At 58.9% G+C, this 57,671-nt stretch carries 50 protein-coding genes and 2 pseudogenes (1 of these 52 running past the window's edge); 25 read left to right on the top strand and 27 right to left on the bottom strand.

From position 1 onward, the window contains the following. Nucleotides 1–43: 43 nt before the first annotated feature. The 3 genes from msrB to D8U60_RS26130 all read left to right on the top strand — a co-directional run bounded on the left by msrB (nt 44) and on the right by D8U60_RS26130 (nt 1,484). Nucleotides 44–439, top strand: a complete 396-nt coding sequence (gene msrB, locus D8U60_RS26120; RefSeq protein WP_122611555.1) for a peptide-methionine (R)-S-oxide reductase MsrB — start codon at nt 44–46, stop codon at nt 437–439. Nucleotides 440–543: 104 nt separating this feature from the next. Beyond that, complete coding sequence (locus D8U60_RS26125; protein WP_016770854.1) at nt 544–1,029, top strand: glutathione peroxidase; 486 nt, start codon at nt 544–546, stop codon at nt 1,027–1,029. Further along, a complete protein-coding gene (locus D8U60_RS26130; RefSeq protein ID WP_016770853.1) occupies nt 1,026–1,484 on the top strand; it encodes a MarR family transcriptional regulator in 459 nt (152 codons plus the stop codon). The genes D8U60_RS26125 and D8U60_RS26130 overlap by 4 nt, the downstream gene beginning before the upstream one ends. Here D8U60_RS26130 and D8U60_RS26135 read toward each other — a convergent pair. After that, nucleotides 1,468–3,789: a response regulator gene (locus D8U60_RS26135; protein WP_122880975.1), complete on the bottom strand. Its 2,322-nt coding sequence runs from the start codon at nt 3,787–3,789 to the stop codon at nt 1,468–1,470. The two genes, D8U60_RS26130 and D8U60_RS26135, sit on opposite strands and share 17 nt — an antisense overlap. A 165-nt stretch (nt 3,790–3,954) precedes the next feature. On the opposite strand from D8U60_RS26135, the gene D8U60_RS26140 reads away from it, so the two are divergent. Together D8U60_RS26140 and D8U60_RS26145 are read left to right on the top strand one after the other, a co-directional pair. Beyond that, nucleotides 3,955–4,845: an ATP-binding protein gene (locus tag D8U60_RS26140; RefSeq protein ID WP_122880976.1), complete on the top strand. Its 891-nt coding sequence runs from the start codon at nt 3,955–3,957 to the stop codon at nt 4,843–4,845. Further along, nucleotides 4,842–5,324: a GAF domain-containing protein gene (locus D8U60_RS26145; protein ID WP_130901296.1), complete on the top strand. Its 483-nt coding sequence runs from the start codon at nt 4,842–4,844 to the stop codon at nt 5,322–5,324. Before D8U60_RS26140 ends, D8U60_RS26145 begins: the two co-directional genes overlap by 4 nt. Here D8U60_RS26145 and D8U60_RS26150 read toward each other — a convergent pair whose 3' ends face one another. The 3 genes and pseudogenes from D8U60_RS26150 to D8U60_RS26160 form a co-directional block, all read right to left on the bottom strand. Beyond that, complete coding sequence (locus tag D8U60_RS26150) at nt 5,325–8,270, bottom strand: HD domain-containing phosphohydrolase (RefSeq protein ID WP_130901297.1); 2,946 nt, start codon at nt 8,268–8,270, stop codon at nt 5,325–5,327. A 49-nt stretch (nt 8,271–8,319) separates the two neighbouring features. Beyond that, nucleotides 8,320–11,964, bottom strand: coding sequence for a transporter substrate-binding domain-containing protein (locus tag D8U60_RS26155; protein WP_130901298.1), 3,645 nt, complete (start codon nt 11,962–11,964; stop codon nt 8,320–8,322). A gap of 8 nt (nt 11,965–11,972) precedes the next feature. Beyond that, nucleotides 11,973–12,056 (bottom strand): annotated as a pseudogene (locus D8U60_RS26160) (DNA-binding response regulator); the annotation flags it as partial. A gap of 49 nt (nt 12,057–12,105) precedes the next feature. Between D8U60_RS26160 and D8U60_RS26165 the strand changes: the two are divergent. The 7 genes from D8U60_RS26165 (at nt 12,106) to D8U60_RS26205 (ending at nt 19,051) form a co-directional block, all read left to right on the top strand. Beyond that, nucleotides 12,106–13,671, top strand: a complete 1,566-nt coding sequence (locus tag D8U60_RS26165; protein ID WP_130901299.1) for a recombinase family protein — start codon at nt 12,106–12,108, stop codon at nt 13,669–13,671. A gap of 1,354 nt (nt 13,672–15,025) precedes the next feature. Beyond that, nucleotides 15,026–15,916 carry a helix-turn-helix domain-containing protein gene (locus tag D8U60_RS26180; protein WP_130901301.1) on the top strand — a complete coding sequence of 297 codons (891 nt, stop codon included), beginning with the start codon at nt 15,026–15,028 and terminating at the stop codon, nt 15,914–15,916. Nucleotides 15,917–16,459: 543 nt separating this feature from the next. After that, nucleotides 16,460–16,750: a hypothetical protein gene (locus D8U60_RS27740; RefSeq protein ID WP_177435496.1), complete on the top strand. Its 291-nt coding sequence runs from the start codon at nt 16,460–16,462 to the stop codon at nt 16,748–16,750. Next, nucleotides 16,729–16,950 carry a helix-turn-helix transcriptional regulator gene (locus D8U60_RS26190; RefSeq protein ID WP_130901303.1) on the top strand — a complete coding sequence of 74 codons (222 nt, stop codon included), beginning with the start codon at nt 16,729–16,731 and terminating at the stop codon, nt 16,948–16,950. Before D8U60_RS27740 ends, D8U60_RS26190 begins: the two co-directional genes overlap by 22 nt. A 33-nt stretch (nt 16,951–16,983) precedes the next feature. After that, on the top strand, nt 16,984–17,199 hold the full coding sequence (locus D8U60_RS26195; protein WP_130901304.1) for a hypothetical protein: 216 nt from the start codon (nt 16,984–16,986) through the stop codon (nt 17,197–17,199). 298 nt (nt 17,200–17,497) lie between these two features. Continuing rightward, entirely contained in the window at nt 17,498–18,292 is a 795-nt protein-coding gene (locus tag D8U60_RS26200; RefSeq protein WP_130901305.1) for a short-chain dehydrogenase, read from the top strand. A 216-nt stretch (nt 18,293–18,508) separates the two neighbouring features. Then, nucleotides 18,509–19,051 carry a recombinase family protein gene (locus D8U60_RS26205; protein ID WP_130901306.1) on the top strand — a complete coding sequence of 181 codons (543 nt, stop codon included), beginning with the start codon at nt 18,509–18,511 and terminating at the stop codon, nt 19,049–19,051. 1,790 nt (nt 19,052–20,841) lie between these two features. Here D8U60_RS26205 and D8U60_RS26210 read toward each other — a convergent pair. The 7 genes and pseudogenes from D8U60_RS26210 to D8U60_RS26240 form a co-directional block, all read right to left on the bottom strand. Then, entirely contained in the window at nt 20,842–21,612 is a 771-nt protein-coding gene (locus D8U60_RS26210) for a hypothetical protein (RefSeq protein ID WP_130901307.1), read from the bottom strand. Between the two features lie 284 nt (nt 21,613–21,896). Beyond that, a pseudogene (locus D8U60_RS26215) lies at nt 21,897–22,448 on the bottom strand (response regulator transcription factor); the annotation flags it as partial. Nucleotides 22,449–22,820: 372 nt separating this feature from the next. Next, a complete protein-coding gene (locus tag D8U60_RS26220) occupies nt 22,821–24,149 on the bottom strand; it encodes a deoxyguanosinetriphosphate triphosphohydrolase (protein ID WP_016770846.1) in 1,329 nt (442 codons plus the stop codon). A gap of 69 nt (nt 24,150–24,218) precedes the next feature. After that, a complete protein-coding gene (locus D8U60_RS26225; RefSeq protein WP_130901308.1) occupies nt 24,219–25,382 on the bottom strand; it encodes an EAL domain-containing protein in 1,164 nt (387 codons plus the stop codon). A 120-nt stretch (nt 25,383–25,502) separates the two neighbouring features. Continuing rightward, a complete protein-coding gene (locus D8U60_RS26230; RefSeq protein WP_130901309.1) occupies nt 25,503–25,841 on the bottom strand; it encodes a hypothetical protein in 339 nt (112 codons plus the stop codon). After that, nucleotides 25,838–26,224 (bottom strand): phage holin family protein, encoded by a 387-nt coding sequence (locus D8U60_RS26235; protein WP_016770843.1) that lies wholly within the window; start codon nt 26,222–26,224, stop codon nt 25,838–25,840. Before D8U60_RS26235 ends, D8U60_RS26230 begins: the two co-directional genes overlap by 4 nt. Nucleotides 26,225–26,226: 2 nt before the next feature. Continuing rightward, complete coding sequence (locus D8U60_RS26240) at nt 26,227–26,541, bottom strand: YqjD family protein (protein WP_016770842.1); 315 nt, start codon at nt 26,539–26,541, stop codon at nt 26,227–26,229. A 301-nt stretch (nt 26,542–26,842) separates the two neighbouring features. On the opposite strand from D8U60_RS26240, the gene D8U60_RS26245 reads away from it, so the two are divergent. Next, nucleotides 26,843–28,051 carry an ammonium transporter gene (locus tag D8U60_RS26245; protein WP_041478438.1) on the top strand — a complete coding sequence of 403 codons (1,209 nt, stop codon included), beginning with the start codon at nt 26,843–26,845 and terminating at the stop codon, nt 28,049–28,051. Here D8U60_RS26245 and D8U60_RS26250 read toward each other — a convergent pair. Further along, a complete protein-coding gene (locus D8U60_RS26250) occupies nt 28,048–29,760 on the bottom strand; it encodes a monovalent cation:proton antiporter-2 (CPA2) family protein (RefSeq protein WP_130901310.1) in 1,713 nt (570 codons plus the stop codon). The two genes, D8U60_RS26245 and D8U60_RS26250, sit on opposite strands and share 4 nt — an antisense overlap. Nucleotides 29,761–29,958: 198 nt before the next feature. Here D8U60_RS26250 and D8U60_RS26255 point away from each other — a divergent pair, with 198 nt between their 5' ends. From D8U60_RS26255 to D8U60_RS26265, 3 genes are all read left to right on the top strand, one after another. Then, nucleotides 29,959–30,198: a glutaredoxin family protein gene (locus D8U60_RS26255; RefSeq protein WP_122611525.1), complete on the top strand. Its 240-nt coding sequence runs from the start codon at nt 29,959–29,961 to the stop codon at nt 30,196–30,198. Nucleotides 30,199–30,308: 110 nt separating this feature from the next. Next, nucleotides 30,309–30,626 carry a hypothetical protein gene (locus D8U60_RS26260; protein ID WP_016770837.1) on the top strand — a complete coding sequence of 106 codons (318 nt, stop codon included), beginning with the start codon at nt 30,309–30,311 and terminating at the stop codon, nt 30,624–30,626. A gap of 70 nt (nt 30,627–30,696) precedes the next feature. Next, complete coding sequence (locus D8U60_RS26265) at nt 30,697–31,587, top strand: pseudouridine synthase (protein WP_130901311.1); 891 nt, start codon at nt 30,697–30,699, stop codon at nt 31,585–31,587. Nucleotides 31,588–31,669: 82 nt separating this feature from the next. Here the strand turns inward: D8U60_RS26265 and D8U60_RS26270 are convergent, their stop codons facing one another. Together D8U60_RS26270 and mobA are read right to left on the bottom strand one after the other, a co-directional pair. Beyond that, entirely contained in the window at nt 31,670–31,891 is a 222-nt protein-coding gene (locus D8U60_RS26270; RefSeq protein ID WP_016770600.1) for a YgdI/YgdR family lipoprotein, read from the bottom strand. Between the two features lie 78 nt (nt 31,892–31,969). Further along, complete coding sequence (gene mobA / locus D8U60_RS26275; protein WP_130901312.1) at nt 31,970–32,572, bottom strand: molybdenum cofactor guanylyltransferase MobA; 603 nt, start codon at nt 32,570–32,572, stop codon at nt 31,970–31,972. 81 nt (nt 32,573–32,653) lie between these two features. On the opposite strand from mobA, the gene moaB reads away from it, so the two are divergent. After that, nucleotides 32,654–33,193: a molybdenum cofactor biosynthesis protein B gene (gene moaB, locus D8U60_RS26280; protein WP_016770598.1), complete on the top strand. Its 540-nt coding sequence runs from the start codon at nt 32,654–32,656 to the stop codon at nt 33,191–33,193. After that, a complete protein-coding gene (gene glp / locus D8U60_RS26285; protein ID WP_130901313.1) occupies nt 33,177–34,403 on the top strand; it encodes a gephyrin-like molybdotransferase Glp in 1,227 nt (408 codons plus the stop codon). Before moaB ends, glp begins: the two co-directional genes overlap by 17 nt. Nucleotides 34,404–34,462: 59 nt before the next feature. Here the strand turns inward: glp and D8U60_RS27745 are convergent, their stop codons facing one another. After that, nucleotides 34,463–34,771 (bottom strand): hypothetical protein, encoded by a 309-nt coding sequence (locus D8U60_RS27745; RefSeq protein ID WP_177435498.1) that lies wholly within the window; start codon nt 34,769–34,771, stop codon nt 34,463–34,465. Between the two features lie 315 nt (nt 34,772–35,086). Here D8U60_RS27745 and yegS point away from each other — a divergent pair, with 315 nt between their 5' ends. Further along, nucleotides 35,087–36,004 carry a lipid kinase YegS gene (gene yegS / locus D8U60_RS26295; protein ID WP_122880985.1) on the top strand — a complete coding sequence of 306 codons (918 nt, stop codon included), beginning with the start codon at nt 35,087–35,089 and terminating at the stop codon, nt 36,002–36,004. On the opposite strand, the gene D8U60_RS26300 is transcribed toward yegS, so the two are convergent. The 3 genes from D8U60_RS26300 to D8U60_RS26310 all read right to left on the bottom strand — a co-directional run bounded on the left by D8U60_RS26300 (nt 35,988) and on the right by D8U60_RS26310 (nt 38,471). Continuing rightward, nucleotides 35,988–36,647: a response regulator transcription factor gene (locus D8U60_RS26300; protein WP_041478445.1), complete on the bottom strand. Its 660-nt coding sequence runs from the start codon at nt 36,645–36,647 to the stop codon at nt 35,988–35,990. The genes yegS and D8U60_RS26300 overlap by 17 nt on opposite strands. After that, complete coding sequence (locus D8U60_RS26305; protein ID WP_122700119.1) at nt 36,644–37,537, bottom strand: sensor histidine kinase; 894 nt, start codon at nt 37,535–37,537, stop codon at nt 36,644–36,646. The genes D8U60_RS26300 and D8U60_RS26305 overlap by 4 nt, the downstream gene beginning before the upstream one ends. Nucleotides 37,538–38,000: 463 nt before the next feature. Then, nucleotides 38,001–38,471, bottom strand: a complete 471-nt coding sequence (locus D8U60_RS26310) for a hypothetical protein (RefSeq protein WP_024013689.1) — start codon at nt 38,469–38,471, stop codon at nt 38,001–38,003. A 454-nt stretch (nt 38,472–38,925) separates the two neighbouring features. On the opposite strand from D8U60_RS26310, the gene D8U60_RS26315 reads away from it, so the two are divergent. Then, on the top strand, nt 38,926–39,861 hold the full coding sequence (locus D8U60_RS26315; protein ID WP_016770829.1) for a chemotaxis protein CheV: 936 nt from the start codon (nt 38,926–38,928) through the stop codon (nt 39,859–39,861). Nucleotides 39,862–40,048: 187 nt separating this feature from the next. After that, nucleotides 40,049–40,855 (top strand): MOSC domain-containing protein, encoded by an 807-nt coding sequence (locus D8U60_RS26320; RefSeq protein ID WP_130901314.1) that lies wholly within the window; start codon nt 40,049–40,051, stop codon nt 40,853–40,855. Nucleotides 40,856–40,927: 72 nt separating this feature from the next. Here the strand turns inward: D8U60_RS26320 and D8U60_RS26325 are convergent, their stop codons facing one another. The 8 genes from D8U60_RS26325 to D8U60_RS26360 all read right to left on the bottom strand — a co-directional run bounded on the left by D8U60_RS26325 (nt 40,928) and on the right by D8U60_RS26360 (nt 50,260). Beyond that, on the bottom strand, nt 40,928–41,212 hold the full coding sequence (locus D8U60_RS26325) for a pyrimidine/purine nucleoside phosphorylase (RefSeq protein WP_122700117.1): 285 nt from the start codon (nt 41,210–41,212) through the stop codon (nt 40,928–40,930). Nucleotides 41,213–41,283: 71 nt separating this feature from the next. Next, complete coding sequence (locus tag D8U60_RS26330) at nt 41,284–41,826, bottom strand: exonuclease domain-containing protein (protein ID WP_024013686.1); 543 nt, start codon at nt 41,824–41,826, stop codon at nt 41,284–41,286. A 70-nt stretch (nt 41,827–41,896) separates the two neighbouring features. Next, a complete protein-coding gene (locus D8U60_RS26335) occupies nt 41,897–43,858 on the bottom strand; it encodes an acetyl/propionyl/methylcrotonyl-CoA carboxylase subunit alpha (protein WP_130901315.1) in 1,962 nt (653 codons plus the stop codon). Nucleotides 43,859–43,979: 121 nt separating this feature from the next. Further along, entirely contained in the window at nt 43,980–44,774 is a 795-nt protein-coding gene (locus D8U60_RS26340; RefSeq protein ID WP_130901316.1) for an enoyl-CoA hydratase-related protein, read from the bottom strand. Continuing rightward, a complete protein-coding gene (gene atuD / locus D8U60_RS26345) occupies nt 44,771–45,928 on the bottom strand; it encodes a citronellyl-CoA dehydrogenase (protein ID WP_076563701.1) in 1,158 nt (385 codons plus the stop codon). The genes D8U60_RS26340 and atuD overlap by 4 nt, the downstream gene beginning before the upstream one ends. 30 nt (nt 45,929–45,958) lie before the next feature. Continuing rightward, nucleotides 45,959–47,575: a geranyl-CoA carboxylase subunit beta gene (gene atuC / locus D8U60_RS26350; protein ID WP_130901317.1), complete on the bottom strand. Its 1,617-nt coding sequence runs from the start codon at nt 47,573–47,575 to the stop codon at nt 45,959–45,961. A 3-nt stretch (nt 47,576–47,578) separates the two neighbouring features. Next, a complete protein-coding gene (locus D8U60_RS26355) occupies nt 47,579–48,463 on the bottom strand; it encodes an SDR family oxidoreductase (protein ID WP_122700113.1) in 885 nt (294 codons plus the stop codon). A gap of 12 nt (nt 48,464–48,475) precedes the next feature. Beyond that, nucleotides 48,476–50,260, bottom strand: coding sequence for an acyclic terpene utilization AtuA family protein (locus tag D8U60_RS26360; protein WP_130901318.1), 1,785 nt, complete (start codon nt 50,258–50,260; stop codon nt 48,476–48,478). Nucleotides 50,261–50,444: 184 nt separating this feature from the next. Between D8U60_RS26360 and D8U60_RS26365 the strand changes: the two genes are divergently transcribed. The 3 genes from D8U60_RS26365 (at nt 50,445) to D8U60_RS26375 (ending at nt 53,058) form a co-directional block, all read left to right on the top strand. Beyond that, nucleotides 50,445–51,068, top strand: a complete 624-nt coding sequence (locus tag D8U60_RS26365; protein WP_016770820.1) for a TetR/AcrR family transcriptional regulator — start codon at nt 50,445–50,447, stop codon at nt 51,066–51,068. A gap of 93 nt (nt 51,069–51,161) precedes the next feature. Beyond that, complete coding sequence (locus D8U60_RS26370) at nt 51,162–51,959, top strand: transporter substrate-binding domain-containing protein (RefSeq protein ID WP_038860414.1); 798 nt, start codon at nt 51,162–51,164, stop codon at nt 51,957–51,959. 85 nt (nt 51,960–52,044) lie between these two features. Next, a complete protein-coding gene (locus D8U60_RS26375; RefSeq protein WP_122880994.1) occupies nt 52,045–53,058 on the top strand; it encodes a GNAT family N-acetyltransferase in 1,014 nt (337 codons plus the stop codon). Nucleotides 53,059–53,194: 136 nt separating this feature from the next. On the opposite strand, the gene D8U60_RS26380 is transcribed toward D8U60_RS26375, so the two are convergent. Then, nucleotides 53,195–53,749, bottom strand: a complete 555-nt coding sequence (locus D8U60_RS26380; RefSeq protein ID WP_008088195.1) for an RNA polymerase factor sigma-70 — start codon at nt 53,747–53,749, stop codon at nt 53,195–53,197. Nucleotides 53,750–54,119: 370 nt separating this feature from the next. On the opposite strand from D8U60_RS26380, the gene D8U60_RS26385 reads away from it, so the two are divergent. After that, a protein-coding gene (locus D8U60_RS26385; RefSeq protein WP_130901319.1) for a non-ribosomal peptide synthetase crosses the window boundary here: on the top strand, nt 54,120–57,671 show its start. 9,447 nt of this gene lie beyond the right edge of the window; the window shows 3,552 of its 12,999 coding nt (coding positions 1–3,552); it begins with the start codon at nt 54,120–54,122; its stop codon lies beyond the right edge, outside the window.

Below are 57,671 nucleotides of genomic sequence, written 5' to 3' on the forward strand. Positions count from 1 at the left end.
GAAAAGGTACAGATCGGGCTTTTTCAGCCGCTGAGGTGTGATGATGGAAAAGTTGCAGAAAACCTTGGAAGAATGGCGTGCCATGCTCGACCCCGAGCAGTACAACGTCTGCCGTCTGAGTGCCACCGAGCGCCCGTTCTCGGGCAAATACAACGACACCAAAACCGACGGTGTCTACCACTGTGTCTGCTGCAACGAGCCTTTGTTCGATTCGAAGACCAAATTCGACTCCGGCTGCGGCTGGCCGAGCTTTTACGCGCCGATCGGCGATAGCGCGATGACCGAAATCCGCGACACTAGCCACGGCATGATCCGCACCGAAGTGAAATGCGCGCGCTGTGATGCGCACTTGGGCCACGTGTTCCCGGATGGTCCGCCACCCACCGGCCTGCGTTATTGCATCAACTCGGTGTGCCTGAATCTCGAGCCGCGCGAATAACCAAAACAGGCGACATTGCGTCGCCTTTTTATCAAGCAATTAGATTGCACACAATTCAATTGCTCGTTATGTTTGCGCCTTCCTGACCATTGCGGAGCCGACCCATGAGCGACAACCTGCTGAATATTCCGTGCACCACCATCAAGGGTGAGCAAAAGACCTTGGCCGATTTCGCCGGTAAAGCGGTGCTGGTGGTCAATACCGCGAGCAAGTGTGGCTTCACTCCGCAATACAAGGGCCTCGAAGAACTCTGGCAGACCTACAAGGACCAGGGGCTGGTGGTATTGGGTTTCCCGTGCAACCAGTTCGGCAAACAGGAGCCGGGCAATGAGGGCGCCATCAGCGAATTCTGCGAACTGAATTTCGGCGTCAGCTTCCCGCTGTTCAAGAAGATCGACGTCAACGGCGCCGATGCTCACCCGCTGTTCGTGCAGTTGAAGAAGCGCGCCCCGGGCCTGCTCGGCTCGCAGGGCATCAAGTGGAACTTCACCAAGTTCCTGATCGGCAAGGATGGCCAGTTGGTCAAGCGTTTCGCCCCGACGACCAAGCCGCAGGACCTGAGCGGCGAGATCGAAGCTTTGCTGAAATGAGCCAGCCGGGTGACTCGCTGAAGCTCGACAGCCAGTTGTGCTTCAAGCTGTACGCGGCCTCGCGGGCGGTGATTCGTGCCTACAAGCCGATGCTCGATCAGTTGGGCCTGACGTATCCGCAGTACCTGGCGATGCTGGTGCTGTGGGAATGGCAGGATGCTGCGCCGGAGCAACCGACGGTCAAGGCCTTGGGCGAGCGTCTGGCGCTGGACTCGGGGACATTGACGCCATTGCTCAAGCGTCTGGAGCAGATCGATCTGGTCCAGCGCAGGCGCTCGGCGCGCGACGAACGTGAGATGCATCTGAGCCTGACGCCTGCCGGAGCCGCATTGCGCGAGCGGGTCGGTCCGCTGAAAGCGCGCCTGCTCTGCGACAGTGGCGTTGATCTGGACCGGCTCAATGATTTGCGCGCCGGCCTCGATCACTTGCTCGGGCAAATCAAAGCGCTGGCGTAGTCGGCATCCATTGATCGAGCAGCGCGGCGAGTTCTTCGCGGCGAAACGGTTTGGCCAGATAGTCGCTCATGCCCGCTGCGCGGCAGCGTTCGCGTTCCTCGGACATGGCATTGGCGGTCAGCGCGACAATCGGCAGATTCGGCCAGCGCCCGCTCTGGCGAATCTGCCGACTGGCTTCATAGCCATCCATCACCGGCATATTGCAATCCATCAGCACCAGATCGAAGTCGGCAAACTCCAGCTGATCCAGCGCCTCGGCGCCATGCCCCGCCACCACCACATCGCAGCCAAGCTTGCCGAGCATGCCTTTTGCCACCAGTTGATTGACCGGGTTGTCCTCGACCAGCAGCACCTTGCCCCGGCGCGCGGACGGCGAGGCGTCCGCTTGCGCTTCGGTGAGGGCGGCGACCTCCGGTTGCAGAATCCGTCGCAGATGCTGGTACAGCGCGTTGCGCGCCAGCGGCCGGGCTTGCTGCTGCAAGGGGGCGAGGGCGGCGGCTTCTTCGCTGGGCAGAAAACTGCCGTAAGCAGTCACCAGCAGAATCGGCGCGGTGATGCTCGGGCGCAGACCGAACAGGCATTCCGGACAATCGGTGATCAGCACATCCGGATTCAGGCCCAGCAGCGAATCATCGATGGTGCGCTGTGTGTATTCCAGGCCCCACACCGGCAACAAGCTTTTCAGCAATTCCGCCAGACCACTGCTGGCAGCGGTGATGGCGAGAACCTTGCCGCGTAACGGTATCGGCGGCAGCGCGCGGGTGTGAGAGGGCAGTGGCAGTTCGGCGCAGAACTGGCTGCCGAAGCCGCTTTCGGAACTGATGGTCAGCCGACCCTGCATCGCCTCGCACAGGTTGTAAGTCAGCGCGAGCCCCAGCCCGGTGCCGCCGTACTGACGGGTGATACCAGCGCCGGCCTGGGTGAAAGGCTGGAAGATTTTCACCTGCGCTTCCTGGGCGATGCCGATGCCGGTGTCGCAGACTTCGATACGCACGCCGCCCTTGTGTGCCGACAGGCGCACATCGACCCGACCGAAGCGGGTGAATTTCAGCGCGTTGGACAGCAGGTTGCTGACGATCTGCCGCACCCGGGTCGGGTCGCCCAGCACCAGCGCCGGGAAGTGCGGTTCGATCAGACAGGTCAGCTCGACGCTCGGCGCGGCGTTCTGCGAGAGCAGGTTGGCGGTGTCCTCGATCAGCGAGCCGAGGTCGAACGGGATGTTTTCCAGCTCCAGTTGCCCGGCGTCGAATTTCGACAGGTCGAGAATATCGTTGAGCAGTTCCACCAGCACCTTGCCCGAGTCGTGGGCGATCGACAGTTGTTGCTGCTGCTCGGCGTTGAGCGGGCCATCCAGCGACAGTGCGATCATCCCCAGCAAGCCATTGAGTGGCGTGCGGATTTCATGGCTCATGTTGGCCAGAAACGCCGAACGCGCTTCGGCCATGTCCAGCGCGGTGCGGCGTGCCGCTTCAAGTTCTTCGTTGGATTGACTGAGGCGGGCGTTGATTGCCTTGAGTTCGGCGGTGCGCGCCGAGACGATGTCTTCCAGTTGCGCGAGGTATTCGGTCAGGCGGTTTTCTGCGGTGCGCCGTTGCTGGATTTCGGTGGCGATGTTCTCGAACTGCTGATTGGCGACTTTGACCAGCACGCCGATCTCATCGTTGCCGTGGCCGGCCGGGCACTCGAGCGTGGTCGGCTCGGCGCTGCGCGGGTCGCGGCCGCTGAGCTCACGGATGACCCGCACCAGTGGTTTGGTCAGCATCACGTAGAACAGCGCCAGGAGGATCCCGGTCAGCAGCAGACTGCGGGCGAAACCGTTGAGCAGGGTGACTTCCGCGCGGCGCAAGAAGCGGCTGCCAAAGGCGTAGGTGTCGACTTCCAGTTTGAGGACGCCGAGGGATTCGTTGGGCAAATGGTCGAGGTACAGGCGATCTTCGAAATGACGCTTGGCGCCGAACAGGAAGTCGCTGATCAGCCGATAGCTGCTCTGCAGTTCCGGGCGTTTGACGTTGGCCAGGACGGTCTCGTTGTTGTCGATCAGTTGCGCGGCGATGATCGCCGGCGAGCGCAGCAGGCCGAGGGTGAGCTCCTGCGCCAGTTCGGCATCGATGTTGTAGGCGATGCGCGAGGCCGGATTGTGGCTGATTTCCAGCAGTGCGAGGATTTCCCGGTTGATGGAAGCGTCTTCGCTGGCATAATCGATGCCGATCTGCAGCAGACTGAGCAGGGTGCCCAGAATGAACCCGACCAGCACGGTAAGCCTGGCTTGCTTGTAAGACAGCCGGTGGGTGAATTTGATATCCATGGGTTGTTGAACCACTTCCGTTTCCCTTCGCTGCTCAAGCATAGTCGATCATGCAGGGATACCGAGGTTCCCGAATCGCCTTGTAACAAGGCTTGCTGAGGCGATTTTATCTGTGTGTCGTCGCTGGATCGTCATCATCACTGTGAAAGTGCCCGAGGAGAAGACGTGGATTCCCGATTGAATGCTTTTCTTGAACGCGCCGAGTCGGTTCTGGCGCGAATCGAACCACTGTTGCCGGCACCGCGCCCCGTTATTGACTGGAACACATGCCTGGCAGCGCGCTGGCAGCGTGACGGTCGCAGCGGCTACCTGTTGCCGCTGGAAGTCAGCCTCGACATGCGTCTGTCCGACCTGATCGGCGTCGACCGGCAGTTGGAGCAGTTGGGGCGCAACACACAACAATTTCTTGATGGCATGCCGGCCAACCACGCCTTGCTCTGGGGCTCGCGCGGTACCGGCAAGTCTTCGCTGGTGCGTGCGTTGCTGGCTGAGCACGCCGCTGCCGGCCTGCGTCTGATCGAGATCGAACGCGATCACTTGGCTGACCTGCCACGGGTGGTCGAGCAAGTCGCCAAATTGCCGCAACGTTTCGTGCTGTTCTGCGATGACCTGTCGTTCGAATCCGGCGAAGGCGACTACCGCGTGCTGAAAAGCGTGCTCGACGGTTCGCTCGAGCAGGCACCCGACAACGTCTTGCTGTACGCCACTTCCAACCGCCGCCACCTGGTGCCGGAAAAGGAAAGCGACAACGAAAACTGGAAGCGCGTCGACGGCGAGTTGCACCCGAGCGAAGCGGTGGAAGACAAGATCGCCCTGTCTGATCGTTTCGGTCTGTGGCTGTCGTTCTACCCGTTTACCCAGGAACATTTTCTCAACGTCGTCGAGCACTGGATCGGCCAGTTGGCCGCCAAGGCCAACCTGAGCTGGCAGCGCGACGAAGCACTGGACATCCTCGCCGTGCGCTGGGCCACCGGCCGCGGTAATCGCAACGGACGTTGCGCGTATCAATTCGCCCGCTACTGGGTGGGACTGAAATTGCTGGAGCACAAGGCATGATTGATTTGCAACAAAGCGGCCAGGGCCTCGAAGGCTACGGTATGTTGGCCGCGCAACTGGAATCGCTACTGGCGGACGAACGCGACTTCATCGCCAATGCCGCGCAGTTTTCCGCGTTCCTGTTCAACCAGCTCGATGATCTGAACTGGGCCGGTTTCTACCTCAATCGCAACGAAGAGCTGGTGCTCGGCCCGTTTCAGGGCCAGATCGCTTGCGTGCGCATCCCGTTCGGGCGCGGTGTGTGCGGCGCTGCTGCTGCCAGCCTGCAAACCCAGCGCGTCGAGGATGTACATGCCTTCCCGGGCCACATCGCCTGCGACAGCGCGTCCAACAGCGAACTGGTAGTGCCCTTGGTCAAGGACGGACGCCTGATCGGTGTGCTCGACCTCGACAGCCCGAAGCTGGCGCGTTTCGGCGCCGAAGATCAGACCGGCATCGAACAACTGGCGGCGATTTTCCTGCGCCTGACCGACTGCTGATCAACCGCTGAGGCCAGCCTTGTGCAACAGGCTGGCCGTCTCCACGCTGTCGATTTGCGCGGGATCAAGAAACCGCGTCGCGTACTGCATGTACACACCCTCATTGATGAACAGGCCGAACAGCGGCTCATCGATGTGCGCTTCACGGCACATGGTCGCCATGATCCCCAGCGCCTCGCTCAACGACTTGGCTTTCTTGTAAGGGCGATCGGCGGCGGTCAGCGCTTCGAAAATATCGGCAATCGCCATCATCCTCGCCGGCAGGCTCATCTCCTCGCGCTTCAGCCGTTTCGGATACCCGGTGCCGTCCATTTTTTCATGATGGCCGCCGGCGATCTCGGCAATGCTGTCCAGGTGACCGGGGAAGGGCAGGTGGCTGAGCATCATGATCGTCTGCACCATGTGATGGTTGATGATGTAGCGCTCTTCGCGGGTCAGCGTGCCACGGGCGATCTTCAGGTTGTACAACTCGCCGCGGTTGTACTTGTACGCGGGTACATCGAGTTTGAAGCCCCAGGGGTTGTCCTCGGGGATCAGCTCGTTCTTGTCGCGTTCGATCAGATGCTCGGGTTTGTCGGCAAGCAGTCTTTCACTGACGGGCAGCGTCGCCGCCGGTGTTTTTGCCTGGCGGCGGTTTTCTTCCCAGGACACACCGAGGCGATCATCCAGTGTGCGCAGCCATCTGCGTTGCGCGACTTGCTCGAGGCGCAGCAGATCGGCCTCGGCCATGGCCTCGCCACCGAGATTGCAGCGGGCGACAAAGGCAAAGTCCTCGTCGAGCATCAGCAACTCATTATCACGGGCGCGGGCCAGCGCCGCTTCGTCTGCACCGCTTGCCAGCGTCTGCCAGTAGTTGATCCACACGTCACGCTTGAGCACCTCGAAGCGGGTGCGGATTTCGTGGATGCGGTCGTTGATGGTTTCGAGTTTGGTGGCCTTGTCGACTACGTATTCCGGCGTCGTGACCTTGCCGCAATCGTGCAGCCACGCTGCGATGTGCAACGCCTCCCATTCATCCTCGCTCGGTTGGTAAGCGCTGAACGCCGGGTCCTGGCTTGCCGCAGCAGCCTGGGCGAGCATCAGCGTCAATTCCGGCACCCGCTGGCAATGGCCGCCGGTGTAGGGGCTCTTGGCATCGATCGCGCTGGCGAGCAGTTGGATGAAGGCATCGAGCAGTTGTTTTTGCCGCGCTTGCAGACGCTGACTTTCGATGCTCACCGCCGCCGCGCCGGACACCGCCTGCAAGAAGGCGATACGATCGGGGCGCAGCTTTTCCAGATCGCCCGGCGCACCGCTGTCATTGACCAGCAGAATCAGCAGGCCGATGGTTTCGTCGTGCTGGTTGTGCAGGCGGATACCGATCAAGTGAATGCGCGGTGATTCCATGGCCAAGAGGATTTTCTGCAAGTCGCCGGCCTGATCGAAGCCCAGATGGCTGACGGTATTGTTGGCGCTGGCCAGTTGCTCGAACCACGCCGGGCCGGTGTTCTTATGCAGCTCGCGTCCCTCAATGTCGAACGCCTCCAGCTTCTGCGGCACGCCATCGATGACCAGTCCATAAGGTTCCATGCGCGCGCCGTCGGCCTCGCGCAGGTAGATCAGACCGGCCTGCGCCTGAGCGATCTGCACGGTTTCGAACAGCACGCGTTCGAGTAGCGGGGCAAAACGGGTTTCGGCGCAAAGGCTGTCGGTGATGCGGAAGAAACTGCCGAGGGTTTCTTTCATCCGCGCCATCGACAGGCTCAATTGATCGACTTCCAGTACGGGCGAGCGGCGCGCCAGCGGAGAACTGAAGTCGAAGCTGCGGATCGCGTCGGCTTCCTTGACCAGCGCATGCAGCGGCTTGACCAGAATCCGCGAAATCACCCAGCCCAATGGCAGGCACAGCAACAGGATGGCCAGGGTGATCAGCGCGCCTTGCCAGCGCATCCGGAACGCATCAACCAGCAATTCGTCTTCCGGCACCAGCAACGCCAGTTGCAAACCTTTCGGCCCGCCTTCCTCAATGCTGGTGCGCGCGACGATCCATTGCCGGTCGTTTACTTGCAGACGCTTGCCGATAGTGTCGGAGCTGAGCAGCGCGTTCAGCTCAGGGCTGAGATCGGCCGCTCTGGCCAGACGCGCAGTGCGGTCATCGACGATCAGGCGATGGCTGTCGTGATAGGCCACGGCGTTGCCATCGGTGTCGTACAGTGCGATCTCTGTCGAAGGCGTGACACGGTGCTTGCCCAGGGCGGTCGACAGCGAAGCGAGGGTCAGGTCGGCGCCGATCACCGCGTTCTCGCCGCTGCGCCGTGCCAGCGTGGTGCCGACATTGTGGGTCGAGAAAAATACATAGGGCTCGGTGGTGATTTGCCCGGCCTGTTGCAGGGCGTCGCTGAACCAGGTGCGGCTGCGCGGATCGTACGGCTCGTCCGGATGATCGCGGCGGCTGAGCGGCGTCAGCGCCTGATCAAAGAACAGTGATTGCGAGCGTACAGTGCCTTGCGGCTCGTGCTCGATGCTCCAGACCTGATAGGCCGCCGCTTCCGGCGCCTGAAGCTGTGCCTTGAGTTCCGCCGTGCGCAGCGCGCGCACCATGAAGAAATCACCATTGGCGTAACCCAGATACAACGACGCCAGCGCCGGGTTATCGGTGAGCGACTGGCTGAAGGGTTTGAGCAACGGCAGGCGTTGTTGCAGATCGCTCGCGTGGGCCGCCGGGGTGTCCGCCAGCAGGCTCAGCAGGTTGCGGATCGGTTGATAGGTTGCCTGCAGATCGAGGCGTACATCCTGCTCGATGCGGTCAAACAGCTTTTCGCTGCTCGACAGGATGATCTGCGTGGTCTGGTGGTAATTGAACAGGCCCAGCACCACGCCCGTAAGCAATAAAAGAAAGGTGAACATGACGCTGATGTGCACGTGCAGCGGCAACCGGCGTTGCTCGGGGCGCAGTGGGCTGTGCATTGCTGACTCTCCATGAATGTTTAACTCACTGCTCAGCGTCCAAGCATAGTTAAGACTCGCTGACTGTGCCTTGATCGGCCAGGGTCAATTGCTGCTGCAGGGCCTGCGCCAGTTCGAGCATCGCCTGGCTGGTTGCCGCCCAGCGACGGGCTATCTCCTGTGGCGCGAGCGCTTGCTCGCAAGCGGTCTCAAGCTCATCGCAACATTCAATCAGCCGCGAGGCCTGCGCGATGCGTGCTGCGCCCTTGATCTTGTGCGCAACCACCGCCAGCGCTTCGCGATCATCCTCGGGTGACAGCCTGAGCAGTTCCTCGCGGTCGAGGCGGCTGCTCTTGAGTAGTTCCACCAGCATGCGTCGGGTCTGCGCCGGGTTGTTGCCGGTCAGCAAGCTCAGACTTTGCAGATCGAACACCGAGGCCGGTGATGCCGGCGTGATGCCGTCGATCCACTGTCCGAGCAGGGTCAGACTCAACGGTTTGAACAGGCAGTCGTCCATGCCGACGAGCTTGCAGCGCTGGACTTCTTCGGGCTGGGCATTGGCGGTGAAACCCAGCACGGTGCACGGCGGGCGATGGTTTTGCAGTTCAAGCTGGCGAATCCCACGGGTCATCTCGTAGCCGTTCATCAAGGGCATGTTGCAGTCGACGATCACCAGATCGAAATGATCGGCCTTCCACCGCTCAAGGCCGCTGCAGCCATCTTCGGCAATGCTGAAGCGATGTCCGAGAAACTCCAGTTGCTGACACATGAGCAGACGGTTGGCCGGATGGTCGTCGACAACCAGGACATGTAACGGCGTTGTCGCAGGCTTGATCAACGGTTCGCTTTTCGGCGGATTCGCCTTTGCCGGCAGGCTGTCCAGCGGCAGCGATATGCACACCTGAGTGCCGATGCCGGGCTGGCTGCTCAACTGCAGTTGTCCGCCCATCATTTCGCACAGGTTGCGACTGATGACCAGCCCCAGTCCGGCACCGTTTTTTGCCTGCCGACTGCCATTTTCCGCCTGCGAGAATGGCTCGAACAAGCGCTGTTGATCTTCGGCGCTGATGCCTGAGCCGCTGTCCTGCACGGTCAGCTGCATCAATGTTCGACCAGCAGCGTCTGCCGGGATCAGGTCGAGGGTGATCCGCACGTGGCCACTGTCGGTGAACTTGATAGCGTTGCTGACCAGGTTGGACAGCACCTGCTTGAAGCGCAGCGGATCCAGATGCACATCCACAGCCGGGTGCGGCGGGTTGAAGACGACTTGCAAGGCAAGGTTTTTCTGCCGCGCGAGGCCGTCGAAGATGCGTGCAACGGAGGTCACTGTGTCGACCAGATTGATCCACTCCGGGGACAGGCTCAGACGCCCGGATTCGATGCGGGCAATGTCGAGAATATCGCCGATCAGCCCGAGCAGATCCTTGGCCGAATGGTAGGCCGTGTCGATCGAAGCGCGATCGGGGTGTTGCGGATCGATGCGTCGCAGGGTCAGTTCGAGCATGCCGATCACGGCGTTCATTGGCGTACGGATCTCATGGCTCATGGTTGCCAGGAAGGTACTTTTGGCCCGGTTCGCCTCGTCCGCCTGTTCTTTGGCTGCACGCAGTTTTTCAAACAATTGGCGGCGTTCACTGATGTCTATCCAGCCGCCGATAATCCCTTGAACGTCACCGCTGGAGTCGCGGTAGGGAAGAATCCAGTGGTAAATCGTCAAACGGCGGCTGCCGATGTGCAGAGGCCGGTCGAGTATCAACGGAATGCCTTCGGCAATGACTCTCTGGTAATCGGCCTGGAATGCCTCGGCCTCGCAAGCGTTGCTCAGGGTGCCCTGCATCACGCCTTTGCCGATGATGTCCTCGCGACTGGCGTTGAACGCTTCGAGATAACTGTCGTTGCAACTTTGCAGCAGACCCTGGCGATCTCGCACGTAGATCGGGTGCGGCGTGCCGTTGACCAGCGAGCGCATGAACTCCAGTTGATCGTTCAGTGCACGTTCGGCAGCCTGGCGTTGTTTGATCTGGTGGCGCATGTAGGCGTTCCAGGTCAACAACAGCAGCAGGATCAGGCCGGCGGCTGCGACCACTTGGTAGAACAGGCGCTGGTAGTTTTGCCAGATGTTCTGTGATGCCGTGGAGTAACCGCGCCAGCGGCCGTTGATCACGCCGAGCTCCTCGGGAGCGATGCTCAGCAGCGCCTTGTTGATGATCGAGGCCAGTTCGGTGTTGTCACGTGCGGTCGCCAGCGAGAAGGCTGCCTGACTGGTGCCGATCGTGGTGGTGATTTGCAGTGGCCGATCGAATATGCGCGAGGAGATGAAATAGTTGGCGATCACCAGCGAGTTCACCGCACCGTCGACATGGTTCTCGGCGAGCATCGACACGGCGCTGAACGTGTCGGGGGTTTCGATCAGTTCGATGCCCGGGAAATTCTCATGCAAGTAGGCGACCAGCGGATTGCCTTGGGCGATCGCCAGACGCTTGCCTTTGAGTTGGCCCAGATTGGTCGGGCTGTCGGCGCTTTTGCGGGTCAGCAGCACGTAGGAATTTTCCAGATACGGGCGACTGAAGCTCAGGTTTTTTTCACGTTCGGCGCTGGGCAGCAGGGCGGCAATCAGATCGGCTTTGTGGTTGTCGATCTGCCTGATCATTTCCGCATCGTTGCGGCTGCGCTGAACCTCGAAACGCAGGCCGGTACGCAAGCGGATCAGCTCGAGCAGGTCGGCGCTGATGCCGCGGAAATTGCCGGCGCTGTCGAAGAAGGTCAACGGTGCGTAAGCTTCATTGACCACCACGCTGACGACGGGATGCTGCTTGAGCCACTTTTCCTCACGATCTGTCAGCTGCAGTTTTCTGTCAGTGAGCAGCAGGTCGCTGCCGGCGCTCCAGCGCTTGGCGATGTCGTCGCGCTGACTGCTCGGGATCGCTGCGAGCACCGTGTCGATGATGCCCAGCAGTTGCGGATTGCTGCGCCGCACGGCGAAGCTGAAGCCATGGGCTTCCTGCTTGCCGAAGTTGGCCATACGGACATTGTTGAGATAGCCCTTGTTGATCATGTAATGGGTGGAGAGGGTGTCGCCGAGAAACACATCGGCCTGGTCGAAGGCCACCGCGTTGATTGCGTTCTGGTAGGACGGATAGCAGGTGATCAGCGCTTTGGGATACAGCGCTTTGATCTCGGGCACCGGCAGGTAGTGATACACCATGCTCAGGCGCAGGCCGGCGAGGCCTTCGGTCAGCGAGCGGGTTTCGTCCTCGCGGGTTACCAGTACCGGCTGATCGACCGCATAGGGTCTGGAAAGCGCGAGGTTGGCATTGCCTGCTTCGTAGCCGTTGGCTGTGCCAAGCAGGTCGATCTGGCCATCGATCAAGGCGCGAATTGCAGCCTCGCGCGAGGGAAAGCGTTGCACGCGAATCGGCAAACCGGTGGCCTGACCGAGAATCCCTGCGTAATCGGCGGTCAGTCCCTCGTAGTCCTGGCCACTGACGGTCATGTCGAATGGCGGGTAATCAGGTGCGGAGGTACCCAGTTTCAGTTCGCTGCGAGTCTGCAGCCATTGCCGTTGTGACGGCTGCAGGACAGTTTGCACGGCCTCGGTGGCCGAGCGGCTGAGCAATGCATAGTCCGGTGAAGCGCTTGGCGCGGCGAGGGCATTGGCGCTCAGGTACAGAACAGCGCTCAAGGCAATCAGGTAGTCCTTTACACGGCTGGGCATGCGGAGTCTCACACGAGTGCGTTACGTTTGGCCATCTCGATAAGTTCTACAAGGGATCTGGCTTTGAGTTTTTGCATCAGACGCTTTTTGTAAAACTTTCATATGTATACTTAGACGCACGAAAATCAGCTAGAGGGCGCCATGCCTACAGCATTTAGCTACGCACGATTCTCGAGTGCCATTCAAAAGAAGGGTTCAAGCCTTGAGCGTCAGCAGGCGATGGTTGGTAGCTGGATTCTTCGGCACCCTGAGTACGCTCTAGGTAACCTGACGTTCCAAGATTTGGGCAGGAGCGGGTGGAAGGGAGATCACATCAAGGATGGCGGTGGCTTTGCTGAGTTGCTGGCCGCTGTAAAGGCTGGTGTGATTCAAACGGGGGATGCTGTCTTAGTTGAGTCGATCGATAGGGCGGGACGTCTAGACACTCTGGATATGCTTACAAGAGTGATCGCACCGATTCTGGACGCTGGCGTTTCCATCATTACCCTTGACGATAACGTTGTTTACACACGCCAGAGCTTGGACGGCGGCTCCATCTATATTCTGTTGGGTAAAATCCAAGCAGCCCGCCAGTACAGCGATAACTTGAGTCGTCGTCTTACGGCCTCCTATGACTCTCGCCGTAAGCTTGCGGCCGAGGGCAAGACGCCCAAACGTATTACGCCCGTATGGCTTACTTCACATGGTGTCGTGATCCAAGAGATTGCAGATCAGGTGAAACAGGCCTTTGAGTTGTATGCGTCAGGGCTTGGTAAGGCTGTCATCGCGAAACGGATGCGTGAGTCTGGTATCGCTGCACTAGCTAAAACGTCTGGGCCAGGTGTCGAGGGCTGGCTTCGCAATGAGGCTGCGATAGGGCGCTGGAACGGGTCTCACGTGTACGAGCCAATCGTAGACATCTCGCTGTTTCAGCTCGCACAGATTGAGGGCGAGAAACGCAAGACGACCCCAAGGACAAAGACAGCCGCTCATTTTCTTGTGGGGTTGGTGAAGTGTGGATGCTGCGGCCACAATTTCATCATGCGCACCATCGGAGGTGTTCAGGTTTCCATGAGGTGCAGGAAGAGGCAGGAGCTCAAAGGTTGCGACAACAAGAAAGTGATTCCGAAGGAAATCATTGATGCGGTTTACAAATACACATCTGTCACTGCAGCCTTGGAAGTTGTGAATCGTAGCCACAGCGGCGTGAATGAGAAGGCGATCATTGCGGCCGAGGTCAAGCTACTTGAAGTCTCAAAGCAGATGCAGGAGCTATCCTCTGCAATTCTCACTGTAGGTGCCATTCCTGAAGTGTTGTCCCAGCTCCAGCAACTGCAGGGAGAACGGGAAGCCACCGAGCGAGAATTAGCACTGCTCAAAGCCACTGTAGTTCCGTCAGCCAAAGGATGGATCGAGCAGGGCAAAGTGTGGGAGCTTGAGCGAAACGATCCTCAGCGTCTCTCCGCTATGCTCCGTAGCGTCGGTTACACAATCACGATTCATCCTGACGGTCGCCTCGTTTCGGGCTCTGGTGCATATCGGTACGCTGGTGTTGATCGAAAGGAAAACCGATACAGGCTGATGCAGGGTGACAAGCTCATGTTAATCCAGAAAGGGCCAGAGGAAGATTACCCGTACTGGGAGCCGTTTGATGAATTGGCGGGGGAATCGACGTGGGATGAGGCGGATTTCGAAGACCTGAGCCGCTTGTACGAAACACCAAAGTGAAATGGATGCTAGGGCAGGGATGGGGGCCTCGAAAACCCCCTCAAAACCCTCCAAAACTCGTTAAAAGCGCGACGTACTTTCGCCACACTTCAACCACCAACATCAGTTTCATCCCGTGTTTACGGGACTGGACGAGCCTCTGCACCAAGCAAAGCGCGTACTCCGCACCACGGAATCAGTTTTTTGCAAAAAACACGCCTGTCAATAGAGGATTGACAAACGGCAGAAAATCTGTAGAATGCGCGGTCTACCCAGTAGGTAGACAGACAACTTAGAAGCCTCTACGCGACCACGGTGCGGACAAATCGCCCAGAAATCGCAGGAGGTTTTTTAACGCCTGAACTTTGGCTGACCACCACCGACGGTCACAGCAGATCATGAGAAGCCCCATGACAAACGCAGTAGAAGCACCACCAACATTGAGGTCGACGAAATCGAATAGCTGAGTTCCTGCTCCTCCGTATAGAGAAGAATGACGAGCCCGATGCCGACCAATGTGTCGGTTTTTTTTCGCCCATTTTTTCCAACTGAACGGAGGTAACAACATGGAGCAACACAGCATCACTGACATCACCAGGACTATCCACGTAGATTCTTACGTAGCAGGGCTTCACCTCGATTACAGCCTTGGGGAAGAGCTGCCGCTATTTCCCCCTCCCCCGGGCGGGTCGCTGACCTACGGCGTTTGCTACAATTCTGGGCGACGTCGTAGGGCGTTGGGGATGCCCTTCTTCAAGTCAGGGAAGGGAACGCCATACAAAACTTGGCACAACATGATGCGACGAGCTTACGACCCGAAGAAGAGCTCCGCCTATGAAGGTTGCAGCGTCTGTAGAAAATGGTGGGACTATCAGGAGTTCGCCGCGTGGTATTCCGTGCAGCCATACGCCTTCGAACCGGACGCAGAGCTGGACAAAGATATTCTGGACCAACTGAACTGCGTGTACTCACCAGAGCATTGCTCGGTAGTTCCGAAGGTGATCAATCAGATTTTCAGGGACACCCGAAGTCGTCGAGGGGTTCTGCCTATCGGAGTGTCAGTTGCGTCAGGTGGAGTCGGTTTTGTTTCTGTACTTTCGAGGTTCGGCAAGGCTGATGTACTGGGAATATTCGATGACATCACGGAAGCCTTCAGAGCGTACCAGTCGGCCCACCGGGCGTACTGCAATCAGTTGGCAGATATCTACGAATCAAAGCTCGACGCACGCGTTATCCTCCGACTACGAAACTGCTCCCGACACATCCGGGACTGAATTACGCACCACCCAAGTACCACCGCAGGCTTTGGCCTGCGGCAACCATACCCATCGAGGCACAAGCCTATGAAATGAACTTGAATACAGGAGAACCATCCATGCAGCACTCGCTCGCCTCTAAATCGCCCACCGATACAGCCGCCACCAATAAATCCCTCTCCACTTCCGACCTACTCTCTCCAGCAGAATTGGAAGCATTGAATGCACATATCGCCGCTAACGCCGATCGGTGGCTGGCAGACAATGCACCGAAAACCAAAACCAAGCTTCCTCGAAAGCCGAAGAGCACGCGAGGACCAAAGCCCAAGGTGATTGAGAATCCGTTTTATGGGTTCATCGGCTGTACAACGTACTGGGGGCGTTACCCAGTGTTTGCACTGGACATCATCGAAGGCATCGCTCGACTTGACTGGCATGATCGCCCCATTGGTATTGGGGGGAAGTCTATGCCGCTGTCTGTACGTAACCTTGCCGTAACTCTGGAAAGCCTCCCGGTCGTGACAAACGAAGCAGTACAGGAGTTGCTACAACTTGGGGAGAGGCACGCAAGACGTTACGTCAAAGCAATCGAAATGATCGTTCCATGGATGATGGAAAGCCGTCCGCGATCCTTGATCAACGAGATGGATGGTATCGATCCTGAGCCAAAAGCATGTGAGTGGGATGATCGGGATGATTTGTGCAAACCAAGTGCCGAGGAACTGGCCAAGCTGCAAAATGATTTGCGTACCTTCACCGAATTCAAGACTGAAGAAGAGTACGAATCGGAATATCCGATACAGCCAGCTCTCGTTAATGTCGTAGCCTTGCCGGTTCGTCATGAGCCACAGAACCGGCATCAGCACCCGAAGAAGCTCGACGTATTGAAGATGCTGGCACAAGGTGTGGCAGTCAAGACAATTGAACGATGCGCCGGAGTATCGGCAAAGACCATCAGGAAGTGGCGTGACGAGATCAAAACCGTTCAGGATGAGTTGCAGGCCGCATAATTGGCCTGTCCCAAGGAAGGGGGGGCTAATTCGGCCGCATGTATCATTGAAGCATTGGGCGGAATACCATTTTATGTGCGGCCTGAGTCAGGATAATCCTTGTAACGTTCCGATTTCGGATCAGTACACCAGTAAAATAAAAGGATCAACACACACCCAAGCTCTTGATCTGCTCCACCGAAGGTAACGTGCGATAACTTTCAGCGAACGCTGACGGGAATACTACCGAATACGTCCCGATTCGATTTTGCACCAACAGACAAGAGCATGATCAAAATCACAAGCGAAGAGCTGGATTTGTATGGCTTTCGTTTGTTACTGAAGTACATCAAAGGATTGTCTGCGGTAACGCCATGGCTGAGTCCCGTTGAAAACTCTCGTTTTCGGTGCAAGCACACAGACAGAGTCACAGTAGTTGAAATCCTCGATGCGTCGCTTAGATGAATCCGCTACTGATCAGGACTACCATTTGGATGTTAGATCAGTTTCAACCCAACTGTGTTGTTTCCCACTTTGTACCTTGCTCTCCATGATCTGACTGATTTGCCAGTCAATCTTTCTGTTGTGCCTGTCATTGCTCCGCATGGTGATTCCCCACACGATCAACCAAAGCCCTCCAGTCAGAACGGTCATGATGACGTGCAGAATGTGATTGGTTTTCTTCTTCTGGGTAGTCAGTACAAACAATTTCTCGTTCATTGGTCATCCCTGTCAGGTGTTCTCTGGGTGAGCGACAAGAATACCAATGTATCAATTGGTGTGTCATCATTTGGTGTGTTCACGATTGGGGTGCATGCGACCATCATTCTGGGATGCAACCAAACCAGAATCTGAGAAAGGGCTTCGGCCAGCGAATACGAGAGCTACGCACTAATCAGGGCTTCAGTCAGGAGGCTTTTGCTGATCGGTGCGGGTTCGTTCGAACGTATATGTCACGAATTGAGACGGGCACAGCCAACCCCAGCCTAGACGCGGCCAAGGTGCTTGCGGATGGACTGGGAATGACCTTGTCAGAGCTGCTACAAGGGCTCTGACGACTTCTACACACAAACTCAAGGAAATGAGTCGTGCCAGACATCACAGAAGCCCATATAGCCACAGCGGACGTTCTAACTCTCCTGCTGCACAACCAGCACGCGCTTGCATCAGCGATCGAAGAAGTGGCTTTGTGGGCTAAAGCCAGTGGCTCAAGCGAAGCCCATGAGAACGCCCTCACCGCATTGCAGACTCTCGATGCGAACGCATCAGCCATCACCGCAGGGATTCTCAAGCTCCGGCAATAGCTCTATCACCGCACTAGGCTCCGGCGGCAGTCATCTCGATCATCAAACCTGAGGGAGGTCTCGAACAAAACGCCCCCTGCAAAGGATGAATGTCCCCGAGTGGCGTCTGTCAACTGAAAGGCTGTCCCAGCAGGCAATCGTTATCGAGAAAGCCAAGCCTCACGATTTATAGAAGCTGTCTGATGGGGGGTAAATCGGTTATATTTTAAATTAATATCATTTGTGCTTACATGATTTTAATGTAGTAAAATGAAAGTTAACTGTGGTTTTTTAGTTTAATTGTGCATGGAGTAGCGAAATGGCTGGCTTTCCCTCGCCCGAGGAGTTTTGTCTCAAAGTTCCTTTGTATAAGGAATTTGAAGTAAGTAAGGATAATATTGAGAATGTGTCCGCTCTGCTGCTGTACGCAGGGCATTTGGATGCGTACTGTCCCCAGTGTAAGTCACATACGGTTTCCAATTGCAAGAGCAGCATCAAAGCCCCTTGGATTCATGATGAAAACTGGTATGGAGATCTTTTTTTTAATATATATTCTAATTGCTCAAGAAATAAAAATCATGTGAGTATTTACACTTTTAGGGCAAGCCAGGATTCTGGCATACAGAAGATTGGGCAGTACCCGTCTACTGCCGAATCCAACTTGTTCGATGTCAAAAAATATTCTAAAGTTTTAGGGGCTGAAGAATTTAAAGGATTCACTAAAGCAATTGGCCTTGCAGCCCACGGAATAGGTGCCGGCTCCTTGGTTTATCTGAGGCGAATTTTTGAGTCGTTGATAAAGGAAGCACAGGTAATTGCTTCGAAGGAGCCCGAGTGGGATGAGGTGGCTTACAATAACGGCCGAATGCAAGACCGAGTGAAGCTATTAAAGGATCATCTACCAAGCTTTCTGGTTGATCATCACAAGATTTACAGCGTGATGAGCAGTGGAGTCCATGAACTTTCAGAGGCTGACTGTCTAGAGTTTTTTCCGTTGCTGAAAATTAGCATTGAACTCATTCTTGATCAGAAAATATTAGAGTCTGAGAAACAAAGAAAAACTCAGGATGTAAGTAAGTTCTTGAGCAAATTTGATCAGATGCAATCAAAGTAGCTCGACGCGAAAAGACGCTTCTGCCTAAACGGGCGCACTTAATCCCTATCCATTGGGGGGCGTTACGCTGTTGTGATTAGGGCGTACTCTTATGGGTATACCCTTGCGACCACTTGTCGGTGAATACGGATTCTGTATTCATTAGGGTTGATATTGGGTAATGAGTACATTTATACTCCTAGACTCTAGAGGTAAATGAATACGGGGGTGCACATTATGGCAAGCATCGGTTACATCAGGGTTTCATCGGTCGATCAGAACACTGGGCGCCAATTAGACGGCGTTGCACTGGATGAGGTGTTCACAGATAGAGTCTCAGGCGCCACAACAGACCGACCTGAGTTACAGGCGATGCTTCGCCACATCCGTAAAGGCGATGTTCTCCACGTGCACAGCATCGATCGTCTGGCTCGATCACTCGAAGACCTGCTCTCAATGGTCAAAGGGATGATTGCCAAGGGCGTGGCGGTCTCATTCCATAAGGAACAGCTTCACTTCACTGGTGAGGCCAATCCCATGCAAGAGCTGATGCTCGGTCTATTGGGTAGTGTTGCTCAGTTCGAGCGTGCATTGATCCGTGAGCGTCAGGCAGAAGGCATCCAGAAGGCCAAGGCAGCAGGTGTTTACAAAGGACGCGTTAAGACGGTGGATGACGGAGCCATTCGCAAGGCAATGGAAGAGGAGGGCGCATCATTTCGCAAGGTGGCTAAGGCCCTTGGCGTAAGCCTGAGCAGCGTGCAACGTGCCATGAAGAACTAGCCTTGCTGAGACTGTCCATCAGCCTGCCTTGAGCGGGCTTTGTTGATTCTCTAGCCGTGAATTGTCTCTGATGTTGTTCACCTCTGACAGCGTCTGAGAGCGCTAAAGGGCGTCGGGTTATTTCTACTTTTCCAGCGTTTGGATGAGCCCCTATCGCAAGCTGTTAAGCAGCGCGGGCAAGACCGAGCCGATCTTGTTTTTCAGGCAGAAACACAGAAGCTGAGCGAGAGTGCTCAGTGAATTTTGGCGGGGGATCGGTTCTAGAAATATTGTGCGGGTAGGGCCACCAAATCAGCAAAAGCTTGGTGGCTTGTCGCTAACCGTTAGCGTGGTGGGCTACGGTGGTGATGGCACACATCCTCCCATTCGCCGAAGCGAAACCGGCGATATTGACGAACCGGCACAGTTTTAGCGCCGACGGTCGTGTTGCGGGTGAAGCCAATCGACATGTCCATTAGGGCAGTCTCCAGTACGTTAAGTTAAGTCGCACTTGTCTGGAGACGACCGCCGATCAATCACCGATTGACGCAATTGCATCAATTGGCTTTTAATGGCGTCCTTCTCTTGACCGTGCTAACGCATGTGGAAGAGGGCGAGCAGTTACGTCTGTCCTCAGAAAACGTGACATAACTGCTCGTGAACATCTTCAACGGAACCGCCCTCATGGGCGGTTTTTGCGTTGGCTCATCTTAGTCGAATTCAAGATTTTAGTGCAAGCCCCTGCGGGGCATTCTCCGCATCTTTTTTTATTTGCCGCCCACCGACCCCTAATAACTATGTCAAAACGCCTCTGAGGGCCTTTCGAGGGCCTCAGTGGGCCTTTATTGACGCCATTCGTTGCTTTGTTGAGTCGAGCAACTTCCCTCCGATAAAAGAGCTTTCTCACAAAATGAGAGTCAGAGGAGGCGTAAACCCCAGCATGTAGGGTTTCGTAGGGAGGCGACCACAAGATAGTGTGTTTTAGGTGGTCGTTGCAACGTACTGCCTGTGGATAACCCTGTGTAACGAAAGTGAGAAAGCCGACAATCCGCTGGCGTTGACCCTTTGTCACTGATTTCTGGTTGTACATCTTTTTTGCGCAAACGAACCCTTTCACAAAATCCCTCTATATATAAGGCGCGATCAGTGCTCGTTTCGATGGGCGGAAATGCTCACTTCTTTTCGTAAGCTCCGTAGGCATACCCAAGGCCGGCGTAATTTTGCGGTCAGCTTCGCGATACTCGCTCAAGCATCGGTTGATTCTCTGGCGCTCAACTGTGCCGTAAGGGGGGGAGTGCTCTAGACCTGCTGTGCTGAGCCGGAGATCTAAAGCCAGGAGCAAAAAGGTTATTTTCAGATTACGTCCCCCGTCGCCTGCCCACTACGCTCTTGGTTAAGCACCTCCGACAAAACCACCAGATTACTTTCCAACTGGAAACCCCGCCGGTTATCGAAGTGCACCGGAAATTTTTCAGCGGGGCGGTGACAGCTCTAACACAGTTCCCTAGCCATCGATGATGGTCGACCGTTCAACCCTTTATGGGATTGCACAGGCATTGCGGGCTGAGTTGGTTGGGGAATGCTTGCCCAGCCAGCGCTTACGAAAAAAACGAAATGTGCGAGTTCGACAATGAAGACGGGTTGATGAAGTGATCGACATACGTGAAGGTGTGAGCAAGAACCGGTTAATTTGCAGAACCACTTCTCGCAGGCGAACGCAAGCAAACAGCCGATAGGTACAGCCGAGAAAGGCAAGGTGAAGTGAGCGGAGGGGGCAGAGGATGCCCCTACTTAAAATACCAAGACGTAATCTAGGATTTGACCTTTACCCAAGGGTCGGCGGCGCGGATGGAGTAGACGAATTTCTCTTCTCGCTCCTTGGCGTCAGCGCCTCTGTAGCTAAGTGTGACAAATCCCAAAACATCCTCAGACGGATTCTGGAAGACAAGTACGATTTTAGACTTTCGGCTTTGGCTTATCTGCTCGAGCTCGACTAAGGCTGTATTTCCTATTGGCGGCTCAAACACAACACGAACGTCGTAGGCGTTGGCACCGGAACAGCCGACTTCCACACTTGTTTCAACCCGAGAGCCCGGCGCACCGCTGGCGCTTCGAGAGCCGTGATTGAAAACAAAGTTTGCCCGGTTAACACGGTCAATCTCATCCAGCTGCAACTGCAATGCGGCCCGTTGCGCGTCTATTTGCTGGGTTGCAGCGGCAGCCATAATTGACTGCTGCTCTACGGAATTCTTGAGTTCAAAAGCCTGTAGTTCCAATGCCTTGGTGCCTTGCCGCAGTTCATCGCCCTGCTGGAGGAAGCCGAAGACCAGCCAGAGAAATGCCACTGGCCCGAACGCACCGGCTAGAAAATCGCCAACCTCGTTTAACGGCATGGTCATGAGGGTGTCAGCACGCCCCCATATCACCACAACAACTATGACCAAATAAGTGAGGGTCAGTCCGCCGCCGATCTCCACCAGATGCTCGCGTAGATGCAACCCTGCTGGCTTGATCTTCTGCACGAGGAATCTCAACGCTGCCGCGAAAGCAAACGCTGCTACCAATGCAGCGATGATGGTCACCGATAGCGGCCACCCCTCACCCGGCACGGCAGGGGGGGTACTCCAAAAAACTCCATTCACTGGCTCCCATAACCCCATAATTACTAACCCTCTGGCACCTAGCCGTGATCCATTCGTGGCAAATAGCCAGCGATGATAGCCGCGGTCGGTTAATCAGTCACTCAATGCTGGAGACTGCGGTAGCCCTGTCGCGAGTCACCATGCGATCAGCGCTTAGCGGCAATGCCTTCAGGCTTGCCCAGCCTCCATAGTGAAAGTTCGTATTATGTGTACATAGGAAATTATTGCTTATAAGTGCTGACGGTTTTGTTGCTCAGAAACATGCCCTTGGCTATTTCCTTGTTGGTACGTCCCTGAGCAAATAACTGCAATACCATCAGTTCGCGGTCATTGACGGATTTGAACAGTTCAAGTTCAGCGTATCGAGTGTCGTCGGCGCGCACCGGATTAAGCGCTTGACTGGGGAAATAGTTATAACCGGAAAGTACCGCTTTGATTGCGCTGACCAATTCGCTCAAGTCTTCCTGCTTGCAGACATATCCCGATGCGCCGGATTGCATGCAACGAATGCCGAACAGCGTAGGACACTGCGCCGTCAGAATCAGAATCTTGAAATTGGAACCCATGGTGTTGAAGCGGGCCAGTACTTCGAGGCCGTCCAGCTTGGGGATGCTGATATCGAGAATGACCAGGTCGGGCATGCATTCACGGACCATCTGCATGGCATCGACACCGTTATCGGTCTCGCCGACGACCTTGTAGCCTTCATGTTCCAGGAGCATTCGCACGGCGAGGCGGATCACTGGATGATCGTCCACAATAAAAACGGAGTTCATAAATAGAGTCCCATGCAAGCATGAATAAAGCGCGCACCTTAGCTCAGATGCATGAGCACTCGCATGGACTGGTAGTGTCGCGACTACGTTATCGGATTAATCCTACGCGTAATGAGGAAAGAGACTACGTTGAAATTAGGTTCGGCGTAAGGACGGGCGAGCAATCAATTGGCCGAAGATTGAAATGATCCGAGGCCAATATTGATATTCAATTATTTGTCGATGTTTAAAGTTGCGTTTAATCAGCGGTGTTTATTTGATCGGGTTAATGGGTCAAGCGTAGTTGAATCTCAGCTGGTTCACAGGGGCATTCAGCGAAAACTCTCATGGTGGTCAGCCGGTCAGATCAGTGACCGGCTGCCCCCTCAAGACTCAGTGACTTGAACGCCCGGTCATTTCCAGTGCCATGTCACTGGCGTAACTGTCGGTCATGCCGGCGATGAAGTCGATCATGCGCAGAAACGAGCTGTGCAACGAACCCTGCGGATCCGGCGCATTGTTGCCAAGCAAATCGAGGATGCGCCGGCTCTTGAACGACGGCGTGCGACCGTTGTGCTGCTCCAGCGCGGCGCCGCAGAACGAATTGAGCAGGATCTCCAGCGTCGTGTACGCGCCGATCTCATGCAGGGTCTTGCGCTTGTCCTGAAAAATTTTCTTGCGCGCGATGTCCTTGGCGTTCAACACGCAGCGCTTCGCCGGCCCGTGCATGTGTTCGACCAGATCGCCGTGCAGCGTGCCGGCGAGCAGAGCATCCTGCTGTTCGACAAATGCCCGCGCTGCCGCGTTGGTCAGGTGCTCGATGGCCTTGCCGCGCAGGATCGCCAGTTTGCGCCGCCGGGAATCCTGCGGGCCGAGCTGGCGATAGGTTTCCGGCAAGTCGTCACCGACCAGGCCGAGCAGCAACGATTCGACTTCGGCGTATTCGAGCAACTCCATTTCCAGACCGTCTTCGAGATCGATCAGCGCATAGCAGATGTCATCGGCCGCCTCCATCAAGTACACCAACGGATGGCGTGCCCAGCGCTGGTCTTCGATTTGCGGCAGGCCGAGCTTGTGAGCGATCTGTTCGAGCAGCGGCAGCTCGCTCTGATAGCAGCCGAACTTGTGTTTCTTGTAGCCGAGGGAGTCGGCGTGGCGCGCGGTCCACGGGTACTTCAGATAGGTGCCCAGCGTCGCGTAGGTCAGGCGCGTGCCGCCGTCGAACTGGTGATATTCCAGCTGCGTAAGCACGCGAAAGCCTTGAGCATTGCCTTCGAAATTGAGGAAATCACCACGCTCGGCCTCGCTCATGCCGTCCAGCCAGCCGCGCCCGGCGGCTTGTTGAAACCAGTGGCGAATCGCGTCTTCGCCGGAATGGCCGAACGGCGGATTGCCGATGTCATGCGCCAGGCAAGCCGATTGCACGACCATGCCGAGGTCGGCCGGGTCGCACCAGTCTGGCAGCGCGCTGCGCAAGGTTTCACCGACACGCATGCCCAGCGAACGGCCGACACAGCTGACTTCCAGCGAGTGGGTCAGGCGGGTATGAATGTGATCGTTGCTGGTGACCGGGTGCACTTGGGTCTTGCGCCCGAGGCGGCGGAAGGCACCGGAGAAAATGATGCGGTCATGGTCTTTGTGAAAAGGGCTGCGGCCGAGTTCTTGCGGGCTGTGCAGCGGCTTGCCGAGGCGTTCGCGGTTGAGCAGGGTAGGCCAATCCAAGGCTGATTCTCTCCGTCTGGTGACTGATCGCCCTAGCTTCCCGGTTCGGCTGCGCGCCTGCAAGCGGAACTACAGACCCGCCGCATCGATATCGATCAGCAACAGCCGTTCGCCGTTATCGAAAAACTGCCCCGCAGTCAGGCAATACTGGTTGCTGGTGGCATCGCGATAGGTGTTGGACAGGGTCAGGCGGCGTTCTTCCCAGCCTTCGGCCAGCAGATGATAGAAGTACGGTCGCCACGACCAGTTGTGCCCCAGATAGCGATCATCGGCAAACCAGCCGTCATGGCGCCATTCGAGGTTGGGCGTCAGTTGCGTGCCGTGGCGGTCGCACTGATAAAAGCGCAGCAGCCAGGGAAACGCCTGCAATTGCGGCAATGCACTGAGCGGGGCGCGGGCCTGCGCCCATTGCTGCAGAATCGCCATCAGTTCGCTGAGCTGCTGACGCATTTGCATCAACCGCCCGCGCTCGCTGAGTTTCTGCTTCACGTAGCGTTGCCGCAATTGCGCGAAATGCGCGACGAAAGCATCCGTAGCGAAGAACTCTTCCTGCGCCCGGGCGAAGAGAAAACCCTGCACGTAGCGCGAACCGCATTCCAGAGCAAAATTCAGCTGCGCTTCGGTTTCGACGCCTTCGGCGATGATCCAGCAGCCGGTTTTCTCGGCCATTTGCGCGAGTGCCTTGACCACATCGCTGCTCGGTCCGCCGAGGGCAGCAGCCTGAAACAGGCGCATGTCGAGCTTGAGAATGTCCGGTTGCAGGGCCAGTACCCGATCCAGCTGCGAATAGCCGGCGCCAAAATCATCGATGGCGATTCTCGCCCCTGCGTTACGGTAGCGCCCGACCACGTGGGCCAGGCGTTCGCTGTTACCACCCAGTTCGGTGATTTCAAATACGATGCGCTGCGGATCAACCTGGTGTCGCGCCAGTTGTTTGAGACTTGGCAGCGCTTGATCGGCGCGCAGGCGGCTGATCCAGCGTGGCGACATGTTCAGGCTGAGAAACCACTCGGCCGGCGCTTCATGCAGGCGGCTGAGGGCGTGGTCACGGATCTGCCGATCGAGACGGCGCAAGGCAGTGGCCGGCGTGCGCGGATCGGCGAACAACGGTCCTACCGAGGTCAGTTGACCATCGCTCTGACGCAGGCGACCCAATGCTTCGACGCCTGCAATGCGGCCGGTGGCGGTATCGATGAAAGGCTGAAAACAGGCGAGCGGTTGCCCGTCGATCACGGCAAGTCCTTAATCTTGTTTTTGGTTTGGCCGCGCTTGCCGGATAGGCACGCGGGATGGAATCTCCCGATAAGGAGATTCATCCCGGCGCTATAGCAAGAATGTAGCCAGAAGGGCGCTTCAGCGTTTGCCCGAGCTGTGCATGACCAGTCTGATCAGCGGCCCGAGCGTCGTGCCCAGACGCAGCAGTCGCGTCAAACCGCCACCACTGCTGCGTTTCGAGCCTTTGCCGGTGAGGAAACCCAGCAGCGTCACCGCCGCCACGCCCCACAACGGCGCGTGCTTGATGCCGAAAACGTCCTGCACGTTCTGCTTCATGCCACGCATGCGCTGCAACGGTTGCAACACTTGCGCGGTCTCGTGGCGGATTTCCTGACGATGCATTTCCATGCGCAGGCGGATCAGCGCCTTGCGCATTTCCCGGCGCGAGCTGTTGTGCGGAAGTTCAGGCAGGCTCATGGCAGCAGACGCTCCCGGTCGTTGGCCAGCTCTTCGAGCGTGCCGTGGAAAGGTGAGGACTCATCGAAAATCGCCGCTTTGAGGCGCAGGCCGCAGAAGATCGACGCCAGTGTATAAAACACGCACAGGCCGATGATCGCTGCCAGGCGGTAGGTGTCCCAGAAGATGATCATCACCAGCGTCGACAGACCTACCAGCAACAGCAGGGCAAACACCAGCGCCAGGCCGGCGAACAGCAGCAGGCTGACAGTGCGTGATTTCTGCTCCTGCAGTTCGATGCCGAACAGTTCGACATGACTGTGCAGCAGGCCCAGAACGGCAGCGCCGAGGCGACGTGTGGAGGAGGCGGTGCCCGTAGTCGGGCCGGATTCACCGATCGACATGATCAGCGCCGAGTTGCCAGCAGGCCGATCAGAAAGCCGACGCCGGCAGCGATGCCCACCGATTGCCATGGGTTGGCCGATACATAGTCTTCAGTAGCGGTGACCGCCGCCTGACCGCGTTCGCGCAGGGTGTCTTCAGTCACTTTCAGGGTTTCCCGGGCACGCAGCAGGCTGTCGTGAATCTGGGCACGCAGCTCATCGGCCTGATCACCAGCGAGGGTCTTGGTGTGCTCGAGCAGGCGTTCGGTGTCGGCGACCAGAGTCTGGAAGTCGTTCATCAGGATTTCTTGAGCAGTCTTTGCCTTGATGCTGGCCATGGGTGGATCTCCGTAGGTGGCTTTGAAGCGTTCGAGTATGAGCCTTGCGCGAAGGTTCAGTGCAAATGCCTGGTACAACTTTTGCTGTGTCGTGGTGCGTCGCTCGGCGTAGGTGCGCTGTTGCCGGGCGTCCAAGCAGAAAAACTCTAATTCATTTGCCGGCGGTTCGTGTTCGGACATCGATTCATGCGCCAAATCAGTTCATCGACCCTGCCGTTAAATGACTGGTGAGTCGTAATTTGGTGCATGAAATGCCCGCATGAACCGCTTTGGTGCCTTTTAGCCTTGGGTCTGCCTCCTCATGGAAAATCTGCAAAGCGCTGTGGACACGCTGGTTCACAGCTCCAACACGTTGTTCATTCTGATCGGTGCGGTGATGGTACTGGCGATGCACGCCGGTTTCGCCTTTCTGGAGGTCGGCACGGTCCGGCAGAAGAACCAGGTCAACGCGCTGGCGAAAATCCTCAGCGACTTCGCCGTCTCGACCCTGGCCTATTTCTTTATAGGCTATTGGATCTCCTATGGCGTCACCTTCATGCAACCGGCGGCGGTGCTCACGGCTGACCACGGCTATGGCCTGGTGAAGTTTTTCTTCCTGCTGACCTTCGCTGCCGCCATCCCGGCGATCATTTCCGGCGGCATTGCCGAACGCGCGCGGTTCGTCCCGCAGTTGTGCGCGACGGCGCTGATCGTAGCGTTTATCTATCCGTTTTTCGAAGGGCTGATCTGGAACGGCAACTTCGGCTTGCAAGGCTGGCTGGCGGCGCAGTTTGGCGCGGCATTCCATGATTTCGCCGGCTCGGTGGTGGTGCATGCCGTGGGCGGTTGGCTGGCGTTGGCCGCTGTTCTGCTGCTCGGCCCGCGCAATGGTCGCTACCGCGATGGGCGCCTTGTCGCGTTCGCGCCGTCGAGCATTCCGTTTCTGGCGCTGGGCTCGTGGATCCTGATTGTCGGCTGGTTCGGCTTCAACGTGATGAGCGCGCAGACGCTGCAAGGTGTCAGTGGCCTGGTCGCGGTCAACTCGCTGATGGCCATGGTCGGTGGCACCGTCGCGGCGTTGATCGTTGGGCGCAATGACCCGGGCTTTCTGCATAACGGTCCGTTGGCGGGATTGGTGGCGATTTGCGCCGGCTCCGACCTGATGCATCCGGTCGGTGCGCTGGTAACGGGCGCGATCGCCGGAGCCTTGTTTGTCTGGTGCTTTACCGCTGCGCAAGTCAAATGGCGCATCGATGATGTCTTGGGTGTCTGGCCGTTGCATGGTTTGTGTGGCGTGTGGGGCGGGATTGCCTGCGGCATCTTCGGTCAGTCTGCGCTGGGTGGCCTGGGCGGCGTCAGCCTGATCAGCCAGTTGATCGGCACTGCGCTTGGCGTCGCGGTAGCGCTGGTTGGCGGCTTCGTCGTCTACGGCGCGATCAAGGCATTGCATGGGCTGCGCCTGAGTCAGGAACAAGAGTATTACGGCGCCGACCTGTCACTGCACAAGATCGGCGCGGTGAGTCAGGACTAGATTTCCTCATCATTGGCTCCGGGATAGAAACCGTGGAGCAGGCGATAGCGATCGATACGCACTTGATCGACCTTCTCCTGCACTTTGTGTGCGGGCAGGCCAAGCATGATCAGCGCGTGTGAAGCGAGCATCAGGCTTGACTCCAGAAGCTCCGGCACCACCTCGGTGGCGCCGGCAGCTCTGAGTTCCGCCGATTGGCTGTCGTCACGGGTGCGTACCAGAATCGGCACCTGTCGGTTGAGGCGGCGGGCTTCACGCAAAATGCGCAACGCCACGTCACTTTGATCCACGGAAATCACCAGCAGCCTGGCGCGCAACAGGCCAACCGCAGTAAGCAGATCGCCACGCGCCGAGTCGCCGTAATGCACGTCGCTTTCCGCAGATGCGGCTTCCTGCACGCGCACCGGATCGTTGTCCAGCGCAACATAGGCTTGCCCGGCGTTGCCCATGAAACGGCCGATGGATTGGCCGACGCGTCCGTAGCCGCAGATCACCACGTGCTGGTCGAGGTCGGCGTTGAGCGCGCTGATCTGCTCGATCTGCGCCTCCTGATTGGGCTTGCGGTGCAGCACGGCGGCGATGCGCGGCGCCGCGCGCAACAGCAGTGGCGTGAGCAGCATCGAACAGAACGTCGCCGCGAGCAGCAGGGCGCCCGGTTCGGCCGGCAACAGGCTGTTTTGCTGCATCTGCGCCATCAAAGCAAAACAGAATTCGCCACCCTGGGCCAGGGCCAGGCCGCTGCGCCATGCGGTTTCGCTGTCACTGCCGCGCCACCTCACCAGCAGCGCGACCACGATGCCCTTGATCAGCATAAGACCCAGCGTCAGGCCGATGATCAACAGGCTGTGACTGACGAACAATTGCAGGTCGATCAGCATGCCGATGCTGACGAAGAACACGCCGAGCAGAATGTCGCGAAAGGGCCGGATGTCAGCTTCGATCTGGTGCCGGTAATGGCTTTCCCCGAGCAACATGCCGGCGAGGAAAGCGCCGAGTGCAGGCGACAGCCCCAACAAGTGCGTGAGCCAGGCAGTCAGCAGCACGATCACCAGCGCCAGCAGGACGAACAGCTCCGCAGAGCGCGAGGCCGCCACCTCATGAAACAGCCGTGGCAATAACCAGCGACTGGCGAGCAGCAGGCCGAAGAACAGCACCACGGTTTTGCCCAGGGTCAACGGCAAGGCCCAGTACCAGGCCTGCTCGCTGGTGCCGGCGAAGACCGGAACCAGTGTCAGCAGCAATACCGCGACAACGTCCTGAAACAGCAACACGCCGACCGCGTTCTGGCCGTGGCTGCTGAATACTTCACCAAGACTGCCCAGCTCCTTGGTCACGATCGCCGTGGATGACAGCGATAACCCTGCACCGAGCAACAGCGCCGGCATCAGCGGCATGCCCAGGCCCATCAACAGTGTGCCGAGCAGCGCTGTGCTGATCAGCACTTGCTGACTGCCGAGGCGAAACACCACCTGACGCAGCGCAATCATCTTCGACAGGGAGAACTCCAGACCCAGCGAAAACAGCAGAAACACCACGCCCAGCTCGGCGACATCGGGCAGATGTTCGCTCTCGTTGACCCAGTCGAATGCGTTCGGCCCGACCAGTAATCCCACGCACAGGTAACCCAGCACCGGCGGCAGTCGCAGGCGCCGGAACAGGGCAATCACCACCAGGGATGAGGCGAGGATGATCAACAGATTTGCAAACACGGGACACTCCGCTGTCAGGGCGTTGGCCTCTGAAGCGTAGAGGCAAAAAGTCCGCGAGGATGACGCATTTGCAATTTGCGCTGAATGATTTGCGTCAGGATTTTGCGCCGGGAGCGCTGGGTCCTTTGGGCGGCGCCGGGTCGACGAGGGTTTAGTGGCGTCCTAGAATGGGCTCACTTGTTTTCCGGTAATGCCGTCATGTCTCCAGAATGTCAGCTGTTCGGCACCCTCGGGTGTCATCTGTGTGAAGTTGCCGAAGCCGAGCTGATGCCCTTCGTCGAGCATGGTCTGCTGGTTGAATTGGTGGACATCGCCGAAGACGAATCGTGGTTCGAAAAATACAGCTTGCGCATCCCGGTACTGCGGCGGGTTGACACCGGCGCTGAGCTGGATTGGCCGTTCAGTGGCGACCAGGTAGTGGCATTTTTAGGCTGCTGATTTTGCCTTGATCCTTTCCGCTGGTCGCAGCGATACATCCTTGCGTTGGCGCTCGCTGAATTCTTCGGTTACTGTATGTCCATACAGCAATCGAGTCAGAGGGATGAACCGTGGTCAATGTCGAACAGTTGAAGAGCAGCGTTAACCGGATGTCGGTGGACGTGGTGCGCGAGGCCGTCCTCGAATTGCGCCTGGACGGGCTGGTCACGGAAGGCAAGACGCCATTCAACAAGCTGCATTTCAATACCTGCTTTGCCGAAATCGAAGCCCTTTTTCAACGCGCCGGTTATCACAAGCAGCTGGATGTGGTCGGTTATCAGGGACTGTTGTACGCGTTGTACGATCCTGGGCGTTGGGAAGCGGTCGATGTGTTGCGCTGGCTGAAGGAGTTCACCGAAGCGGCGGCCCTCAAGTCGATTCCGGCCTGATCAAACTGCGCTAGGTGGCTTTGCCTCACTGTTGGATAATGCCGGCCTGCATTGAGGATTTCTGTTTCGTATGACCAGCCCCGTATTTTCCGCTGCGCACAATCAGGCCAGCACCTTGTATTTGCCGCCCGGTCCCTGGCTGACGGTACTCGATTGCCTGTGCGAACACTTCAGTGCCATCGGCCGCGAACAATGGCTCGACCGGATTGCTCGCGGACGGGTGCTGGATGCGCAGGGTCAGCCGATTGCGCTAGACTTGCCCTACAAGGAAGGGCTGCGCATTCATTACTTTCGTGAGGTGCCGGACGAAAAGCCGATCCCGGTGCTCGAGTCGATTCTCTACGCTGACGAACATCTGGTAGTGGCCGACAAACCTCATTTTCTGCCAGTCACCCCGGCCGGGGAATATGTCGAACAAACCCTGCTGCGCCGGCTGATCCGTCGGCTGGACAATCCGCATCTGGTGCCGCTGCACCGCATTGACCGGCACACCGCAGGGCTGGTGATCTTCTCGGCCAATCCGCAGACCCGCTCGGCCTATCAGTCATTGTTCCCGACCCGGCAGATCGACAAGCGCTATGAAGCGATTGCCCCGGCGCTGCCAGAGCTGAATTTCCCTTTGGTGCACAAGAGCCGTTTGGTCGATGGCGAGCCGTTTTTCCGTATGCAAGAAGGGCCTGGCGCCAGCAATACCGAAACGGCGGTCGAGGTGCGTGAGAAAAATGGTGATCTGTGGCGCTATGGCCTGTATCCCGTGACCGGCAAAAAGCATCAGCTGCGGGTGCACATGACGGCGCTGGGCGCGAGTATTTGCAACGATCCGTTTTATCCGACTGTGTTGAAAGATGTCGAGGACGATTACGCCAACCCGTTGAAGCTGCTTGCGCAGGGCCTGCGCTTCACTGACCCGGTGACCGGTGAATTGCGGGAGTTCGAGAGTCAAATCACCTTGCAGTGGTAATGCTGAAACTGCTTTCCGAGCGCCCATGAAAAAGCCCGCATGACAATGCGGGCTTTTCTGTATCCGGTAACGACGCGGAGCCTTACAGCTCTTTAACGGTACGAACCTGATCCTTGTTGATGCGGGTCTCTTTGCCGTCCAGCTGCTGGAACTCGTAGAAGCCCGAATCATCATCGTATTTCGGGGTGTCGACGGCCTGGATTTCGCGACCGTCATTCAAGGTGATCACTGTTGGCGAGGAGCAACCTGCGAGGGTTGCCAGGCCCAGTGCGAGCATGAAAGTGGCGAGGGTCCGTTGAGTCATGAGTGTGTCTCCGAATGGGAAATCTTCTGGTTACTGAGCTTGAGACGTAAACAAGGCGTGAGAGTTCCTTGGATAGTGTCAGTCTGACACAGTGTTGTGCAGATGTAACAATTCCGGGGTGTTGAGGTTGGCCAGTCGCGGGTCGTTGTCAGGGCATTGCAACGCGACGGCGCCGAGACTGCGCATCACCCGCCCCGGGCTGCGCTCGCCTGCATTCCATGCCGCTTCGAACTCTGGCAACAGCGCCACCGGAATCACGCACAGCAGCGGTTCCCAATGTTCGCCATGGCGCAGCATTAAAGGTTTTTCATGTTGCTGATCGGCAGTCACCAGCATGTCCTTCAGCAGCGCCTCGTCGATTCGCGGCACATCGCAGGGCAACACCAGCAAATGCGAGTGCCGTGCAGCCTTCAGCCCTGCCCGAATCCCGGCCAACGGCCCGGGGAAATCGCCTTCATCATCCATCACCAACTGATCGCCAAATCCGGCATAACGCTCGCGATTGCGGTTGCACGAGATGATCAGATCGTCGGTCAACGAACGCACCTTGCGCTGCAAATGCGCGATCAAAGGCTCGCCCAGCCACTCGATAAGTCCCTTGTCCTGACCGCCCATGCGCTGACCGCGTCCACCGGCCAGAAGCAGGACGGAGCAGGGTGGCAACGGGTTGTTCGAGGGCATGACGACTCTCCAGAGGGGCGGCGGAAAAATGAGCCGCTGTGATATAACACCGGGCTGTTTCCCCTACAACTGGAAGAGCCTATGAAAGCCAAGGCTGATGTACCTTTCGTGCCGCTCAATATTGCGGTGCTGACTGTCAGCGACACCCGAACCCTGGAAACCGATACCTCCGGCCAGGTCTTCGTCGATCGCTTGATCGCGGCCGGTCACGCGCTGGCCGAGCGTGTTTTGCTTAAAGATGATCTCTACAAAATTCGCGCGCAAGTCGCCAATTGGATTGCCGACGATGTGGTTCAAGTCGTGCTGATCACCGGCGGCACCGGCTTTACCGGGCGTGACAGCACACCGGAAGCGGTGGCCTGCCTGCTCGACAAACAGGTCGACGGATTCGGCGAACTGTTCCGCCAGATTTCCGTGGCTGATATCGGCACTTCGACTGTGCAATCTCGGGCCTTGGCAGGTCTGGCCAACGGCACGCTGGTGTGCTGCCTGCCGGGTTCGACCAATGCAGTGCGCACCGGTTGGGACGGCATTCTCGCTGAGCAACTGGACGCCCGTCATCGTCCGTGCAACTTCGTCACCCATCTCAAGCAGGCGGCGCCTTGTGAATCCCGTGGGTAAGCCGGGCAAGACCGGCAGTTTGCTGCCTGTCGAAACGGCGCTCGAGCGTTTGCTGGCCATGGCCGATGCGTCGCGCATTGTCGAGCGCGAGAACTTGCCGCTGGCTCAAGTCGAAGGGCGGGTGCTGGCGGAAGATTTGATCTCGACGCTGGATCTGCCTCCATGGCCGAACAGCGCCATGGACGGCTACGCCTTGAACCTGGCGGATTGGCAAGGCGAGCCGCTGCCGGTCAGTCAAAAGGTCTTCGCCGGGCAATCTCCACTTCCTTTGGAACCAGGCACCTGCGCACGCATCTTCACCGGGGCACCGCTGCCGCCGGGCGCTGACTGTGTCGAGATGCAGGAAAACGCCGAAGTTCAGGCCGACGGCCGAGTGCGCTTTCTTGAGCCTTTGAAGGCCGGGCAGAACATTCGTCCGCAAGGGCAGGAAACCACGGTCGGCGAATTGGTACTGCAAGCTGGAACCCGGCTCGGACCGATTGAGCAAGGCCTGGCTGCTTCGCTTGGCTGTGCCGGCCTCAATGTCGTGCGCAAACCTCGCGTCGCTGTTTTGTCCACCGGCGACGAGCTGGTTGAACCCGGCCAGGCATTGGGGCCGGGCCAGATCTACAACAGCAATCGCGTACTTCTGTGCAGTTGGCTGCAGCGTCTGGGTTGTGAAGTGATTGATGGCGGAATTCTCCCGGACGATCTGCCCACCACGCGGGCGCGGCTGGGCGAATTACAAGACGTCGATCTGATTCTGTCTACCGGCGGTGTCTCGGTCGGTGAGGCGGATTTCCTCGGTATTGCCCTGCGTGAAGAAGGCGAGCTGGCCCTGTGGAAGCTTGCCATCAAGCCCGGGAAGCCGTTGACCTTCGGCCATTTTCGCAACGTGCCGGTGATTGGCCTGCCCGGCAATCCCGCCTCGACGCTGGTGACGTTCGCCCTGCTGACGCGGCCTTATCTTTTGCGTCGCCTGGGTGTGCAAGCCGTCGAACCGCTCAAGTTTGCAGTGCCAGCAGGCTTTGTCTGGCCGGTGGCCGGCAACCGTCGTGAATATTTGCGCGGGCGTTTGGAGCAGGGGCGCGCAATCATTTACCGCAACCAGAGTTCGGGTGTGCTGCGTAGCGCCGCGTGGGCCGACGGGTTGGTGGAAGTCCGAGAGGGCCGCACGCTGAGCGAGGGTGATGAAGTGAGCTTCATTCCCCTCAGTGACCTGCTGGGGTAGCCGGTCTTGCCCATGCACGCGTCGGCGGGTAAGCACGGCGCGTGCAACAATTGATTCGGTCAGTTGCTGATCAACGTCACCAACTGGTCGAATCGGCTGTTGGCCACCCATCCCAGCAGTCCGAGGATGACAGCGGTAGCACCCGCCGAATACGCCAGACGGTGTTTGATCGTCCGCACATCATTGAGCACTTCGTCCATGTCGCGGCGCATGTATTTGAAGTGAGTCTCCAGCTCGCTGACTCGGGGTTCCATATCAAACTCTCCAGGGGTCTTGGCGCTGTTACAGAATTCTGGTTTCTTGCTGGCACGACTTTCGGCGAGAGCGGCGACCGGGCTTACCGGTGCCTTGGTTTCATGGTTGCGCATGGAAGTACTCGCTGGTCGTAGCAACTGCACGCTTGCTGATTATTCCATTGCTCGATTCATGGAGATGAATCGCGGGGTATCCGTTCATTACCGGCACATCCTTGTGTTATTGAGTTGAAAGTTGGTGCTGCCGGCACACGGTGACCCAATGATCGGACGGGGTCAATTAAGCCGATTCCTCTTGTTCCGTACGAAAAAATACCGCTGTGTAGGACGCTGGCCGTTTGAAAAGCAATTAATTGCCATCCCTGCGGCTTTTTTAACGCGCGCAGTGGTCAAGATGTTTCAATCGATTTCAATTCTTGGAGTGACGTTATGAGTGAACGCCGGGCACTGCTGATCTTGCATGGCAAACAGGCACTCAACGAAGATGTCCGCGCTGCCGTCGAAGCCAAGCGTGAGCAAGGCTGGGAACTGGCTGTCCGAGTGACCTGGGAGGCTGGCGACGCCCAGCGTCTGGTCGAGGAAGCGTTGGCGGCCGGCTACAGCAAAATCATCGCCGGTGGCGGTGATGGCACCTTGCGCGATATTGCCGAAGCGCTGGCGCAGCATCCGCAAAAAGCCAGTCTAATCCTCCTGCCGCTGGGCACCGCCAACGATTTTTCCCGTGCCGCCGGTATTTCCCTGGAGCCTGCCGAAGCCCTTGAGTTGCTAGATGTTCAGCCCTCGGATATCGATCTGGGCGAAGTAGGCGGGCAGATTTTCCTGAACATGGCGACCGGCGGATTCGGTAGCCAGGTGACCGCCAATACTTCGGAAGACTTGAAAAAGGTCTTGGGCGGCGCCGCTTATCTGTTTACCGGCCTGACCCGGTTCAGCGAGCTGCATGCCGCATATGGCGAGTTGCAGGGGCCGGACTTTCATTGGCAGGGTGAACTGCTCGCACTGGGAATCGGCAACGGGCGGCAGGCGGGTGGCGGCCATGTGCTGTGCCCCGAGGCACAAGTCGATGATGGTTTGCTGGACATCAGTATCCTGCCGGCACCGCAAGAACTGGTCGGCACGCTGAAGAATCTGCTGAGCGAGGGCTTCGGCCTCGACAATATGTTTGTGCGGGCGCGATTGCCGTGGGTCGAGATCAAGGTCGCCGAAGGGCTGAGCATCAATCTCGACGGCGAGCCGCTGGAAGGCGACAGTCTGCGTTTTGTTGCGAAACCCGCAGCGTTGCAGGTGCACTTGCCAAAGGACTCGCCGCTATTGAGTCAACTGACGCCAGTCAGTCATCAAGACTGATGATCTGCTCGCGCACGGCGAACAGCACCAGGCCCGCCACGTCATAGATCTGCAGGCGCTTCATGATCTGTGCGCGGTGGGTTTCCACGGTCTTGACGCTCAAGCCCAGGCCATTGGCGATTTCCCGGGTCGATTTGCCGCGCACGATCAGGCGAAGGATTTCCAGCTGGCGCGCGGTCAGATTGTGCGAATCGGCGATGTCCGGCTGGCTTTTCTGGTTGCGGGTCAGTGCCTGATTGATCACGGTGTGAGCGATGGCCGGGCTGAGATAGCGTTCGTTGTTGCGCAGGGCTTCCAGCGCGTGCTCGAGCTCGGTCGCCGTGGTGTCCTTGAGCAGGTAGCCATGGGCACCGGATTCCAGCGCCTGCATGATCAGCGCTGGATCGGTGTGCATCGACAGGATCAGCACTTTGCTCTGCGGCCGAACGCGCTTGAGGCGTTGCAGCGCTTCCAGGCCACCGGTTTCCCTCATCGAGATGTCCAGCAATACGATGTCGGGGCTCAGTTGCTCGACCATTTCGAGCAATTGCGAACCATCACTGGCTTCGCCGATTACCGCGTAACCGGGAATATCCAGAACCAGAGCACGCACGCCGGCTCTGATCAGCGAGTGGTCATCCACCAGAAGTAAGTTACAAGTCAACGCATAACCTTATTCGTACTGGCCCGTTCGAGCGCTCGCGGCGCCCACGGGAAAAGTGCTTCGATTCGAGTGCCTTTGCCCGGCTCGCTGATAACGCTCAATGTGCCGCCCAACTGTTCGATGCGCTCGGCCATTCCGGCCATGCCGCGTTGACCTTCTCTGGCCGGGTCGGCCGCCGGGGCAAAACCCAGGCCGTCATCACTGATCAACAGCGTCAGACCTTGCGGCAATCGCTGTACCCGAATCAACAGGTTTTTTGCCTGTGCGTGCCGGAGGATGTTGGTCACGGCTTCCTGGGCAATGCGAAACGCGGCGACGGCCATTTCCTCGGGGATGCCGTTGAGCCGTTGCTGGCAATCGAGACTCCAGTTGACCGGCGTGTTGGCCAGTGTCTTGAGCAAATGCGCACGCAGGCTGGCTTCGAGGCCCAGGCTGGTCAATTGACGTGGATTGAGAATCGCCGAGACGTCACGCACCTTGGTCAGGGTTTCATCCAGCGTGTCGCAGAGGACCTTGCATTGTTCCTGCAGATCTTCCGGCAGGCGGCGTTTGAGCCAGTCACTTTGCAGCTTCGCGGCGGTGAGCAACTGGCCGATATCGTCGTGCAATTCACGGCTGAGGCGATGTCGTTCGTTTTCCTGGACTTGCAGCAGTCGATCAGCCAGCTCTTGTGGCTGAAACTTGATCGATTTGCGCGACAAGCGATATTGCACCCAGACGCACGCGGTGGCGGCAACGTCGAGTGCCAGCAATCCCAAGGGAAGGCGTGCGGAAACAACATACGCCAGCAGACTGCCCAAGGTCGCCAGAACACACAGAACAAGTGTGAAGCGCCGGGCGTTTTCCCGAGAAGGTGGCCATGTAATGAGTGACTTGAGACTGGCGTACATAACGGATGGAGCCAATGGATGTTCGCTGCGGGCAGACCGACCGGTGACTGGCGGATCTCTGTGTGGAAATACTGTCAATTATGTTATTGATTCATACCGCATTCGTTAAGCAATCATTGACCGGCAATAACATTGCTAATGAAACGCTGGAGTCACTGTGCCATTAAACGACAGGTAATTAACCGGCGGCATAATACCACTTAACATACCGTTGGTCGCGGTCGCTATATATGTCCATTCAGTCAGGAAATACCGGATCGTGGACGCAAGTTCCATATTGGAAAAAGTTGGAATTCTTGTAGTTGGACGACTTCGATTTGCCTGGAAGTGTCTCTGGGAACACACAGGGAAAACCCTGATGGCGGCATCTGGAAATCAGCCGTTGGTCGGGCAAATTATTTGCCCCGGATTGTCGCTTTCAGGTACGAAGCATTCATTTACGACAATATCGCGGATTGCAGGCTTAAGCCTGGTGCGCTATCAGGGACGCAGAGAGCAAACGTTTGCTCATCATCTTCGGCTCGAACGTGTCCTGGCCCATTTGTGCCGCGAAGGCCTCAAGCAGGGCTGTCTGCTCGCTGCCATCAAGGCTCAGTTGTCCGGTTTTATGATCGACCAGCTCAAGCTGCCATGCCATCAGGGTGAAACAGTCTCGCAAGGCATCGAGGGCCTGTTCGTGCAGGTCGACGCGATCCTGGGTCAGATTCAGCAGACTGTAGATGTGCAGGGAAAACTCGGAGATTGCTTCCAGCGCCAAGGCTTCGGCGCGGCCGGCCAGCTTCAGCAGAGTGCCGAGCATGCAGTCGATGGCATCCTTGTCATTGCTGATCAGTTGCAGATGGCTCAGGCATTCTTCGGACTTGGCGAGAAGCGTTTCGGCCTCGACCAGAAATTCGGGGAAGCGTTGCGCCCAGTCTTTACGGTCGATTGGCATGTTCATCTCCACCACGTCGTGTTGGTTGACGGATGGCCGTGTGTGGCGACGATCGTGAATCGTCGGCAGATCGCGCCCGGCGGTGCAGGTGCACGGACCGAGGGGTTCCAGAGGGTGGGTTGCCACTGAATTGCGATCGCACACAATAGCCTGACTCCGTTCATGCAATGAGAATGGCGTCACAGTAATGGCTATTGGAAATGGCGAATATCAGGTTGGGCCTGATTGATCCTAGGGGAATCCCTTAGGCGCGGGAACCTAACGTGCAAACCGAGGTCGCGCCGCAATGAATCTAGCAGATGAAATCACGATTGCCAGTAAAGCATGATGTCAGTGTGACATCAATGGCCGTTTGTGGCATTTTTAGCGGCGCGCTTTACAGCAATCAAGATTAGCTGAATGCAGCCGATAAACCCCCATAGTGAATTCATCAGAACAAGCCCAGGAGTCATTGATGGCCGGCATTCTCGACACGGTAGACCAACGCACGCAACTGGTGGGTGAGAATCGCCTGGAAATCCTCATGTTTCGCCTGGCCGGACGCCAGCTGTTCGCGATCAACGTGTTCAAGGTTCAGGAAGTGCTGCAACTGCCCAAGCTGACCCTGATGCCGCAGCGTCATCCCTTCGTCTGCGGCGTAGTCAATCTGCGCGGGCAGACCCTGCCGGTGATCGACCTGTCCCAGGCAATCGGCATGCGCCCACTGGTGCCGGGCCCGAACAGCACGATCATCGTCACCGAATACAACCGTTCGGTGCAGGCCTTCCTCGTCGGCGGTGTCGACCGCATCGTCAACATGAACTGGGAAGCCATTCTGCCGCCGCCGACCAGTGCTGGCCGCCAGCATTATCTGACCGCGATCAGCAAGGTCGACGATCAACTGGTGGAGATCATCGACGTCGAGAAAGTCCTCGCTGAAATCGTCCCGTACAACGCCAAGGTCTCGCGCGAGAAACTCGACGACCCGGTACTGGAGCGCGCCCGTGGCCGCGAAGTGTTGCTGGTGGACGACTCCAACGTAGCGCTATCGCAATTGCGCGATACCCTCGGCCAGCTCGGGGTGAAGATGCACATTGCCAGCGACGGTCTGAAAGCCTTGAACATGCTCAAGGCCTGGGCCGATACCGGCGTGCACATGACCGACAAACTACTGATGATCTTCACCGATGCGGAAATGCCGGAAATGGACGGCTATCGCCTGACCACGGAGATCCGCAACGACCCTCGCCTGCGTGGCCTGTACGTCGTGCTGCACACTTCGCTATCGGGCAGTTTCAACGACTCGATGGTGAAGAAGGTCGGTTGCGACAACTTCCTCTCCAAATTCCAGCCGGACAAACTGGTCGACGTGGTGCGCCAGCGTCTGATGCTGGACGCCGTGCCGGCCTGAAACACGCCCATCTTGCTTCCTGTGCGAGCCTGCTCGCGAAAGCGGCGGGTCGGACACATTGATGGTGAATGTGCCGGCCTCTTCGCGAGCAGGCTCGCTCCCACTGGAGTGTATTTACATTAATGACGGCTTTGATTCGGTATTGAAGCTCGTATAGGGTGGCGTTTTTCCTCCAAGGAAGCTGGCCATGCTGCGTCTGAGCGCGCTTTATCGTTACCCGTTGAAATCCGGCAAGGGCGAAATCCTGCAAAGCATCGAGCTGGACAAGCTCGGGCTGGCGGGCGACCGACGCTGGATGCTGGTGGACGAGGCCAGCGGGCGCTTTCTGACCCAGCGTGCCGAAGCGAAGATGAGTCAGTTGTCTGCTTTGTGGAATGCCAGCGGCGGTCTGACCCTCAGCGCTCCCGAGCAGGGATCTATCGAAGTCGCGCTGCCCGCTGCCGACGCCGAGCTGCGCGGTGTGACGATCTGGCGTGACACGCTGCGGGTGCCGGACGCCGGCGATCAAGCCGCGCGTTTTGTCAGTGACTTCCTCGGCAAGCCGACACGTCTGGTGCAGATGCCGCTGGAGCGGGCACGCACCACGCAGTCGGGTTTCGGCAAGGATGACGATCAAGTGGCGTTCGCCGACGGTTATCCATTGCTGCTGATCGGCGAAGCCTCGCGGCTGGCGCTCTCGGAAACGGTAGGGCGAGAGCTGGAGATGCTGCGCTTCCGTCCGAATCTGGTGATCGAAGGCAGCGCGCCTTATGCCGAGGACCAATGGAAACGCATTCGCATCGGCGATATCGAATTCCGCGTGGTCAAGCCATGTGCGCGTTGCATCATGACCACCGTCGACCCGCAAACCGGTGAGCGCAGTGCTGATCGTGAGCCGTTCGCGACGTTACAGAAACACCGCAGCACCGCCGATGGCGCGATGTTCGGGCAGAATCTGGTCAATGACGGCAACGGCCGCCTGGAAGTCGGCATGCCGGTGGAAATTCTCGAATAGACTTTCCCTGAAACGAAAAATGCCCGGGTCTTTTGGACACGGGCATTTTTTTGCGCTGTGAAACCGGCGGGATCAGCCGCGGTATTCGCACAGGTAAGCGGTATCCACTTCGACTTTCAGTTGGAACTTGCTGTTGGCCGGAACGTTGAACTGGCTGCCGGCGGCGAAGTTTTCCCAGTCGCTGCTGTCTGGCAGTTTCACGTTCAGCGCGCCGGACACCACGTGCATGATCTCGCGCTGGCTGGTGCCGAATTCGTATTCGCCCGGGGCCATGACGCCAATGGTCGCCGGACCTTCAGCGGTGCCAAAGGCGATCGACTTGACGGTGCCGTCGAAGTACTCGTTGACTTTAAACATGGGCGGATTCCTCGAAAAGGGCTTAAAAGGGGGCGGCCAGTATGCACAAGGCTTTTCGCGCCGTCACGCGTCTAAAGCGGCAGGACCAGCGGCAATAACCGTGCAGTATTGCGGGCATCTTCCAGCGCGCGATGTTGTTGGCCGTTGAACTGCATGCCCGCCAGTTGCAACGCGCCGTTGAGCCCCAGCGGTCGTTCCAGGCGCCGGGCCTTGGCGAAGCGCTGTTTGAGGTTCATGTGCGGGACTTTGCTCAGGCCGCTGTCGATGTTCAGGCGCTGCCACTCCTGGAGCAACTGCTGGCGATCGTAACCGCCCCAACTGGCCCAGCCTTCAAGGCGAGCCTGATGCTGCGCCAGCCAACGCTCAAAGGCCGGCCAGACTTCGCTCAGCGGTTGCGCCGAATCGATGTTGGCCTGAGTGATGTGTGTCAGCTCCCGACAGAATGGCGTCAGCAATGGCCGGCGGGTCGGTTTGACGAAGCGCTGGAAGTGATCCTGCTCGCGCCCGGCGCGGTCGACCAGGGTCGCACCGATCTCGATAATTTCCATTTCCGTGACCGGCCAGCCACCCTCGTCTGTGGTGGCTTCCAGATCTATGACCAGCCAATGGGGCATCGCAGGGTTCCTGATTTCCGCGTTCTGATTTATCAGAGCGTAGTCAAACCCCGCGCTTGTGCCCGGGCGACTACTCGACCTGCAACAGAACCTGACGATTTTTTACCTGATCGCCAACCTTCACTTGCACCCGTTTGAGCACGCCATCGATGCCGGCCTTCAGCGGATGCTCCATTTTCATTGCCTCCAGCACCACCAGCAATTGACCCTTGCTGACCGTACTGCCCTCGCTTACCAGCACATCGACAATGGCACCGTCCATCGGGGCTTTCAGGGTGCCGGAGGCGACGCTGGTCTGACTGTCGATCGGCGCATGAGTTCGATCCTCCAGGCGCAGGCTGCCCGGATGGGTGAACAGCCACAGCTGCCGATCGTGCAGACGATAGGCGTGACATTGGCGCAGACCGTCGACTTCGATGGTGATCGATTGCGCGGCGTGCTCAATGATTTTCACCGCCACAGTGCTTTCGCCAGCCTGCACGACCAACTCGCCGAATTTGCGCGCCAGCACCGACAGCGTCCAGTCCTGCTCGTCACTGCCGAGTCGATAGTGCAACGGCACGCTGGCATTGTTGCGCCAGCCATTCAATGGGGTGCGATGGGGCAGGGCGCTGGCCTGATAGAACAACACCACGGCAATCGCCAGTTGCGCCGTCGTCGGCACATAAGTGTTGAGGCAGGCATGGCTGGAAAAATGTTGCTGGATGAAAGCGGTGCTGAAGTCGCCGCTGATGAACTGCGGATGTTGCAGCAGGCCTTCGAGCAAGCGTTGGTTGCTTTGAACGCCAAGCAGCACGGTGTCCTGCACCGCACGCAACAATTTGCGTCGCGCCTCTTCGCGGGTTGCGCCGTGGGCGATCAGTTTGCCCAGCAGCGGGTCGTAGAACGGGCTGACCGACTGACCTTCAAGCAGACCGTGATCGATGCGCGCACCGTGATCCGAAGCCGGTTGCCATGCGGCAATTCGGCCGGTTTGCGGGAGAAAATCCGCAGCGGGATCCTCAGCGTAGAGGCGCACTTCCATGGCGTGACCGTCGAGACGGATCTGCTCCTGCGTCAGCGGCAGCGGCTGGCCCTCGGCAACCAGCAGTTGCCACGCGACCAGATCGAGGCCGGTGATCAATTCCGTCACCGGATGCTCGACCTGCAGACGGGTGTTCATCTCCAGAAAGTAGAACTGCCCGCGTGCGTCGAGGAGGAACTCCACGGTGCCGGCGCCGACATAATCCACCGCGCGCCCGGCCTTGAGCGCCGCTTCGCCCATGGCCTGGCGCAGCTCGGCGGTCATCACCGGGCACGGCGCTTCTTCGATGACTTTCTGATGGCGGCGCTGGATCGAGCAATCGCGTTCGCCGAGATAGACCAGATGGCCGTGCTGGTCGCCGAACAGCTGTACTTCGACATGGCGTGGCTCGACCAACGCTTGCTCGAGAATCAACTCGTCGCTACCGAAACCGTTCATTGCTTCGGACCGCGCGGTGCGCAGTTGCGCCGCCAGTTCGCTGGCCTCGTGCACCAGGCGCATGCCGCGTCCGCCGCCGCCGGCGCTGGCCTTGATCATCAGCGGATAGCCGATGCGCTCGGCTTCGGCCAGCAGCGTCGCGTCGTCCTGCGCTGCGCCTTGATAGCCGGCAATGCACGGCACGCCGGCGTCGAGCATGGCGATTTTCGACAGGCGTTTGCTGCCCATCAGTTCGATCGCTTCGGCGCTGGGGCCGATGAAAATCAGCCCGGCTTCGGCGCAGGCGCGGGCGAAATCGGCGTTTTCCGAGAGGAAGCCGTAGCCGGGGTGAATTGCATCGGCGCCGCTGCGGCGGGCGGCGTCGAGTATCGCCGCAATGTTGAGGTAGGACTGCTGCACCGGCGCCGGGCCGATATGTACAGCTTGGTCGGCCATTTGCACGTGTAGCGCATCGGCGTCGGCGTCGCTGAAAACGGCGACGGTGCGATAACCCAGCGCCTGCGCCGTGCGCTGGATGCGGCAGGCGATTTCACCGCGGTTGGCGATCAGGATTTTGTGGAGGGTGGGCATGATGGGGTTCCTGAGTTTTTTGGCGTTGACTGTGATGGCCTCATCGCTGGCAAGCCAGCTCCCACAGGTTTTTTGAGCGAATGAAAATCCGTGTGGGAGCGGGCTTGCCCGCGATGCTTTTTCAGGCCCACCCCGGTTTGCGTTTCTGCATGAATGCCATGGTCCCCTCGATTCCTTCGTCTCCAGTCACCGCCGCGCTGAACCACTGCGCCGCCTCATTGAGCAATGCACTCGAAGGCTGCCCGGCGCTGGCCAATAACAATTTTTTCGTCATCGCATTCGCTTCGGGTGCGCAGCGCAGCACCTGTTGCAAAACCTCATCCAGTCGCTCGGCCAACGCTTGCGCATCCTGTTCAACGAAATGCACCAGCCCCAATCGCTGCGCCTCAGCGCCATCGAAACGCGCCGCCGTCAGCGCCAGTCGCCGGGTTTCGGTCAAGCCGATCCGTTGCACCACAAACGGTGCGATTTGCGCCGGGATCAGGCCGAGGCTGGTTTCCGGCAAACCGAACTGCGCCTTGTGATCGCTAATCGCAATATCGCTGACGCAAGCCAGGCCGAAGCCGCCGCCGAGCACGGCGCCTTGCAGCACGGTGATCAGCACCTGCGGCGTATGCTGGGCTTCCTCCAGTAACGCACCGAACGCCCGGTTCAACTCGCGATAAGCGTCCGCGCCCTGAGCCCGGGCACTGGCCATGTCCTTGATGTCGCCGCCGGCGCAAAAATGCCCGCCGGCACCGCTGAGCACCAAGGCCCGCACTGTGCGGTCATCGCGCACCGCCGCCAGCACCGCGCGCAGTTCGGCGACCATTTGCAGGCTCATCGCGTTGCGGCTGTCCGGGCGGTTGAGGGTGATGTGCAGCACGCCGCCATGCAGTTCCAGCAACAGCGTCTGGCAATCGGGCAGGCCGCTCATTTCTTTTTCCCCGGCAGAATGCCCATCAGTTTGCAGATGATCCCCAGCATGATTTCGTCGGCGCCGCCGCCAATCGACACCAGGCGCACATCGCGATAGGCGCGGGCCACCGGGTTGTCCCACATGAAGCCCATGCCGCCCCAATATTGCAGGCAGCTGTCGCTGACTTCACGGCCGAGGCGTCCGGCCTTGAGCTTGGCCATCGACGCCAGGCGCGTGACGTCCTGGCCTTTGATGTACTGCTCGGTGGCCTGGTAGACCAGTGCGCGCAGGCATTCGATTTCGGTCTGCAATTCGGCGAGGCGGAAGTGGATCACCTGGTTATCGATCAGCGCGTTGCCGAAGGTCTTGCGCTCCTTGCAGTACTCGATGGTGCTGTCGATGCAATATTCCAGGCCCTTGATCATGTTCGCCGCGCCGAACAGGCGTTCTTCCTGGAACTGCAGCATCTGCATCATGAACCCGGCGCCTTCGTGGCCGATGCGATTGCGCTGCGGCACGCGCACGTTGTCGAAGAACACCTGCGCGGTTTCCGAGCTGCGCATGCCGAGCTTGTCCAGGTGCGAACTGAGGCTGATTCCCGGGGTGTTCATCGGCACCATGATCAGCGACTTGTTGATGTGCGGCTTGTCGTCGGAAGTGTTGGCGAGCAGGCAGATGAAATCGGCGCTCGGCGAGTTGGTGATCCACATTTTGCTGCCGTTGATCAAGTAGTCATCGCCGTCCTTGCGTGCCGTGGTTTTCAGCCCGGCGACATCGGAGCCCGCGCCGACTTCGGAAACGCCGATGCAACCGACCTGTTCGCCGGTGATGGCCGGGCGCAGGAATTCTTCGCGCAATTCATCGGAGCCGAAGCGGGCGAGGGCGGGTGTACACATGTCGGTCTGCACGCCAATCGACATTGGAATCCCGCCGCAATGAATGGTGCCGAACTCTTCGGCGGCGACGATCGAATAGCTGTAGTCGAGGCCCATGCCGCCGAATTTTTCCGGCTTGGAAATGCCCAGCAGGCCCAGCTCACCGGCCTTGCGGAAAATCTCATGGATCGGAAAGCGCCCGGCCTTTTCCCATTCTTCGACGTGCGGGTTGATCTCGTGGGTGACGAACTGGCGGACGGTGCGGCGCAGGGCTTCGTGTTCCGGGGTGAAGATCATTGTTGTTGTTCTCCGTAGGATCCGTGGCGGTCAGAAGCGGCTGACGCCGAAGCTGTTGGGTTGCAGCGTGCGCATGTCGGCTTCGTGGCAGATATCCAGCAAGTAACCGAGCAGGGTGCGGGTGTCGCGCGGATCGATCAGGCCGTCGTCCCACAGGTTGGCGCTGCCGTACAGGGCGGTGGATTGGCTGTCGAGTTTCTGCGCGGTCATCTGTTCGAGCATGTCGAGCATTTTCGGATCCGGCTCGATGCCGTCCTTGAGCTGTTTGGCTTCGGTAACGATGCGCAAGACCTTGCCGGCCTGAGCGCCACCCATCACTGCCGTTCGGCTGTTGGGCCAGGCGAAGATGAAGCGCGGATCGAGCCCGCGCCCGCACATGGCGTAGTTGCCGGCGCCGTAGGAACCACCGACGACAATGGTCAGTTTAGGCACCCGTGCGTTGGCCACCGCTTGGATCAGTTTCGAGCCATGCTTGATCACCCCTTGTTGTTCCGATTCGGTGCCGACCATGAAACCCGTGGTGTTGTGGAAAAACAGCAGCGGCGTCTGGCTCTGGTCGCACAACTGGATGAACTGCGCCGCCTTGCTCGCACCTTGCGGGGTGATCGGGCCGTTGTTGCCAATGAAGCCGCAGGCGCGGCCCTGGATTTTCAGTTGGCCGCAAATGGTTTGCTGGTCGAACTCGCCTTTGAACTCGAGAAAGTCCGACTCATCGGCAATCCGCGCGATGATTTCGCGCACGTCGTAGGGCTTTTTTGCATCGTCGGGGATCAGCCCCAGCAGTTCGTCGATGGGGTAGAGCGGTTCTTTGAATTGCGGCTGCGGCAGCCAGGGCAACTGCTCGTTCCAGGGCAACATGCGCATGATGTCGCGGACCTGGCGTATGCCGTCAGCGTCGTTTTCGGCGAGATATTCGGCAGTGCCGGCGACCTGCGCGTGCATTTCGGCGCCACCGAGTTCTTCATCGGTGGCCACTTCGCCGGTCGCCGCTTTGAGCAACGGTGGGCCGGCGAGAAACAGCTTGGCCTTGCCGCGCACCACCACCACGTAATCCGACAACCCCGGTTGATAGGCGCCGCCCGCGGTGGCCGAGCCGTGCACCACGGTGATCTGCGGCAAACCCATGGCTGACATGCGCGCCTGATTGGCGAAACTGCGCGCGCCTTCGACAAAAATCTCCGCCGCGTAGTTGAGATTGGCACCGCCGCTTTCAGCGAGGGTGATCATCGGCAGTTTGTTCTCCCGCGCGATCTGTTGCAGGCGCAGGGATTTTTTCAGGCCGCTCGGCGAGATCGTGCCGCCCTTGATTGCGCTGTTGTTGGCGACCACCATCGCACGGATGCCGCAGACATAACCGATCCCGGCAATCAGCCCGCCACCGGCCGAACTGCCGTCCTTGTCGTCATGCAACTTGTAGCCGGCGAGGCTGGCCAGTTCGAGGAACGGCGCGCCGGGGTCGAGCAAAAGGTTCAGGCGTTCGCGGGGCAACAGTTGCCCGCGTTTGCTGAATTTGTCTTTGGCTTCGGCGGCCTTGTTCAACAGGTTCTGTTCGAGCTGCTGCACCTGCTCGATGGCGGCGAGCATGGCCGCGCGGTTGCGCGCGAATGTTTCGCTGTGCGGATCGAGTTGCGACTGAATCTGCGCCATGGCTTATTCCTTGTCCTTGAGCACGTCGGGACGCAACACTTCTGGTAAATACGCGCGGTGGAAACCGTTGAACGATTCGCTGTGGCTGGCCTTGTGCAGCGGCCAGGCGCGACTGCCGAGGCTGGCGGCGCCGTCGATTTTCACCGTGGTGCCGCTGATGAATGCCGCCGCCGGGCTGAGCAGAAACACGATCGCCGCACTGACTTCCGATTCGGTGCCGATACGCTTGAGCGGCACATGCTCGCGCAGGGTCGGAATCACTGCTTTGAATGCGCCCTCGTAAGTGTCCATGCCGCTCGAGGCGATCCAGCCCGGCGCCACGGCGTTGACCCGGACCCCGGCGTAACCCCACTCGAACGCGGCAGTCTTGGTGAAGTTGTCCATGCCCGAACGCGCGGCGCCCGAGTGGCCCATGCCGGGCATGCCGCCCCACATGTCAGCGAGCATGTTGACGATGCTGCCGCCGTGTTTGCTCATCGACTGGTTGAACACTTCGCGGGCCATCAGAAACCCGCCGACCAGGTTGGTCCGCAGCACGGTTTCAAAGCCCTTCTGATTGATCGAGGCCAAGGGCGACGGATACTGGCCGCCGGCATTGTTGACCAGACCGTGGATCGGCCCGTGTTCGGCGATCAGCTCTTTGACCAGTTGCTTGACCGCTTCTTCATCGCGGATATCGCAGGCCTTCCAGTGCGCGCGGCCGCCGTCCTCGGCGATTTCGGCGGCGACCTTTTCGAGTTTTTCCGGCTTGCGCCCCACCAGCAGCACATTGGCGCCGAGCGCCGCCAGTTCATGGGCGGTGCAGCGACCGATGCCGCTGCCGCCACCGGTGACAATCAGGTTCTGGCCGCTGAACAGATCGGCGCGAAAAATCGACGCGTAAGCCATGCACACCATCCTCTAGTCGAGCTGTTCGGCGATGCTCTGCGGCACCGGGATCTGGATTTCCAATAGTTGCTGGGCGAAGGCTTTGCCTTGCGGGTCGATGCGCAGACTGGCGACACCGCCACCGCCGAGGGCGTTTTCCAAAAGAAAGTTGAGGCTGTGGGTGCCGGGCAGATACCAGCGTTCGACACGCCCGAGAAGCGGATCGAGGACGTGGCGCATCCAGTCGACCACCACCGATGTGGTCAGCGCCTCGGCGATCCATGGCAGGTAATCGGGATGGCGCGGCATCACGCCGATGTTGCTGTGGTTGCCCTTGTCGCCGGAGCGCGCCACCGCCAGTTTCACCAGCGGCACACTGGCATCGGCGCGGCCTTGGGGTTTGGGTGGCTGATGGGCGAGCGGCAAATCTGCGCTGTCGAGGGCCACTGGGTCGGGGAGGGTGCACGGATGGCGCTCACCGGCCATGTCGATTTGCAGCGTGCAGGCATTTTTATCTATGAGAAATGAGAACAGGCGGATGACCGGGTACACGGTCGGACGTCCGCCGACGATGCCGGTCAGACCGGGCGCCATACCGGTCGCGGCCTGGGCGATCTCTTTGGAAAACAGCACCAGCGCGCGTTTGTCGGGATGGCGCACGGCGATTTTGATCACCACTTCACGGCTGTCGCGGCGCTGGCCGTGTGGGCCGTAGGTGGCTTCGCTGCCGAGCAGTTCGACATGGGTTTCGCTGTACGGCGCCCAGCCGCGCAGGCTGAACATCTCGGCGGTCTTGTCGATGATCGCCTGACTGACCCGCCGCGCCTTGTCCACCGCGTCGATGCCGGCCATCAGGCAACTGGCGGTGCAGCGAAAACCGTCCGGGTACGTGGCGCTGACCTTGTATTTGTCGCTGGGCGGCAGGCCTTTGGCACCGTGCACCTGCACGACGTTTTTGCCTTGTTGCTGAAGTTTGACCTGGCTGAAATCGCAGATCACGTCGGGTAACAGATAGGCCTGCGGATCGCCGATTTCGTAGAGCATCTGCTCGCCGACGGTCAGCGGCGTAACCAGGCCGCCGGAGCCTTCGGGTTTGCTGACGAGGAACTGGCCATCGGCGCTGACCTCGACGATCGGAAAACCGATGTGCTCGTAATCCGGCACCTCGCGCCAGTCGGTGAAATTACCGCCGGTGCACTGCGCGCCGCATTCGATGATGTGCCCGGCCAGCGCGGCCTGGGCAAGTTTGTCGTAGTCATGCCACGACCAGTCGAATTCGTGGACCAGCGCCGCGCTGACCACGGCGCTGTCGACCACCCGGCCGGTGATGACAATGTCGGCGCCCAGGCGCAACGCTTCGACAATTCCCGGCGCGCCGAGGTAGGCGTTGGTCGACACGCACATGCGCGGAAGCGGCGCGCCGCTGAACATTTCGCGGATGTCGGCGGGGTTTTTGAGCTGTCCTTGCAGGTCATCGCCGAGCAACACGGAAATCTTCAGCTGGACCCCGGCCTGGTCGCAGGCCGCTTGCAGGGCCGCCGCGCAAGCCTGCGGATTGACCCCGCCGGCATTGCTGATCACGCGGATCTTCTGTTCGGCCAGTTGCGTCAGCAGCGGCGCCAGCGCTTCAACGAAGTCGCCGGCGAACCCGGCCTGCGGGTCTTTCAGGCGCGCGCCGGCCATCAGCGACATGGTGATCTCGGCCAGATAATCGAACACCAGATAATCCAGGTTTCCGCCGGAGACAAGCTGGGCGGCAGCAGTGGAAGTGTCGCCCCAAAAAGCACTGGCGCAGCCGATTCGCACGGTGGTTGGCATTTTTATCTCCGACTCAGGGACCTGCGACAGAAGTGTCTGGAGGCTACCAAGCAAGCGCTTGGTTTGTAAACAGGCGAAACATTCTTCTGCCCAAGCGCTTGCTTGGTGCCCGCGCGCGGCTTAAATTGCGCGCAACCCTGCGGTTACAGGGGGCAACACACTGATCGACTGTAGGAGAGAACGGGTGGACGAGCAAAAAGCCCTGCGGGTCATGCGCGAACTGGTCGACCAGGGCCAGTTGACCGACCCGGACAGCGCCCGCGGCAAATTGCTGCAAGTGGCGGCTCATCTGTTTCGCAACAAAGGCTACGAGCGCACCACGGTGCGCGATCTGGCCAGCGCTGTGGGCATCCAGTCGGGCAGTATTTTTCATCACTTCAAAAGCAAGGATGAAATTCTCCGCGCGGTGATGGAGGAAACCATCCGCTACAACACCGCGCTGATGCGCGCAGCCTTGGCCGAAGCCGGCGACGTGCGCGAGAAAGTGCTGGCGCTGATTCGCTGCGAATTGCAGTCGATCATGGGCGGCAGTGGCGAGGCGATGGCGGTGCTGGTGTACGAATGGCGCTCATTGTCCGAAGACGGCCAGGCTAAAGTCCTTGCTTTACGTGACGTTTATGAAGACATCTGGCTGCAGGTTCTGGGCGAGGCCAAGGACGCCGGCTATATTCGCGGCGACGTTTTTATTACCCGACGTTTCCTTACCGGCGCACTGTCCTGGACCACCACCTGGTTCCGTGCCGGCGGCAGTTTGAGCCTCGATCAGCTCGCCGATGAAGCGCTGATTCTGGTCCTCGAAGCGCGTTGAACGGTTGTCGGACCGGCCGACAAACTGGCTAAGTCGGCGAAACCGCCTAGCTTGAATGCATTGATCGCTATTTTTTTCGGGGAGTGGGGTGTTTTGAAGTCTTCGCCAATTCGGACAGCCGCCGGGCTGATGCTCGCTGCGCTGGCTGCGTTATGGGTATTGCCCGCTCAGTCAGCGCAATTGGTCCGGGTCGGCGCCGCGCATTTCCCGCCTTATACGATTCGCCCGGAAAACGGCGCCGACACCGGCCTGTTGCCGCAATTGATCGAGGCGCTGAACCGCTCGCAGAGCGACTATCAGTTCGTCCTGGTGCCAACCTCGATCCCGCGCCGCTTCGGTGATTTCAAGCAGGGCCGCATCGATATGGCGATCTTCGAGAACCCCGAGTGGGGCTGGAAGGACATTCCCCACGACGACGTCGACATGGGCCTGGAAGACGCCGAGATTTTCGTCGCGCAACGCGAAGACGGCCGCCAGCAAAACTACTTCTCGAGCCTGTCGGGCAAACGTCTGGCGCTGTTCAGCGGTTATCACTACGAATTCGCCGACTTCAACGCCGACCCGAAATACCTCGCGCACAACTACAACGCCACGCTGACCTATTCCCACGACAGCAACCTGCTGATGGTCCTGCGCGGGCGCGCCGACATTGCCCTGGTGACCCGTTCCTATCTGTTCGATTACCTGCTGCGCAACGAGAAGGTCCGCGATGAGCTGTTGGCGTCGCAGCGTACCGATCAGATCTATCACCATTACGCGATTCTGCGGCCAAGCGCTCCGATCACCGGCGACGCCTTCGGCAATCTGTTGCAGCGTCTGCGTGACAATGGCGAATTGCTGAAGATTTTCGAGCCTTACAAGATTGCCGTAGTGCCCGTGCCGCATCACTGAAGCGCTGTTTGCATCTCGCGCTTAAATTTCCCCTCCCGGCTCACGTCACTTCGTTGAACTGTCGACGATTACGTGAGCCCGACCCATGTCCAATCTGAATGACCTGACTGCCCTGGCATTGCCCTCGGGCAGTCGCTTGATCGCTGATGCTACCGAGAGCCGACTGAGCCTGAGCCTGGACGGGCAACCGCTGATTCGGCTGCGCCTGGACCGCGAGGCCAATGGCCCGATCCAGCTTGATGAACGTTTTGCCCTGCCGCCCGGGCAAGCCTTGTGGGCCGCCTGTTATTGGTTGTTCGCCCGTGACCCGGCGTGCCAGCAATTGACCTGGCAACTCGATCAGCCACCGACCGAAGCCTTGCGCAGTGGTCTGCTGATCAATACCGAAGTCGCCGGTGAGTACCGCTGCGAGCGCACGCTGTTCTGGCAACTGCCGCAGCCGTGGCTGGGCACTTCACTGACCGGCAGCTATCCGCAGCAAATGGTCATCAGCCATGGCAAGCGCCATCCGCTGCGACCGGTGAAGCCGCGTGGTGAAGTCTATCGGCGTTTCGATGCCCGGCTCGGCGCTTGGATTTCCTTGCGAACGCTGGAAATCGAGGAAGATCTGTCGCGCTTCAATCGCTGGCAGAACAGCCCGCGCGTGGCGAGTTTCTGGCAGGAGGAGGGCAGCCTTGAGCAGCATCGCGAATACCTGAACAAGCTCGATGCCGACCCGCACACATTGACCCTGATCGGCTGTTTCGACGATCAGCCATTCGCCTATTTCGAAGCCTACTGGGCCAAGGAAGATCGCATCGCGCCGTTCTACGATGCCGACGATTACGACCGTGGCATTCACATGCTGGTCGGCGAGGAAAGTCATCGCGGCCCGCACAAAGTGGCGAGCTGGTTATCGGCGCTGGTGCATTACCTGTTTCTCGATGATCCACGGACCCAGCGCGTGGTCGCCGAGCCACGTGCCGACAACGCGAAGATGATCGGCCATATGCACAACCAGTGCTTTCACTGCGAGAAGGAATTCGATTTCCCGCACAAGCGCGCGGCATTGATGATTCTGGGGCGGGAGCGGTTTTTTGATCGGTGCCCATTGGCCTGATATCGCATCAAGCAAAAGATCGTCCGATCGCGGCCCGAGCCTTCGGCAGCTCCTACAGATGAATGCATTCTCATGTAGGAGCCGCCGAAGGCTCGGGCCGCGATCGGACGATCTTTTTTGATCAGACGACGCGGTCTCAGCGACGACCCGCAATCACTGCATCCCGCCGACTGCCCGAGACCTTGCGGCAGTGCACCAGCGCATCACGAATCATGAAGTTGACCAGGGTGGGCGATACGCCCAGTTCCTTGGCGATGTCCTTTTGCGGCACGCCGTGCAGACGGTACATCTCGAAGGCATAACGGGTGCGGCTGGGCAGTTCGGTCAGCGCATCGGCGATGTGTTCGAGGGTCGAGAAGTTGATATGCGAAGTTTCCGGCGAAGCGCCCTGAATCACCACGTTCAAGCCTTCCTCTTCCGGGCCTGAGTATTTCTGTTCGAGCGCCTGCTTGCGGTAGTGATCGATGGCGAGGTTGCGCACGATCTGGAACAGGTAGCTCAGCTGAGCCTTGATCGACGACGTGATCGGCGGGGCCGATTGCAGTCGGAAAAACGCATCCTGAACCACATCTTCGGCACGAGACCTGCAACCGGTAATGCGGGCTGCAATCTTGACCAGAATCAGTCGATTGTCGACGAATGCCTGAAGTAGCGGTGAATCGCACCTGCTTGTGGATACTTGTTCCGTCATGGAAATCACCTTGCTGCCAATAGGTTAGTGGGAGGGCCTCGGGGGACGGCGCCGTCCTACACATCGAGCGACAAATTATGTTGAATGATAATGATTGTCAAATGAGAAAGAGAGGTATTGCTGTAAGGCGATGTGTTTTGCCAACTGCGACACGCCGCCGCACCCCAGCCCCGCTGGACGTCGCGCCTGCCGACTAATTATTTCCCCACTCCATCCGTTCTCATTGGTGAATGGCCCGGGTGCAGATCCCCGGCCTCAGCGCATTCCGATGCCTTGCGCGGTCGGCACAGACCGCGCCCCGCACGCCTCTCGACAGGTGTGACGCAGCCACCCGATTCCACTTGCAAGCCGAATTCAGGCAGGAAACCTCATGACCGACGCGTTCGAACTCCCCAGCACCCTGGTCCATGCCCTCAAGCGTCGCGCGGCCCTGACGCCGGACCGACTGGCCTTGCGTTTTCTCGCCGAAAACCCGGAGCAGGCTGTGGTGCTCAGCTATCGCGAACTTGATCAACGCGCGCGCACCATCGCCGCTGCGTTGCAGGCTCAGGCTGGATTCGGTGAGCGTGCGGTGCTGCTGTTTCCCAGTGGCGCGGATTACGTCGCGGCGTTTTTCGGCTGCCTGTATGCCGGTGTGATTGCGGTGCCGGCCTATCCGCCGGAATCCGCGCGTCGTCATCATCAGGAGCGTTTGCTGTCGATCATCGCCGACGCCGAGCCCACACTATTGCTGACCAGCGCCGACCTGCGCGATGCCTTGCAACAAATCGACGGCGCGCCGCCGCTGCTGTGTGTCGATACCCTCGACAGCGCACTGGCCGAACGCTGGATTGAACCGAGCCTGCCGCCCGAACACATCGCCTTTCTGCAATACACTTCCGGCTCCACCGCGCTGCCCAAGGGCGTGCAGGTCAGCCATGGCAATCTGGTCGCCAACGAACTGCTGATCCGTCACGGTTTCGGCATCGACGTCAACCCGGACGACGTCATCGTCAGCTGGTTGCCGCTGTATCACGACATGGGTTTGATCGGTGGTCTGCTGCAACCGATTTTCAGCGGCGTGCCGTGCATTCTGATGTCGCCGGCCTACTTCCTCGGCCGGCCGTTGCGCTGGCTGGAAGCGATTGCCGAATACGGCGGCACCATCAGCGGCGGCCCGGATTTCGCCTACCGTTTGTGCAGTGAGCGGGTCAGCGAGTCGGCCCTTGAGCGTCTCGATCTGAGCCGCTGGCGCGTGGCCTATTCCGGTTCCGAGCCGATCCGTCTCGATACCCTCGAGCGCTTCGCCGAAAAATTCGCCGCCTGCGGTTTCAGCGACAACAGCTTCATGGCTTCGTACGGTCTGGCCGAGGCCACCCTGTTTGTCGCCGGAACACCGCGCGGCACCGGCATCCCGGCGCTGCGTGTGGACGATCAGGCGCTCGCGCAAAACCGCGCCGAGCCGGGCGACGGCAGCGCGGTCATGAGTTGCGGCATCAGCCAGCCTGAGCACGCGGTGCTGATCGTCGAACCGAATACCCTCGAAGAACTCGCCGATAACGCCGTCGGCGAAGTCTGGGCCGCAGGCCCGAGCATCGCCCACGGTTATTGGCGCAACCCCGAAGCCAGCGCCAAGACCTTCGTGCAGCACGCCGGCCGCAGCTGGTTGCGCACTGGCGACCTGGGTTTTATCCGTGCGGGCGAGTTGTTCGTCACCGGGCGCCTGAAAGACATGCTGATCGTCCGTGGCCATAACCTCTACCCGCAGGACATCGAGCAGACCGTCGAGCGCGAAGTCGAAGTGGTGCGCAAGGGCCGCGTGGCGGCGTTCGCGGTCACTCACAACGGCGAAGAGGGCATCGGCGTCGCTGCGGAAATCAGCCGCAGCGTGCAGAAAATCCTTGCGCCAGATGCGCTGATCAAAGCCATTCGCCAAGCCGTGGCCGAGGCGTATCAGGAGGCGCCAAGCGTGGTGGTGCTGCTCAATCCGGGCGCGTTGCCGAAAACCTCCAGCGGCAAACTGCAGCGCTCGGCGTGCCGCAATCGTCTGGCCGATGGCAGCCTCGACAGTTACGCGCTGTTCCCTTCGATCACAGCCGTGACGGAAACCGCGACCAGCAGCACTTCGGACCTTGAAGCGTTGATCGGGCAAATCTGGGCCGAGCAACTCAACGTCAAGCAGGTCAGTGGCGACGACCATTTCTTTCTGCTCGGCGGCAACTCGATCGCTGCCACGCAAGTAGTGGCGCGGGTTCGCGAAGCACTCGGTGTCGAGCTGAGCCTGCGCCTGCTGTTCGAAGCGCCAACCCTGTCTGCCTTCGCCGCCGCTGTGGCGCAGCTAAAACAGGACGGCGGCAGCGCTCAAGGTCCGATCAGCACCTTGTCGCGCAGCGAGCCGATGCCGCAGTCGCTGGCACAAAACCGTCTGTGGATCACTTGGCAACTCGATCCACAGAGCAGCGCCTACAACATTCCTGGCGGCCTGCGCCTGCGTGGCGAGCTGGACGAAGACGCCGTGCGCAGCAGCTTCCAGCAACTGATCGAACGCCACGAATCCTTGCGCACACGTTTCTTCGAGCGCGACGGCGTGGCATTGCAGCAAGTGCTCGCCGCTGCCGAATTCAACCTGCAACTGATCGACATCAGCGACCTGCCAATGGCCGAGCGTGAAGCCCGTGCCGAGCAGATTCGCGAAGACGAGGCGCGCACTCGGTTCGATCTGGAAAAAGGCCCGTTGCTGGCGGTGACACTGGTGCGTCTCGATGACGAAGAACATCAACTGCTGGTGACCCTGCACCACATCATCGCTGACGGCTGGTCGCTGAATATCCTGCTCGACGAATTCTCGCGTCTCTATGCCCCCGCTACCCAAGGTGCAACGGCGACGCTGGCAGCGCTGCCCACGCAATACGCCGATTACGGCAACTGGCAGCGGCAATGGCTGGCGCAAGGCGAGGGCGAGCGGCAACTGGCGTACTGGAAAGCGCAGTTGGGCGAACAACATCCGCCATTGGAACTGGCTACCGATCACCCGCGCTCGGCCAGAACCAACCACAGCGCCGCACGCTACAGCGTGCGCTTGAGTAGCAAACTCAGCGAGGCGATCCGCCAGACCGCGCAGGCCCACGAAGCCACGCCGTTCATGCTTCTACTCGCTGCGTTGCAAAGTTTGCTGCACCGCTACAGCGGTCAGCGCGACATTCGCATCGGCGTGCCCAACGCCAACCGTCCGCGCCTGGAAACCCAAAGCCTGATCGGCTTCTTCATCAATACCCAGGTGTTGCGTGCGCAAATCGATTCGCGCCTTACATTTGCCGAGCTGCTGAACCAGACCCGCCAAGCCGCACTCGGCGCCCAGGCCCATCAGGATCTGCCCTTCGAACAACTGCTCGAAGCGTTCCCGCAGGCCCGCGAACAGGGACTGTTCCAGGTCATGTTCAACCATCAGCAGCGCGACCTCAGTGCACTCAAGCGCCTGCCCGGTCTGCTCGCCGAAGAACTGCCGTGGCACAGCCGCGAAGCCAAGTTCGATCTGCAATTGCACAGCGAAGAGGATCGCAACGGGCGCCTGAGCTTGGCGTTCGACTACGCCAGCGAACTGTTCGATGCCGCGACCATCGAGCGCCTGGCCGAGCATTTCCACAATCTGCTCAGCGAAGTCTGCGAACGGCCGCAGCAGGCCATCGGCGATCTGCGCTTGCTGACCGCCAGCGAGCAGAATCAGCAGAAGGACTGGAGCGTCGCTCCGTGCACCCCGGCGCAACAATGGCTGCCGGAACTGCTCGAGCAACAATCGCGCAACACCCCGCAACGCACCGCGCTGGTGTGGGACGGCGGTAGTCTGGATTTTGCCGAGCTGCACGCGCAAGCCAACCGGCTCGCCCATTACCTGCGCGACAAAGGCGTTGGCCCGGACGTGTGCGTGGCCATCGCCGCCGAGCGT

Source organism: Pseudomonas sp. Sample_11, from assembly GCF_004307505.1.
Classification (GTDB): domain Bacteria; phylum Pseudomonadota; class Gammaproteobacteria; order Pseudomonadales; family Pseudomonadaceae; genus Aquipseudomonas; species Aquipseudomonas atacamensis.

What these genes read in the sequence shown, in the direction of transcription:
- msrB (WP_122611555.1), top strand. Translation starts at nt 44, where the DNA reads ATGGAAAAGTTGCAGAAAACCTTGGAAGAATGGCGTGCCATGCTCGAC.
- D8U60_RS26125 (WP_016770854.1), top strand. Translation starts at nt 544, where the DNA reads ATGAGCGACAACCTGCTGAATATTCCGTGCACCACCATCAAGGGTGAG.
- D8U60_RS26130 (WP_016770853.1), top strand. Translation starts at nt 1,026, where the DNA reads ATGAGCCAGCCGGGTGACTCGCTGAAGCTCGACAGCCAGTTGTGCTTC.
- D8U60_RS26135 (WP_122880975.1), bottom strand. Translation starts at nt 3,789, where the DNA reads ATGGATATCAAATTCACCCACCGGCTGTCTTACAAGCAAGCCAGGCTT.
- D8U60_RS26145 (WP_130901296.1), top strand. Translation starts at nt 4,842, where the DNA reads ATGATTGATTTGCAACAAAGCGGCCAGGGCCTCGAAGGCTACGGTATG.
- D8U60_RS26150 (WP_130901297.1), bottom strand. Translation starts at nt 8,270, where the DNA reads ATGCACAGCCCACTGCGCCCCGAGCAACGCCGGTTGCCGCTGCACGTG.
- D8U60_RS26155 (WP_130901298.1), bottom strand. Translation starts at nt 11,964, where the DNA reads ATGCCCAGCCGTGTAAAGGACTACCTGATTGCCTTGAGCGCTGTTCTG.
- D8U60_RS26165 (WP_130901299.1), top strand. Translation starts at nt 12,106, where the DNA reads ATGCCTACAGCATTTAGCTACGCACGATTCTCGAGTGCCATTCAAAAG.
- D8U60_RS26180 (WP_130901301.1), top strand. Translation starts at nt 15,026, where the DNA reads ATGCAGCACTCGCTCGCCTCTAAATCGCCCACCGATACAGCCGCCACC.
- D8U60_RS26190 (WP_130901303.1), top strand. Translation starts at nt 16,729, where the DNA reads ATGCAACCAAACCAGAATCTGAGAAAGGGCTTCGGCCAGCGAATACGA.
- D8U60_RS26200 (WP_130901305.1), top strand. Translation starts at nt 17,498, where the DNA reads ATGGCTGGCTTTCCCTCGCCCGAGGAGTTTTGTCTCAAAGTTCCTTTG.
- D8U60_RS26205 (WP_130901306.1), top strand. Translation starts at nt 18,509, where the DNA reads ATGGCAAGCATCGGTTACATCAGGGTTTCATCGGTCGATCAGAACACT.
- D8U60_RS26230 (WP_130901309.1), bottom strand. Translation starts at nt 25,841, where the DNA reads ATGAGCCTGCCTGAACTTCCGCACAACAGCTCGCGCCGGGAAATGCGC.
- D8U60_RS26235 (WP_016770843.1), bottom strand. Translation starts at nt 26,224, where the DNA reads ATGTCGATCGGTGAATCCGGCCCGACTACGGGCACCGCCTCCTCCACA.
- D8U60_RS26240 (WP_016770842.1), bottom strand. Translation starts at nt 26,541, where the DNA reads ATGGCCAGCATCAAGGCAAAGACTGCTCAAGAAATCCTGATGAACGAC.
- D8U60_RS26245 (WP_041478438.1), top strand. Translation starts at nt 26,843, where the DNA reads ATGGAAAATCTGCAAAGCGCTGTGGACACGCTGGTTCACAGCTCCAAC.
- D8U60_RS26255 (WP_122611525.1), top strand. Translation starts at nt 29,959, where the DNA reads ATGTCTCCAGAATGTCAGCTGTTCGGCACCCTCGGGTGTCATCTGTGT.
- D8U60_RS26265 (WP_130901311.1), top strand. Translation starts at nt 30,697, where the DNA reads ATGACCAGCCCCGTATTTTCCGCTGCGCACAATCAGGCCAGCACCTTG.
- D8U60_RS26270 (WP_016770600.1), bottom strand. Translation starts at nt 31,891, where the DNA reads ATGACTCAACGGACCCTCGCCACTTTCATGCTCGCACTGGGCCTGGCA.
- mobA (WP_130901312.1), bottom strand. Translation starts at nt 32,572, where the DNA reads ATGCCCTCGAACAACCCGTTGCCACCCTGCTCCGTCCTGCTTCTGGCC.
- moaB (WP_016770598.1), top strand. Translation starts at nt 32,654, where the DNA reads ATGAAAGCCAAGGCTGATGTACCTTTCGTGCCGCTCAATATTGCGGTG.
- D8U60_RS27745 (WP_177435498.1), bottom strand. Translation starts at nt 34,771, where the DNA reads ATGCGCAACCATGAAACCAAGGCACCGGTAAGCCCGGTCGCCGCTCTC.
- yegS (WP_122880985.1), top strand. Translation starts at nt 35,087, where the DNA reads ATGAGTGAACGCCGGGCACTGCTGATCTTGCATGGCAAACAGGCACTC.
- D8U60_RS26305 (WP_122700119.1), bottom strand. Translation starts at nt 37,537, where the DNA reads ATGTACGCCAGTCTCAAGTCACTCATTACATGGCCACCTTCTCGGGAA.
- D8U60_RS26310 (WP_024013689.1), bottom strand. Translation starts at nt 38,471, where the DNA reads ATGCCAATCGACCGTAAAGACTGGGCGCAACGCTTCCCCGAATTTCTG.
- D8U60_RS26315 (WP_016770829.1), top strand. Translation starts at nt 38,926, where the DNA reads ATGGCCGGCATTCTCGACACGGTAGACCAACGCACGCAACTGGTGGGT.
- D8U60_RS26320 (WP_130901314.1), top strand. Translation starts at nt 40,049, where the DNA reads ATGCTGCGTCTGAGCGCGCTTTATCGTTACCCGTTGAAATCCGGCAAG.
- D8U60_RS26325 (WP_122700117.1), bottom strand. Translation starts at nt 41,212, where the DNA reads ATGTTTAAAGTCAACGAGTACTTCGACGGCACCGTCAAGTCGATCGCC.
- D8U60_RS26330 (WP_024013686.1), bottom strand. Translation starts at nt 41,826, where the DNA reads ATGCCCCATTGGCTGGTCATAGATCTGGAAGCCACCACAGACGAGGGT.
- D8U60_RS26335 (WP_130901315.1), bottom strand. Translation starts at nt 43,858, where the DNA reads ATGCCCACCCTCCACAAAATCCTGATCGCCAACCGCGGTGAAATCGCC.
- D8U60_RS26340 (WP_130901316.1), bottom strand. Translation starts at nt 44,774, where the DNA reads ATGAGCGGCCTGCCCGATTGCCAGACGCTGTTGCTGGAACTGCATGGC.
- atuD (WP_076563701.1), bottom strand. Translation starts at nt 45,928, where the DNA reads ATGATCTTCACCCCGGAACACGAAGCCCTGCGCCGCACCGTCCGCCAG.
- atuC (WP_130901317.1), bottom strand. Translation starts at nt 47,575, where the DNA reads ATGGCGCAGATTCAGTCGCAACTCGATCCGCACAGCGAAACATTCGCG.
- D8U60_RS26355 (WP_122700113.1), bottom strand. Translation starts at nt 48,463, where the DNA reads ATGGCTTACGCGTCGATTTTTCGCGCCGATCTGTTCAGCGGCCAGAAC.
- D8U60_RS26360 (WP_130901318.1), bottom strand. Translation starts at nt 50,260, where the DNA reads ATGCCAACCACCGTGCGAATCGGCTGCGCCAGTGCTTTTTGGGGCGAC.
- D8U60_RS26375 (WP_122880994.1), top strand. Translation starts at nt 52,045, where the DNA reads ATGTCCAATCTGAATGACCTGACTGCCCTGGCATTGCCCTCGGGCAGT.
- D8U60_RS26380 (WP_008088195.1), bottom strand. Translation starts at nt 53,749, where the DNA reads ATGACGGAACAAGTATCCACAAGCAGGTGCGATTCACCGCTACTTCAG.